We start from the raw sequence: 54,030 nt of genomic DNA, 5'->3' as shown, positions 1-54,030 counted from the left end.
GGCGCGGCGACTTCAATGCGCGGCGTACAGCCGGTCAGTAGCGCGGCAACGGCAACGGTGAGCACACCAGCCATCTTTTTCATTGTTGTTCCTCACTTTCCTTGCCAGTCGAACTGCGGATACCAGGTATTGCCGCGTGTTGCTCAAACCAGGTTTGCAGGTTGTCTCCAAAACGCAGGCTGCGCCAGAGGGTAAAGACATTCTCTTCATGGGTATAGTTCAGATTAACGTAGCTGCTTTTACCCTCTACCCGGCTGGTTCCCTTAAGGGTCGCCTGCATGGTTAATTCACCCAGATTATCTAAATTGATTCTTGTCCACGAGCGAGAAATTTCCATATAGCGCAGCCAGTTAATTGCGGCGCCCGCCACCATATTATCTTTTACGATGGCGTCCGCCGTGTCTTTATCGATACGCAGCGTCATCGGGCCGGGGTTGGTCAGCCAGCCATCTTTGATGATCCATTTTTCATTGTCCAGCCAGAACGGCAGCGCCCCGCTCACCGGGCCAGACATCGCAAACTGCTTCGGATTAACAGCGCTGATCAGCTCGCTGGAGGAGATATTGTCTACCCGCAACAGCGCCGGATCGTGTTGCGGCATCCTCAACTGCTGCATGGTGATTTTTCCGCCGAGGGTTTCCACCTTCACATTGGTGAGCAGAAGCGGGTTCGCCTCACTCCAGGGGTAGTCACCCTGCAGATCCGCCGTAATATTCCGCGCGGTCACCAGGTTTACCACCTCGCCAATCCGCAAGGTTACTGGGCCGCGCGTTCCCAGCGACCAGGTGCCCTCACTAAACCGGAACGGCAGGACAAAGTCGACGCCGTTGATCTGGTTGTCTGGCATCCATGCGCTACCGGCTTTCAGTACGCCGTGACCGCCCGCCTCAAAGCCCTGACCCGCGGCGGCCGAGAAGGCCACCTGCGCATACAGTTCGCCGTCACGCAGCGTCATTTTCCAGTCTGGCGGGATCAACGGCTGGAACACGGTGAGCGATTGTTTCGGCCACCAGGCCTGCCCGCGAAGGCGTTCCCCGTCCCAGCGTCCGTTAACCTGTACCGGTCCGATAGCATCAGCATGCAGATCGCCCTTGAACTGGAACAGTGTCGGGTCTGTTCCGTCTACGCTGAAGGTCAGCACCGACGGCGGCAATACGCTGCCGCCGCTGAAACGGGTTTGCCCGGCATTCAGCGACAGCGCTCCGCTGAACGTCGGCTTGTCAGGATCGCGGTACCAGCGCACCGGGTTATCCAGCACCAGACGGGGTTTACTGACCTCCATGGCACCGTACTTGAGCTGGTCAAAACCGGTTGAAAGCGCGGTCAGCTCAATAAGTTTGTCGCGCCATTCGCCTTTTCCGGCAACATCCCAGCGCGCATTCATTGGGGTGAAGCCCCCTTTGCCCCAGTAGCGCCACTGCCACAAGCCGTTGTCGGGTAAAAAGTCACTGGCCTGGCCATCCAGATGCAGTTCAAAATCACCCATCTCGTTCTCGTGCGCCCGCAAAATGGCCTGCAGGCGTCCATCGACCCCCTTTTGGGTCAGCTTAACGCCCGCCAGCGGCCAGCGAATTTCATCAATATCCAGTGAATCGATAATGCGACCACGTGAGCGCAGCAGCGCGCCCGGCTCAAAGGAGAGCTGCGGTTCATACAGGCTTCCGGTCAGTTTTGCCGGCAGTCTGGCATAGAGCACCAGGTCGTTATGTTTCGCCTCGCCGCTCAGATGAAGCGGCATGTCGCTTTGTTCCATACTGAGCCTGCCCGGTCCGATATTCAGCACCGCGTTGCCCTTCCCCGCATCCCCTTGAGTGAGCACATTCAGACGCCCGGTCAGGGTCGCTTTCTCAAGCCCCGCCTGCCAGTTATCGACACGAAGGCCAACCCGCCCGCTCAGCGGCATGCCGGAAAGGTTCCAGTTCCAGCGTCCGTCACTGATATTCAGCTGTTCCGCGGTTATTTGCCACGGCAGATCGAGCAGCGGATCGGGGTTATCCCGCGCCATGACCACCAGTTGCCCCTGATTGGCTTCCCAGTCGAGATCGGCATCGACCAGCGAGGTTAACTGTGGCACGTTAAAGGTCGCAACCGCATGGCCTTTAACCGGCACGCCGTCCGGCACCAGCGGCAGGGTGAATTGTCCCACCAGTTTTATCGGCTGTGGCTGGACGGGAAGATGTACATCGAACTGGGTGACAGAGAGGGTCTGACCGCGGAGCATCCCTTTAATGCTGACCTGCTCACCTTTGTAGGTAATCTCCTGACGCGCAGGCGTCAGCGACGCCTGAAGTTCTCCCTGCCACTGCTGCCAGGGCGAGAGCGTCAAACGATGGACAGTAAGCCAGGTATTCGGTAACACCGCCTGCCACTGCGCCAGCGTTTTGGGCGCGACCGTAGACGGTGCGGACTGGGGAATTTTATTGAGGCAAACGGAGTTCAGTTCGAGCGCGCCGATATCCAGTTTCCAGCGGCTGGGGTGCGACAGGGTCGCGTTATCGACTCGGGCAATTTCGCAGTCATCCACAAGATAGCGAAGATCGGGGATGATCAGGGCATGACGCGTGAGTCTGGGACTTTGTTCAAAGGCGATGCGTGTCCCGACAGGAAGCCAGATCCCGGCAATGGTTGGTACCCACTGGGCAAGGGTCATCAGCAGCGTCAGCGGCACCAGAATGAACAGCAGTAAGAGCGCGATTGCGGCTTTGTATGTACCCCTCATGGGCAGTTAATATCCTGATTTAGCGAAAGAATTAAGCCGACAGTGCCGATCATTGTCGCATGTTTAGCCAGTCAGTTGAAGAGAATGCCAAATTTAAGGATAGATGCTCTAAAATAATTGATAGAACTTATTGAATTCAATAATATTTCAGAAATTGTAAGATAATTTCAATCATGCTAACGTGAATGCAAAATCACTGGAGAAAGTCTTATGAAACTCGCGGTATATAGCACAAAGCAGTACGACAAAAAGTATCTGCAACATGTTAACGAGGCTTACGGGTTTGAGCTTGAATTTTTCGACTTTCTGCTGTCCGAAAAAACCGCCAAAACGGCGCACGGCTGTGAAGGCGTTTGCATTTTTGTGAATGATGATGGCAGCCGTCCGGTGCTGGAAGAGTTGAAAAAACAGGGCGTGAAATATATCGCCCTGCGCTGCGCTGGCTTCAACAACGTGGATCTTGATGCCGCAAAAGAGCTGGGGCTGAAGGTGGTCCGCGTCCCGGCATATTCTCCGGAAGCGGTCGCAGAACATGCCATCGGTATGATGATGTCGCTGAACCGTCGTATTCACCGTGCTTATCAGCGTACCCGTGACGCCAACTTCTCTCTGGAAGGACTGACCGGCTTTACCATGTACGGTAAAACCGCGGGCGTAATCGGTACCGGTAAGATTGGCGTCGCCGCCCTGCGCATTCTGAAAGGGTTTGGTATGCGTCTGCTGGCGTTTGATCCTTACCCAAGCGCTGCCGCGCTGGATCTGGGCGTGGAATATGTCGACCTGCCGACGCTGTTTTCACAGTCTGACGTTATCTCCCTGCACTGTCCGCTGACGCCGGAAAACTACCACCTGCTCAACCAGGCGGCGTTTGACCAGATGAAAGATGGCGTGATGATCATCAACACCAGCCGCGGCGGGTTGATTGATTCCCAGGCCGCTATTGAAGCGCTGAAGACCCAGAAGATTGGCGCGCTGGGGATGGACGTGTATGAGAATGAGCGCGATCTGTTCTTTGAAGACAAATCTAATGACGTGATCCAGGACGACGTATTCCGCCGTCTGTCTGCCTGCCATAACGTCCTGTTCACCGGACACCAGGCGTTTCTGACTGCCGAAGCGCTGATCAGCATTTCAGAAACCACGCTGGGGAACTTGCAGCAGCTGGAAAAGGGTGAAGAGTGCCCTAACGCTATCGTGTAAACCCGTGTGCCGGGTGCGGCTCTGCCCTGCCCGGCCAGCTACGCCCGGTCTGGTTTCCAGCACCGGTGAGCAAAGCGCCACCAGAGCAGGACAGCCAGCAGCGCAATGGCGCTGAGCACGCTAAAGGCCGTCGCAAAAGAGTAATGACCGGCAATCGTGCCGGTTAACGCCGGGCTCATTGCTGCCCCGACACCCTGCATCAGCATGACCACGCTCTGCCCGGCATTCACGTGCCCACTCCCGCGCAACAGCACCACGATAAACGACGGCACGACAACGCCCAGGATCCCCGCGGCCAGACCATCAAGAATTTGTACCGGGATCATCATCAACGGGGCGTCTGTGGAGGCTGCCAGCGCCGCCCGAACGGGCATGATCAGCAGGGCCAGCATGATGAAACGCCAGTAACCGTAGCGCTCAATTCGGCCTGCCACCCCAATGGCGACGGGGATCATCACCGCCTGAGAAATGATGACGGTGGCCGCCGCAAATAATCCGGGATTGATGGTTGCCGGTGCCGCAGCAACCCTCATGCTCAGCATCGGCAGCAGTGCGGCATTGGCCAGATGGAACAGCAGCAGCGTCAGCCCGGTTATCAACAGCGCCCGGTTTTTAATCAGCACCGCGACGCCGGGGACCGGTTGACGGGCTGAAGAGGTCAACCCTCGCGCCGCATCGTTGTCGATGTCTGTATGACGAATGGCAAGCAGCGCGCACAACGTCAGAAGCGTCGTACAGGTCATCAGCAGGAAAATGCCCCCGACGCCCCAGAACCAGGCAATGCCGCCCGCAATCACCGCCGTCAGGAAATTGCCGGCGTGGTTGAACGCCTCGTTCTTCCCCATCTGCGCGCTAAACCCGTTCGGGCCCGTCAGACCCAGCGTAATACCCGCAATCAGTGGCCCCACAAACGCCGCGCAGATACCGGTGATAATTTGCGAGACGGCGACGACGCCGCTCTGCTGACTAAACCAGAGCAGCAGCGTACTCAGCGTAATGGCGATACAAAGCAGTGCCAGAACCGAACGCTTATTGCGGGAGGTATCCGTAATAAATCCCGCCGGCAGCGTTGCCAGTAATCCCGCCAGCCCCCCGGCGGTCATCAGGATGCCGATATCATCCGGGGTCCAGTGACGTTCCGTCAGGAAGATGCCGAGAAAGGGCCCGAGGCCATCGCGAACATCAGCAATGAAAAAACTTGTCAGGCACAACGCCCGCAGTGAACGAAGAGACATACTTCCTGCCTTTTGCATATTGGCTGGCTCTGTTAGCGACGGCCTGTACGTTCGACGCCCTGTTAAAATCACGATGCAGTATACCGGAGCGTGTTGAAGCTAAAATGACCACTCCACTCTTCTGCCGCGGCAAACTCTTTTTATAGAACTTCACGCTTTCCAGATACGCCCATTTATGGGAGTATTTAGGAATCGATTGTTTCCTAAATGATGAGCACAATGCCTGAGAAGCTACAGAACGCACGCGAGCGCGGACGTCCGCGGCAGTTTGATCTTGATGCGGCCCTGGATCTGGCGATGCCGGTATTCAGAGAAAAGGGTTACCACAGCGCGTCGATTAGTGACCTGAGCGACGCGATGCAGCTCACTGCGGGCAGTATTTATAAAGCCTTTCACGATAAACGTGGCCTGTTCCTGCAGGTATTCGCACGTTATACCTCCCTGCGCAATCAATCGTTGCGCGAGCGTCTGGCGCGACATCCTGATGGCCGGGCCAAAATAGCCGAGCTGCTGAACTTTTATCTTGAATCGGCCAGCGCTGTCGAAGGGCGCCGCGGCTGCCTGGTGGTCGGCAGCACCCTTGAACTCAGTCAGTTTGACGGCGAAATTGCCGGGCTGGTGCAGAGCGCGCTTGCGCGAAATCAGCACGCGATCCTCCAGCTGATCGAACAGGGTATGCAGGACGGTTCAGTTAATTCGCGACACGACGCGCAGGCATTGAGCGGCGTTCTGCTGTGCCTGGTCCTGGGCATGCGTGTGGCGGGCAAAGCCGGAGAATTACCGGCACGCGAACGGCTGGTAGAGACGGTGATGGCGCTACTCGCCTAAAAAATTTACCCATAAAGGAAATGATCATTTCCTAAATAGCTGGAGGTAGTCATGTCTGAGAATTCAATCCCCCTTCCGTGGTCGCAGCCTGTCGCGGGCTTGCCCGGTTTTGCGCACTATTACTCAACGGTCGATGGGGTTCGTCTGCACTATGTCAGAGGCGGACAGACGCAAGGTGAAACAATCGTGCTGCTTGCAGGCTTCCCGCAAAGCGGGTTTGCCTGGCATAAGGTGATGGCTCTTTTAGCCGATCGTTACGATATCATCGCACTCGACCTCCCGGGCCAGGGCGACTCCGATAAGCCACAGTCTGGCTACGATACCCTCACGCTGGCCAGTTCGGTTTTTGGGCTGGTGCAGGCACTTGGGATCACAAGACATTACCTGGCCGCCCACGATGTAGGTGCATGGGTTGCCTGGCCGTATGCCCTGCGTTATGAACAGCAGGTAATCAAGCTGGCTCTGCTTGATGCCGGTATCCCGGGTATTACTTTGCCGGACGCCCTGCCCGCGACGCCAGAAAAAGCCTGGAAAACCTGGCACTTCGCGTTTCATCTTCTCCCCGACCTGCCGGAAGCCTTAATTAGCGGGCGTGAAGAGATTTACCTCGAATGGTTCCTGCGGCGAAAAACCGCCAGTCCGATGGCCTTTAGCGATGCGGATATCGCCCGGTATGTCCGCCTGATGCAGCAAAACGGGGCGCTGCGTGCCGGGCTGGCCCCTTACAGAGAAGCGGCGGTCTCCGCTGTTCAGAACCGAACGCTGGCTGAAACGCAAAAACTTCGGGTGCCGCTGCTGGCCGTCAGTGCCGATCAGGGTTCGATTGCCGATATGGCTGCCCCGCTTCGCCAGTTTGCAGAGACGGTGAGTGGCATTACGCTTGCTCATTGCGGTCATTTCATTCCGGATGAACAACCTCAGGCCCTGAGTGAGGCCCTGGCAGACTTCTTCCGTTAACAGGAAGCGCACGGTGTTGATCACTGCTGGCACCGTGCCCTGCTTCATCAACAAAGACAATTGCTGTCGCCATAAAATAAACCTCGCTCAAAATTTATTAAGGAGTTAATCTCGCAAAGAAAATAAGGGGGCATTATGAAAAACTTGATACTCAGTGTTATCGCAAAAATTTCCAAAATGGACGCTGAAGCTAAAGAGCTGGCGGCCAAAGTAGAAGCACAGTCTTTGTTGATAGGCGCGTTGTTACTGACCATTGGTAAAAATGGCGGTATGAACGAAATGCTCGAGAATGTCAGAAAAGCGATCAACGCGGCGCTTGAAGCAGCAGATACGCCGCTCAAATCCGACGCTGAAATGTTACTGAACGAATTCAATAACCTGATTTTATTAACCCAGCTACTCGAAACTAATGACTCAGAGATAAGTATCGAATCATTAAAGGAAGCCCCAGGCGAAACGGCCTCAGATTGAAACCCATTCCTAGAGGCTGGAGTTCAGTCTCCAGCTTCTCGTTAAACCCACGCCTTACGCGCAGCGCGCCATGACCGTGTGAGCGTGATTAGACTTTACCAAGCAGAATATTCAACATCCGTCGCAAGGGTTCCGCAGCGCCCCACAACAGCTGATCGCCGACCGTCAAAACCGAGTATATAGGGTCATTGTTAAGCGACATTTTCTTGTAACGGCCAATACCCACCTGCAGCGAACCGCTAATGTTAGCGGGAGTCAATTTACTGACACTGTCATCCTTATTATTGGGCACATAGTTAACCCATGGATGGGAATGCGTCACAAGCTCTGCAAATTCTTCTTCGCTGACTTCACGCTTGAGCTTCAGGGTTATTGCAGCACTATGGCAACGGATCACACCGACCCGAATACACAAGCCATTTACTGCAATCGTACCCGGAGAGAGACCAAGAATTTTGTTCGTTTCTGCCTCACCCTTCCATTCTTCTCTGCTATTACCATCCCCTAAATCGCTGTCAATCCATGGAATAATACTGCCCATTAAAGGCGCGCCGAAATTCTGGATGGGCATGTTAGCACTGGTAATTAATTCACTCACTTTATTGACTAAAGGAAGCACTGAACCTGAGGATTCCAGCTCATCAGAAGATAAATGTTTACTGATATAAGCGCTTTGAGCAATTAATTCCCGGACATATTTAGCACCCGCTCCGGATGCAGACTGATAGGTCATCACACTCATCCATTCTATCAGGTCAGCTTTAATTAACCCTGACAGTCCCATAAGACTCAGCGTAATGGAACAGTTGCCCCCAACAAAAAGTTTAATTCCCTCTTTGATGGCACGATCGATATTTGTGCGGTTGACTGGGTCGAGAATAATGCAGGCTTTTTCATCCATCCGGAGCGCTGAGGCCGCATCAATCCAGTAACCTTGCCAGCCATGGCTAATCAACGCCGGATAAATTGCTTTGGTATAATCCCCGCCCTGACAGGTTATGATGATATCCATTTCGGCCAGAGCGCTAATAGAATTAGCATCTTTGAGTGTGTGGTTGACGCCACCAATGACGGGACCAGCGGCACCTGCACTGGAAGTACTGTAAAAATGCGCGGAAATATTGTCGAAGTCGTTCTCTTCGACCATTCTTTGTAACAAAACAGAGCCCACCATTCCTCGCCAACCAACAATACCAACCTGCTTCATTTGCTTAACCTTAATGACGTTATGAGAATGTTAATTTTTCAAAACATGTTATATCTCATCCCACATTAATGGTCATTACGAATTACATCATATTCGGCAATTATTAAAATGTTTCATACGGCATCAGAAATTTTTATACCTTTTACACGGCATAAATAATTAAAGTTGTGGGTAAGACATAATCAAACAAAAACCGGGCATCACGCCCGGTTTGGTTTCTGACCTGAATAAGCGCTACGCACTCAATCCACGATTCTCCAGCATCGGTTCAATCTCGGATCGTGCCCACGCCACTGGCGGTAAAGTTCAGCTCAATCACTACTGCTCCCGCGCGACAAAATCGCCTTGCGGAATGTCTGCCCGTTCTCGCGGGTTAAGCCGCCCTGCTCAACAAACCACTGATAGCCATCGTCTGCCAGCATTTGCGTCTAAAGGTAATCCAGATTCAGTGTTTGATAATACAGGTCAACCTTTTTTATCTGCTGTAAACGTTGCTATTACTTCTTTTTCATCTGCTAGTTTACCAAGATTTTCTGGCGCTATTATTCTACCAACGGGTGTGTATCCGTAGTTTGTCTGAAAGGTCTCATAAAAAAGTACCAGGGTACGATGGCCATATAACATGAGATCGCCCTGATTAATGGTTCCAGGTTTGACCTGGCGGGTCGGTAAGGGACGGGGCAGATCAGCAAATTTCTCGTTCCCGTTAAGTTCCTCCATCGTTAGAGTCAGGGGAAGCTGTTCAATAAATGCCTTTGCGGCTGGATTATTCTTAAGTTCAACGTAAAAAGTTTGCTGATTGATAGTCATTTTAATGGTCACGGCTTCTTCCTTGTCTGGTTGCAAAGAATTACTGGCACGAACCGGGAATAAAAAGCTCGTGATGATAACAAATAACAGGAATAATATTTTTTTCATCCAGATTCTCTCCCGCAAATGTGCTGCACCTTTCAGGTGCAGCATCAATGATTATTTTAGATAAGGTTTTAAAAAGAAGTCAATTTATCAAATGGATTCAGATCCGTATGCTTATCTCCTGACTCCTCTTTTACTGGAAATTCTACACGAAAGAAGTATGCTGACTAGCTAATGAATGCTTAATGGGCTTATAAGCTATAGTTATGTTTTGTGAGTATTTCACCGATGAAACGTAATCTGAATGACCTCCTTTATTTCATTACCGTCACCCACGAAGGGAGTCTAACCCGTGCGGAGGCTAAACCAGGGGGGGCGCAACCGGCTCTCAACCAGGCAATATCGACGCGGGAATAACGGCTGCAGATCCTACTGCTCACACGAACTACCCGTAACGTATCTCCAATTAATGAGCTGTACTCATAATCAATATAAATTTATACGCATTATCGAATTAATGCTCTGCTGCTAAGATTATCCCTGTTCAGGAATGTGTCACTGAAGTCTGAAGAGATTGAACCTGATCTCAGTCTGATAGTGGTGACAACAGCCCATCTCCTATTCAGGAAGAGTAAAAATGACAGATAACATCATAGGCAAAGTAATTGTAATCACGGGCGCATCAAGCGGTATGGGTGAAGCGGCTGCACGTTATCTTGCTGAAAAAGGAGCAAAGGTTGTGATGGCTGCGCGGAGAATAGACCGCATAGAGGCCATTGCGAGTGAGCTCCAAAAGCAGAATAAAGAAGCCATCGCCGTCGCAACCGATGTGACGAAACTTGATGACGTAAACAACCTCATTGAGACTGCGGTCAACACATTCGGTCGTGTAGATGTTCTTATCAATAATGCCGGCCTGATGCCACTTTCCCGCCTTGAACAGGGAAATGTCGATGAATGGAATCAGATGATTGATGTCAATCTGCGCGGGGTTCTACACGGGATTGCTGCGGTGTTGCCTTATATGAAATCACAAAAAACAGGTCATATCATTAACACCGCATCTGTTGCTGCACACCTTGTCTTCCAGAGTTCTGCTGTCTATTCGGCGACAAAATTTGCTGTTCGTGCATTAACCGATGGTTTGCGCCAGGAAATGGCGGCACATAACATTCGCGTCACGTTAGTCTCCCCCGGTGCTGTTAAAACAGAACTTTTGGAGCATATAACGGATAAAGATGTTAAGGCTGCAAACCAGGATTACGTTGAAAATGTTGGCGTGCCAGCAGAAACCTTTGCACGCATGGTAGCCTTCGCAATTAATGAACCAGAAGATGTTGGTGTAAGTGAAATTATTTTCAGACCAACGGCTCAGGAATTGTAATTATTTTAGTGGCGGCAACTGGAGAAAAACTATCAGGATTTAGGCTTTCAGATTCGGCATACCCATATGCCTTTTCCTAAGCCTAAAAACACGATTTTTCCTGCACCTAACAGCGAGAAATGTCCGCTTCTGGCACGAAGCGGACATTAAGATCAACCGCTGATGCGATCAGCTTTATTTTTCGCGAAAGAAAAAATGCACTTTCCCTTGCTGTAATACAACGGCAGGTAAACCCTTATCTTCTTTGGGTGAGAGGTAGATAATTACCCACGCTGGAAGATGGCGACTAACTTGTTGCATGAAGGCATAATTCATACGCTGATTTTTTGCATCCGATTGTCCGGCGCTGTTTATAAATACCGGGCTGAGGTGACTTCCATTTAACCCATCGTGCCTTACGAGATAACTTTTCCCGGTCGCATTCGCACCTATGAAGTCAGGAGTGCGAACAATTTTTTCTGCGTCGTGGAAGCTGGTGTAAAAGCCGCAGGTCGGACTATTCTGGCTTGCAGGATCATAATATCCATTTTTTGGAAGCTCACATCCCGCATCTTTATCTGCAAATTTAACGACCAGATAGCGGGATTCATTGGTCTGAAACACGTATTTTCCTAACCAGTTATTATATCCCTCTCCCTTACGGACATCGCCATGTTTGCGTTTAGATTCTTTTAAGGTCGCTAGCACAGAAGATTCAATTTTATCTGAGAGCACCAGTGATGCCGCCCCGGGGGTAGTGGCCAGTTCAGTAGGGATCCACGCCAGAATTCCATCGGTTTGCCACTCTTCCACGCCCATACCCGTTGGCCGATACTGTAGTAACGAGGTTAAAGGCAATGACGCTTCATTTAATTTATCATTTTCCACTATCGGAAAAGTAAAATCGTAATCCGTGCGGCTGAACATTTCGCTTTGAGAGTGGCTGACCAGGGCATCGCTAAAAGGATCCATACCCGATGCATTGCTGATATTCCAGGCGATGCTATGTTCAGCGTGGTATGTGTACGACTTTGCAGAATTGTCGCGAACGCCTGAGCAGGCCGTCAGTAGCAAAGTTGTAAACACAATTGAAAGTGATCTCGATAACAAACTATTCATTCATACTTCCCGTTGTTTAATCATAAGAAACTAATATCGGCAACACCGGCCAATAGCTTAATTTTTATGGGTATCTAAAAAAGGGAGGTTGGCTGGAAACCTTTCAAAAAGAATAAACTGGAACGACAGCCGCTCGGGGAGCGGACGAACTCACTGAGCGGAAGTTCTGCTGAGAGCGAGAAGCGATCGTGATTGTTGCCGCTGAAAGGTGACTAAGATGCCAAAATTGGGCGTGGTGATTCAGTGAGTTGTAGGATAAATTCAGGGTTCAATTTCAGATAATTAAGGAAGCAGGTATGTCGCAGCATTTACCGGGAATTGACGTTTTGTTTGTCGCTGGGTTTGGGCCCATCTCGCAGAATGCTGAAGTCAGTTCCGGGTTTTATGTACAGGTACTCGGTCTGCCGCTTAAGCCAATGGAGGGTAACGGCGATTATCTGCTATCGGAAAACAGGCTGAAGGGTGTTAAGCATTTTGCCGTCTGGCCGTTATCACAGGCCGCCACTTCATGTTTTGGCTCTGAGGAGTGGCCAGCCGAACACCCAATCCCGCAGGGATGGATTGAATATGAGGTTCAGGATCTATTTAGGGCAAACGGCAAACGGATTCGCATGCAATTTGCCACCAAAGGTGAAGCATTTTCACATGAACGCTGTTTAATAAATAGCACATTCGACCTGCAGTCTAATACCCGACTTACACGGGGTTTGTACTTTATGAAACGCAATCTTAATTCAGGAGTAAGATAGTGGACACTTTGTCTATTAAAGGGATTTTTGAAGTTTTCGTTAACAATTGGATTCCTGGTATCTTCACCTTCTTTTTAGGTATCTGTTACTCAAATATCGTTGAAAAAAAGAAACTTAAACAGAAGCTAAAGAATGATATTCTTGAGATCTTCATACCGGTCTTCAATGCAGGGAACGAGATCTCATTCGAAATCGCGGAGAATGCTTGCAGGAAGATGAAAGGTACCTTTCAGGCATACAAGAGAATATATCCAGGTATCTTCAACAAAGAGATAGAGAGTAAGCTTGAAGACCTACTTAAAGATGGTTTCCTCATAAATGGTGAAGTTAATCCGCATTACTTTGAACCAGCCAATATTGAGAACCTGATTAAAAAATTGTAGTTTCGTTCATACCCCACTCTTGCGGGGTATTTGCATCATGTGACAATAGCGGCTATTTTATTTGCTTTCCGTTGATCCACGCAATCTACTATTAGCTGCTGCCGCTTTTGGCACGAGGCGGAGTGGGCTTAAGGTCAGCCGTGAGCGAGGAGAGGACACTCATGATTCTTACTTATATATATTTTCCTACATCGAATTTTTTAGGGGGGAATTATTTAGTTAGTCACGCTCCGCCAGTCAATTCTGCGATTAGTGGTTCATAAGGTGCGCCAGCTTGTAGTGCATTCCAAATTTCTAAAATTTTATCACGATTTCTCCCCAACCAACTAGAAACATCGCTATCATATTTCTTAGGTAAATCTCCCTCTATGCGATCTCCTGATTGTATGGCATAACTGGCAGCATGCGCTTGTTTTCCATAGTCAATATGAATATGGGGAAGTTGATGTCCTTTTTCTTGATATATTTTTATCTTCATGTTCTGTCTCTTCACCAAGAGAATTTCCATGAATCCGCCGCCACTAGAGCGCCTTTTCTCAGTCAGTAGATCCTTCTGAGCAAAGAGTCCTTGTAATTCGTAAAATTCTTCATCTAAATTCATATATCACCCATTAAATTTCAGTTGGTACTTATTAAACATAACTCTTTATTGCTAGGCTTTTCCTAGTCCACTTTTAGTACAGAGCGGACTGTCAGATTGAGTCCGGCCCTACGCCACACCTATGTCGGGTCAAATCTGAGCTAATATAAATAAAGTTACCGTCTGACGGCCGCAGAAAGAACCTCATCCTGTGCTAGTAAAGTAATAACATCTCCGGCGAGATCCGGTCTTATACCTGGGGTTTTGTAAGTCGCATACACAGCAACCGATAATGGGCTCCAATTATACTTCGCAGCAATACGTTTTACCTCCTCGATAACCTTAAACGTATCGTTTTCCAAAGCCAGTCCTAAACGAGCAGTATCCAGATAAACGCGCTGAACTCCGGAGATATACGCGAGCTTTTTAAGTTCTGTGGTAATAATGCGCTGCGCTTCAACACCGATAGAAGAGCCTCCCTCAACGACCCCTGTCAATCCAACAAGCTTACCACCATCACTGCGGGAATTGTCATCTTTGTCTCTGGGGAGCGGTACTAAGGCGTTCAACTCTACATCCTGCTGGAGTAACTCCAGCAGTTCGGGCAAAAGCTCAGTTTTGATGACACCTTTTAAAGCGGCTGCTCTTTTAGCCAGGCTTACAGGGGACTGCCCCAACCGAGCTGACATTGAAATAAGGCAACTAGCGATTATGAAAATATCGCTTTCACCGATCAGAGGAGCACACTCGGTCCGGAAGGATTGATCGTCACGAAGGAGAGGATTTGCTTTTTCAGGCTTCCTAATTTTTAATTTTGGCTGCTTCTTGCTATAACCACGCAAGGCATCCTGTGCGCTTCGGTTTAGAATGCTGATACTTTTAACCAGACCCTCATTACCCTTGAGGTTGGCAATCATTTGCTGCATATTTTCGAGCCTGCCAAGCATCTCGGGAACAGCTTTACCTGCAGCGATCTTCTCGCTGATATCATTAAGATTTCTCAGAACACCAGTAACAAGCTGTGAGGGCGCAGGAACCGAGGCATTCAGTTGGTGGCTTTTTTTGATTTCTTTTTCCATCAACTGGATCGCATGCTTCCAGTCTGTTTGTACACCAGCTTTAAGGGTTCCAAGATTAAGAATAGCGGTTCGAAGACTTTCGCATTTATCTAACGGAATAGGTTCACCATTCTGTTTACCTGTTTTCAGCCAGTGAACTAAGGATACGAAGTCAGCTTTAGCTGTCGCAACAAGTCCATTGATAACACGCTGCCTCACTTCAGGGGTAAAGTGATTTGTTCTCGGCGCTGGCAGGCGGTCATTTTTGTGCGCTATTGGTCTCTTCATAATGGATATCTCAAGTTGGCTCCATCAACGATAAATCCCGTCTGGGTTCCAGGCAGCAATCAATCCCTCTTACATATCATGTTTTAAGGTAGTGATACCCGCTGCACCATCAAAGTATTGTTATATTTTGATCGCTCAGATGGTTGTTCAACTTCCGTTCCTGGCACATAACGGCCCTGGAGATTGGGAAAATCACCGGACCCTTAGCAGATCTGAATATCTGGTCGTATATCTCGGCGACAGCATTTCATGTTTCATCTGCCAATACTGCTATATGCCCTGCCCTGCAAAGTAAAGCGTGCCTTTCCCGTCTTTCGCATTCAGGTGATCGAGCACCTCAATCAACTTTTCGCTGCCAGCATACGGCGCGTTCTCATCGAAAAGGTTGAGCGGGGTCCCCCCCTGGCTGAAGAAGTCACCCAACATTATTCCGGCGTTCTGGTAACGATGGCCATCCTTCCAGATTTTATCCAGGCACTTTATGCGGCGTTAATGATTTTGGGGAAGAAAAATCGGTCAAAAAAAACCGGGCATCGCGCCCGGTTCTGTTCCCATACTAAAAAAGCCCTTAAGCACTCAATCCACGATTCTCCAGCATCGGTTCAATCCTCGGATCGTGCCCACGCCACTGGCGGTAAAGTTCAGCTAAATCACTACTATTCCCGCGCGACAAAATGGCATCGCGGAATCTCTGTCCATTTTCGCGAGTCAAACCACCCTGCTCGACAAACCACTGATAGCCATCGTCCGCCAGCATCTGCGTCCACAGGTAGGCATAATATCCCGCCGCGTAGCCGCCGCCGAAGATATGGGCGAAGCATACTATCCAAATATCGTTTTTCTTCTTTTTAAACAATAAGTTAACTTGTTATCAAGTCATTGATTTGCACCATTTTCACTCCTAATAGAACCTTATGCTATTCAGTAGGTTGCGTATCGTTTTGGGGAAGAATCTCTCTCAAAAATGCCCCTTCACCCACTCTAAACATTCGCACTTCGCTCAATTAATGAACGATAACCGCTTCGGAACGTAAATAGCCTAACACTTTAACTTTGCGTAGCTCCTTCCAGTTTCGAAACGCCCCGCTTTACCGCCTCGCTGATTTCCATCAACATGCCTATGTTTCAAAATCATAGACTTTCGGTGCGCACCTCTTTTTCTCCCTACCCTATACTTTCAGTCTGACATCTGGCTGGAGATTTCTATGTGTGGACGTTTTGCACAAGCTCAAACCCGTGAAGAATATCTGGCATACCTGGCCGATGAAGCCGATCGCGACATCGCATACGACCCTGCACCTATTGGTCGGTACAACGTCTCGCCAGGTACCAAAGTTCTGCTGCTGAGCGAGCGCGACGAGCAGTTGCATCTTGATCCGGTCCTGTGGTCATACGCGCCCGGGTGGTGGGATAAGCAGCCACTGATAAACGCACGCGTTGAGACGGCGGCCACCAGCAGAATGTTTAAATCTTTGTGGCAGCATGGCCGAGCTATCTGTTTTGCTGATGGCTGGTTCGAATGGAAGAAAGAAGGCGACAAGAAACAGCCCTACTTTATTCACCGTGCCGATGGCCAGCCAATATTCATGGCAGCGATTGGCAGCACGCCATTCGAGCGCGGCGATGAAGCTGAGGGTTTTCTCATCGTGACGTCTGCAGCTGATAAAGGTCTGGTCGACATTCACGACCGCCGACCGCTGGTTCTGTCACCTGAAGCGGCGCGCGAGTGGATGCGCCAGGATATCGGCGGGAAAGAAGCTGAAGAGATAGCGACCGACGGTGCCGTACCGGCCGACAAGTTTATCTGGCACGCCGTGTCGCGCGCCGTGGGGAATGTTAAGAATCAAACACCAGAACTTATAAACCCAATTTTAAAATCATAAGAAAAAGATTTTACTGATAAAAATAATCAACGACCCTTTGCATCTCCAAACATCTCATAATCATGACTAGTTGAAGGAGACCATCCTTTTTTCAAACTATATGTCTCGGTACCATCTAAATTATAAATTTTAAATAACCACCCTTCGTACATACCATTTTCAACAAGCTTAACAGCATCCCAGGAATCTATAAAATAATTATAGAAAACAATCACCACATCTACCTGACCTTTCAAAGGTTCATTAAGATGCAATGTGGTTTTCCCCCTTGAATAATAATCACTATATGTTTGCCCGGTGCTAATTCCATTTGCACTACGATAGTTATTGGCGAATGCTACAACATCAGCAATCATAGTTAGCTTCTTAGTAGGCTCAATCGTTTTTACTTGAGATTTAAAATAGTTTTTTGTTTCTTCGTCAAATTTACCAGATTTATCTGCAAGTATATCACCAACAGTGTAACTATGTGTTTTTGCATATTCATCAATTTTCGAAGAATAGACTTTCAACTTCTCGATATAAGCTGCCTTGTCTTGGCTCTCATTATATTTCAAGATACTATAACCTACTCCACATAAAACCAATATTGCTATAATCAAGCTTGCAAAAATCTTCGCAACTCTTTTCCCTGGCTTAAGGAGCTTTACAATCACGATGACAAGTAATAATGCTACTAAAAATAATACTATGTTTAACATTTTGGCTATTTCCTTATTGAACTTTTATATCTTACCAGTACAACGTAGCTCATGTCATATAGCCCTTATGAAATATCGTGCGAATCACTTTACCCGCAGCAGATCCGAGATCCTTGTTGTATAACGCGGAGACAGCATTTCACGCTTCATCTGCCACTGCTGCTGAATGCCCTGCCCGGCAAAGTAGAGCGTTCCTTTTCCGTCTTTCGCGTTCAGGTGATCAAGCACCTCCATCAACCTTTCACTTCCGGCCCGCGGAGCGTTCTCGTCGAACAGGTTAAGTTGAGCCACACCCTGGCTGAAGAAGTCACCCAGCATTATTCCGGCTTTCTGGTACCGATGCCCATTCTGCCAGATTTTGTCCAGGCACTTTACCGCGGCGTTGATAATGTCGCGACTATCCTGCGTTGGCGTGAGCAACTTCATTGAGGCGCTATTACCGTAATATGGTTCGTTAAGCGCAAAGGGAGAAGTCTTCACGAACGCTGAGATAAAGCGGCAATACTGGTGCTCACCGCGTAGCTTTTCAGCTCCGCGGGCGGCATAAGAGCAAATAGCCTGGCGCATCTGCTCATAGTCGGTAACGCGTTCGCCGAATGACCGGCTACAGACGATTTCCTGTTTTGCTGGGGCAAACTCTTCCAGATCAAGACAGGGTTCGCCGCGCAGCTCCCGGACAGTGCGCTCGAGTACCACGTTAAAGTGCTTCCGGATTATCCACGTACTCTGCTCTGAAAGGTCTAAGGCCGTTTTAATACCCATCGCGTTTAGCTTTTTACTGATTCGGCGACCAACACCCCAGACGTCCTCTACAGGTACCACAGAAAGCAACCTGCGCTGGCGATCAACATTTGAGAGGTCAACTACCCCACCCGTCTGCCGCTGCCATTTCTTTGCGGCGTGGTTGGCCAGCTTTGCGAGTGTTTTTGTCTGCGCGATGCCAACCCCGACAGTCAGATGCGTACGCTTCAGAACCGTAGCGCGGATCTCTTTACCGAAATCCGTCAAATCCCGGCAGTTGCGAACACCTGTCAGGTCGCAAAATGCTTCGTCGATGCTGTAAATTTCGACACGAGGGCTCATTTCCTCAAGTGTCGTCATTACCCGGTTCGACATATCAGCATACAGCTCATAGTTGCTGCTGAAGCAAACAACGCCAGCGCGCCGGAAAAGCTCCTTTTGCTTGAAGAAAGGCTCACCCATGGTAATTCCGGCGGCTTTGGCCTCGGCGCTGCGCGCAATCACGCAGCCATCATTATTCGAGAGAACGACAACCGGGCGCCCCCTCAAATCAGGCCGAAACACCGTCTCGCATGATGCGTAGAACGAATTCACATCACAGAGCGCGAACATGTTCAGCTCGCCGATTTAACGATGAAAGTCACGACGCCAAAAACGTCCAGCGTGTCTTCACTGCCGACGATAATCGGCGAATAAGCGCTGTTCATCGGATTAAGCTGAACGGTCGGGCGGAGCTGCAGACGTTTGACTGTGAACTCCCCTTCTACTGCAGCGATGACAATGTCACCGTGCTCAGCAGTCCTGGAGCTGTCCACCACCAGCAGATCGCCGTCGTTGATCCCGGCTTCGATCATAGAATCCCCTGCGGCTTTGACGAAATACGTCGAGCTGGGATGTGCAACTAAAAGCTCATTGAGATCAATGCGCTGCTCAACATAGTCAGCTGCTGGGCTTGGGAAGCCACACTGAACTAAGTCGCTGAAAAGTGGGATAGAGATAATTTCTCTCAGTTCTGTAGGACTGAAGAATTCCATTACACGCACCTCGAATACTGTTTTTATATACAGTAGTTTCATTCGGGTTTGCGCGCAAGACACGGCAGTTCCAACGCCTGTGCAAAGCTTCACCGTTTGGTTTGTAAGTTTCTATCTCGCTTCACATTATGTTTTTTGTAAATTTTCCCAGCATGACCGCGTATGCTCACAATTAAATCGACTTTGGCTTAGATGCAGGAAATTTTTTATAAAAAGTGCAAACGGTTTCATCAGAAATAATCGTCACCTGCTTCCTATCCACTCCGTTTGCGATCAACCTGCCAGCTTGAGCCCATTGCTCTGTGGTTAACTTTGGGCGTCGCCCACCTTGATTTCAAGCTCTTCTATCCGACGCTGCTGGTACTGAATTGCCATCGTTAATTTTGCAATCAACGCAGCATATTCAAGACTGTATGCAGAACTGATATCAGATTCGATGTCTGCACCTTCAGGTAACCCCTCTCCTGCAACACACTGTGGAGAAACACTATGTAAATCATTGGCAATGAAACCAAGGTGGGTATTCTGATCGTTGATGACCCCTCGCGGTCTGAATTCAAATGAGGCTGGCTGCCAGCGCATCACTTCATTAAATGCCTCATGGATATCATTTTCATCACAATATTTGATGTTTTCTTTCAGTTCTCGATCCGAAGAAGAAAAAGAAATAGCCCCTAAATCAGACGTATCTACATAGGCCCTTAGCTGGCCTGAGACCCAGTTAAAGTTCCAGTAATTTCCTCCGTTAGCGCCTGTTAAACCGGCTCTTGCACGATATCCTCCGTTTCCCCCAAATCTGGCATTTCCATTCGATTTTATTGTCAATTCACCCGCCGCATCTTCAGAAATTCTGGTGGTATAGTCAGCAGTGGTGTTGTTGTAATGAAAATCGATAAATGGGGTGGATGAAGATAATTCTATTGAACCCGGATAAATTTCAGTTTTGTTTTCAGTTGTTGGTGATTTTAAAGCAACAGAACCAGTAACAACCCCTCCAGTCATGCCATCAAGAGTATTTAACCCAAGGTTTGTGCGAGCGCCTTCTGCCGTTGCTGCCCCAGTCCCGCCCTGGTTAACTGGTACTGCCCCGTTTACCTTGTCAGCCTTGCCATTCAGTGCCTGGGTGAAGCTGTTCCAGGCAGGGCCGGTAAAGCTGCTGCCGTCTGGCAGGGTCACCGTGACGTTTCCTGTACCGCTGAAAATGCTTTGCCAGTTCTGTTTGTCATAGTTCAGACCACGCAGGGCTTCTGCGCTTTGTGCCACCAGCGCAGCGGTGACCATGTTCATTGCCACGCGTGGTACGGCATACCATGCTGCTCCAGCCTGAGTGGGTCCGATATAGTTGCTGACCAGCGTCAGGGAGGTATTACTGTTCAGGGTTTTGATGGCGAGCGTGTATGGAATACCGCCGACGGTCACAACAATAAAATCGCCTGCGCCCAGTTCTGTGGTAAAGGTGGTACCACTGCCGGTGACTGCTGCTGAGTTATTTGTCAGAGACAAAGTACCTGCGGACATAGATGCTCCTTGAGGCAATAAAAATCCCCGCCGTAGCGAGGTTGGTTTTAAGATTGAAAGGGGGTCAAACGTACATGTCGGGGATTACGGGGAGAGAGATAGGGGTTACCCCGGCGTTCGCGAGCTGCCTGTCAGACCAGCCGACATACAGCCCCCTCCCTGCCCTCAGTGTGCCGTTCTGCATAACCAGCCCGTAATGGTAGTGATAAATCCGACCTCCTCCGAAGCTGGGCACCCTGAGACCAAAGCGGCCAACAGGAACGTAGCCGCCTCCGGGAACAGTCTGCGCTGTGGTTGAAGGTAAAAAATTAATGCCGAGATAAACGAAAGGCCTTCTCGCCGTTGAGAACGTGCACTCGCCTGCTGCGTTAAAGATATTGTGTCCCGGGTTCGCAGGCACGGGCGTGACTCCCCCTGCGAAAATGACGACATCCACGGTACCGGTCATTGGTTGATCTTCCGTGTTTGAGCCATCATTCAGAAACAGAAGTCGGTTGCCGTCATAGTCGAGTGTGTAAGGACTGTCCCACTTACAGCAGACCAGGTATTTGCTGCGATCAAACCCGGCTATAGTGGGAGTCACCCAGCCTGACGTACCGACGGTCACCCTGGCTTTATAAATGCAGTACCCGACCCTCGACGCTGTTGTAATCGCTGTAAAGTCAGTGCTGTTCTGGACAAGTAGGCCAACGTTCGAATTCTGGCTGACCGGCAGTATCTGCCATAGTGTGCCGGAAAACGCTACGCGTTGCGGATTGGGAAAGCCGGGGTTAGAGTTCCCGCTCCAGTTTTGCGTGACGTTCGCACCGGATATGCTCACGCTGTCCAGTTTGAATATCCCCTCATCGCTGATTACCGTCTGGGTTGGAATGAAAATGACATTCGAACCAGAAACGTAACCTTCGACCGTCGCGGTATTTACTTTCCCGATACCTCCTGAAATCGCACCGCCATAAGAGGGGCAGCGCAATCCGGCGGTAATCTCCATTCTTTTACCGCCATCGTTGAGATCGATTAAAAGTCCTGAGGGCATAAATCACCATGAACCAAGGACGATGCGACCACCGCCAGGAATATTGACGGTAATACCGTTGTCATTAATAACGACCGTGTTATTGGTCCCGTTGAAGGCAAAGTTACCGCTGTCGGCATAAAGCTTTCCGTGGAATTCACAATCGCCGTTTTTGTCGATGTTCCAGCCACGCACACCGGCGGCAAAATTTGTCGATCGGATGTAACTGCCGATCTTCGCGTTCGTGATACTGCCATCCTGGATCATCGCGTCACGGATAAAGACCTGACCGTTATAAACAAAGAAGGCGGCCTGATAGTTACCGGGATCGCTTCCCGAATAGATGCCGAACTGATCGGCGGCGACAACCATCGTCGATTTATAGCTGCTGCCTGATGGTTCAATGGACATACCGAGTCCAGTGTTGTACTTAACGCCGTTACGGATAATACCTAGGTTGAGCGTATAGGACGCCTTCGCAGAACCGTTGCTTGTCACCTCCGCGTTCATCTTCTGATTTACCGCTGCTGTCAGATCGCCAACCTGCGACTGCACATACGTATCAAGTGATGCGATTGCCTGCGTGTTATTGCTGATGGCCGTCTGCTGCTGAAGTATTTGAGAATTAACACCATCAAACTGAGACTTAACGCTGGTCGTCAGCTGCGCAAGCGCCTGGTCAACTGTGGCGATTGTTGTTCTGACTGTCAGGATTTCAGCGTTAACTTCACCCAGTTGCTGGAACTGGCGATCCACAGTGCCTTTGTTTGCCAGCGCGTTCTGCAGAATGCCTTCAAGGTTGGTATCAACGCCCTTCTCGACGTTTTTCATGGCATCGGAATTTCTGACAGCTTCGTCAATGACATCTATCAGATCTGATGTATCTGTCTGGCACAGCGCGGCCACTTCGACAAACGCAGACGTACCGAAAGCGTTTATTGTGCGAACATACCAGTAATAGGTGTGACCGTTCTTCAGACCGTGGCTGCTCCAGGTGGTACCGACACCGGCGCGCGTGGCCCCACCTTCAACCGTTGGCGTACTGGTACTCGGCAGCCTGATCTCTCCTGACGTCCAGAAGTCAAACTGGGTTGATACGTTCGTCACTGCAGCGAGGCGCGGGTAGAGCGTAATGGCAAAATAGCTCTGTTCAATATCAACTCTGGACGGCGGAGGCGGTGCCTGAATGCTGAATTCAAGATATGCCTCCGGCGACTCCGCGCCCATCTGATTTACCGCGGTGACATGAGCCGTGTAGGTAGCCTGGGCAAGTCCTGTCAGGCGGGTGAATGAACCCGGTACCTGAGCAGATAACACCATCTGGCCAGCCTTACGGATCACCACCTTGTTATAAACAAACTGACCAATGTTCTGCCAGGACAGCACGCCCTGCACCACCTGCCCAATTTCCTCGACGGTGTATTTCAGGTTCTGCGGCTGCGCCACACCTCCCGGTGGCAGTTGCGTAAACGGTGGGCGCTCAATAGGTTTTCCAATCGCATCCCCCCAGACATCAGCAGTCTCCTGCTTCAGAGTGATCTGCACGCCGTTCTGTACGCCGAATTTCCAGTCAGTAACGCGCATTTCGACATTAATGATACCGAGCGACGGAAAGTTTACCTTCACGTACATACCTGGACGGTAGCGGTAGCCACTCAGGTTCAGCGTGAGATTCATCGTGCGCGAAATTCGGGTGCGCTTCAGCTTAATATCCGCCAGGCGCTGGGCCTGAAACTCACTGGTCACAAACCGAAGTTTCATATCCTGCGATATTTCAACGCCATCTTCTGCAACCCACTCACTGACAGAAACAGCCGGAAAATCAGCCTCAGCATAGGTCTGTTTCGGGTCGATAAACGTTCCGTTAATGGTGTTAACGCGCTCAGACTGGGACACTTCCGGCATGATTTCGATGTCACCAGCCAGCTGGCTTTCAGTGATCACTTCCGTCGCCGGACCGTAATACGCGCCAACCAGAATTCCGTGCTTACCAGCGATGTATGTTGGCTCAGCGGCACCCGCCGCCAGCATCGCTTCAAGAATGCTGGCCTTGTTTTCACTGAGATCAAATTCCCCGTTGAGGGTGTAACGTTTTTCAGACGTACCGTCGCCGTTCGTTACCGTTTCGTCGCAGATATTGGCGGCTTCCTGAAACTGATCCCAGTTCAGATCAGCGTCAGGAACTTTCAAATAATTGCGGTAGTAATCCAGTACGCAAAGTGCCAGGTTATTGCTGTATTCCGTGCGGCCGGTGCGCGGGTCATAGACCTTGCGCCCTGTCTTCTCCACTTTGATATTCGGAATGCCGGACGGAAATTTTTCAGCGTTGAACTTCAGGGACACACGAAGCCACGAAATTCCCTTGCCAATCATGTCAGTTTTCCATGATGGGCAGTTTTTCAGCATAAAGGGATCGGCGGTCTGACGGTCGTTATGCACTTCCCAGGTCGCGTTATCAGGGTATGAGCCAATATCATCATCACCGAGGTAAATGGTCCCTACGCCGGAAAGCGGATGTCCAGCCAGAGTGATGGCAAGGTGAAGCCATTCCCCATCGGTCTGGTTACCTGGCTGTTCTTCCGAAAAAAACAGCGTACCGGCTGATACCGTTCTTCCGTAAATCACCGTTTTGGGGCTGGCAGCGGCGCGCAGCACCTGCTTCCTCTCTGATGTATCACGATAGGCACCGAGTGAAGGCTTTTTTGTCAGCATTTGTGTTGCAACCTGCGCTGCGATGGTGATTGCCATCGCGATGGCATAAGCACCATTAGCTGCAACTGCGCCAGCGGCAACGGTAGCGATAATCGGAATTGCAGCAGGCATCAGCGAAACCTCCATGTACTCAGTGGTTTAATCCTGAGGCAGACTAAGCCTGCTTCCCCCGGCACCCACACAGCGCCGCCATAAATCACCCCGGCACAGCGGGTACCGCTGTTTTCAACAACAGCAATATCCCCGCGCTGGGCCATCTTCACAGGTACCTCGTCGAGGTACTTCGCCAGCACGTTCTCAAGAGAGCCGCCACCACGCAGCAGCGCCTTTTTCGCGCCCGTTTCGCTGTCATACGTACCGCGCCAGCCGTTGGCAAAATTATCGCCGGTCATCGCTTCGGCACAGTCAGCTGCAAACAGGCAGCAGTCATGTTCGCCCCATAAAAAAGGCCGCTTTTCAGCGGCCCTTATTACGGCGATTAATCTGTTATGCCAGTCTGGATGCTTCATGCTTCCTCACGAATAGGTAAACCCTGGCGCATCTTTTTTGCTGCCCCAGTAAATTGAACGCTCTGCCATTTGAGCGACGTAGCGAAATATACGGTCACCCGGCTGGGCTGCCTGGTGGGATTCGTCGGTATAGCGGTCCGGGAACGGTCGCTGCCAGTCTTCAAAAATATTACTGACGGTGTACTGCAGGGCGTTGGTTTCGCCCGATGTCGCCCCGGTACCGGAAATACGCCCCTTAAAAATCAGGTCTGCAACCTGCACAACCCCGTTATCATCCATCGCCACCAGATAGAGTTCTGCAGGTTTGCCCACACAGCGTTCGTTGAGCGTTTTAGCGAAAAGGGACATATCCAGCCCGGAAAGTGTCATCCTGAGCTGTGTCGGGCTGGTCGTGTTAGTTTCATTCACATCATCGATGGCCCCCAGCGTTCCCATGCCGTAATAGACATATCCACCGAGCACCAGCGTGCCGGTGCCGGAATGGACGTAAGCGGTCCCGGACTCAAACTGGACATTGGCCGCCAGCACCGCAGTAACCCTGTCGCGCGAGAGCCAGGTGATCATCGAATCTGAAAAAGGGGAATACTGCATTAAAATGCCTCCTCAAACTCCAGTGTGTAGCTGGTAAACACGCCAGGAACGCGGTTACCCGCGCCCTGCTGGTTATCTTTCAGCTTAAAAATACCGTAGGGGTTAGCCACCTCAATTTTTCCGTTAACCGGCGGTGAGGAACGTAGCATTGGCGCAATAGGGATGATTGCGGTACCAGTTGATGTACTGGTCACGTCAGCTGTTACCATCTTCAGCTCATCGTTCACAGTAAGGTAATCCCCGGTGCGCAGCACGAGCTTGCCTGGCGTCCAGCCTTTACTGCTGAGCTGCGTTCCAGTCTGGTTTGCGTCCTGCACCACCGGATTTCCGGTAGGCGTTCTACCCACCCGGCCCCAGTCGTGAATTTTCACCCTGCCATACTCACCATCTAGCGAGGCCACCAGCGCATCGATGCGTCTGGATTTATCGTCTGTAAGGTTGCTAAATGTCAGGGAACAGATCCAGCGGGTGCCGGGGAAACGAACTGTCTGTAATGCACCATTAAACGGGGAGCGAAAGGTTTTGGTATTACTTTCCGGACGCCACGTCAGCGACGCCGGACATACATCTGCAGGCCATTCAAGCACAGCCATAGTCACTCCTTAGTTAAACGCCAAGCATCCTCCTGGCCTGTCCGTTGGTCTGAAAATCACTCAGCATGTCCTGGCGCGCCTTTTTCGCACCATCCGCGGCCCCTTTTGCAGCAGCCTCCTGCATAGCCTGTTTAAGCGCGGCGTCACCGTTACCAGAAACATTGATATGCTGGGTGATATGGATTTCACCACCAGCAGTTGTAGTGCCGACCATCCTTACGCCAAGAGTGCCATTTGGTGTCCTGGTTAGAGGCATAACAGCCTCTGGGCCAGCTTCCCCCATTAATCCATCGCCTTTGGCAAATTTGAACATCGTCGGGCTGGATATGATCGAATTGCTGAAATGGCTAAGATTTGGGGATTCAAAGACGCCGCCTTTGGCAAATTTCAGTCCGCTGGCCGCGCCGGAATATGCGCCTGATGGTGTACTTCCTGCGGAGGTTGCATCCCCCCCACCAAAAAGGCCACCGAGAGAACCAAACAGACCACCACCACCTGCAGACTTCAACGAATTGACCAACATTGCGTTAAGGATAATTTTTTGCATAGAAGCCAGTACCGATCTGGACCAATCCTCCCAGTCAACTTTATTGCCCGATAAAGCATCAGAAATATTACCGATAAGACCTGTCATTGAATTGTTAACTAGGTCTGCTGTCTGCGAGGAATAATCAGTAGCGGTGTCAAACCAGTTTTTAAATCCTTTCTCAGCGCCAGCAGTCCAGTCAGCTTCAGAAGCAGCGATTGCTTTATATTTTTTGTCCAGCGCATCGAGAGCCGCCGCACGCTGTGTTATGGCTTCGGTACCACCGTCAGTTTTCGCAAAAACACGGTCAATCTGCTGCGTTTCATCGAACCGGCTGCGCTGGCGATCACTCATTCCTCTGGTTTCGGTTGTCAGCGTCGCCTCATCCCTGAACTTCCTGGCCGCTTCAGTTAAATCCTTCAGAGCATCAGCCTGTTCTCGCTGCTTGCGCACGTTCTCATCTGCTTTTTGGGTCCACTTTGCCAGTTCTGTAGACGATGCCTGAATAGCCCTGCGCTGCTCATCCGTCCATTTAGTGCCAGCCTGATGGGAAGCAGCATAAAGATCGGAGGCTTTTTCTCCCTCCGTTGCCCGCACGCGCTGAACATCAATAGCCACGCTCAGGTCGGCCATTTTCCGGGAATACTGTTCGGCGGTACTGGCCGCCTCGCGCTCTGCTTTACTTTGCGCATTAGAGGCGGCGGTTGAGGTCTTTTTGGCCTCAGCTGCAGCTTGATCCTTTTTGGCGGCCAGATCCTTGTTGTAGATGTACTGGGTGTAAAGAGCCCCTGTTAGCTTTAGATCTTCAGCTTCATAGACGTGCTGCTGATGGAGTTTCTCCAAACCACTTAAGCTGGCCAGCTCATTATCGCGGCGTGAGCGCTCCAGTGCGGTTTGCTGCTGAGGCGTTGCGTTCGCCATTGAAACGACGGGCCCGGCATACTGTGGCGGCTTAGCTCCAGCGGTCGCTGACATTGAGCGGTTAAGAAGGTCATATGCACCCTTCAGGATTGAGACAGCTCCAGCCTGTACGATAGCCTTTTGTGTGGCCAGGTCACTGGCATTGTTTACTAGCTTCTGCGTTTGCTCGACTTTTGAGGCTGCCTGTTCGCGCTGGTACTCCAGCTGGTTCAGCTTATCGGTCAGCTCGATGTTTTTGGCCGTGATGTCGGCCTGGTCCATGAAAGTGTTAATCAGGGTCAGCGTCGGATGGCGGTTGTAGTCCTGCTGGATTTGGTCAACCGCCTTTAGGCTGTCTTTCACCTTCGCGATCTGTGAGTCGAGGTCGGCCAGGTCCTGTTTTTGCGCCTGTAAAGATGTACGGGCATCAGCCGCGGTCGAACGCAGGCCAAGCACCGACATCTGCTGGAGCTTGGTGTTGATCTCGTCAAGGTTGTTGGCAAAACCTACCGCCTCACGGTGCACCTGCTGGGTATGCTGATAAAGGCCATACATCGCAGCGCCGGCACCAATAATCACTCCCGGCCAGCCACCGAGAATACCCAGCACCCCACTACCCAGCCGTGACATTACCGAGGCTGTACTGGTGAGGTTGTTAACCGCAGATGCCCTGCCAGCAAGCGCCGTATTCAGTGATGCCTGAGCTGCAGCAAGATTACGCTCAGCAACAATCTGAGCCTCGATACTCGTCGCCGCTGCGTGCGCCTGTTGAGCGCGGTAAACAGCCTGACGACCAGCAGCAACGCTAACCTGAGCGCCGCGAACCTGAGCCTGCGCCAGCGCGACCTCAGCGGCCGTATTAGCGAGCACAGCCCTGGTTGACTGAGCAACGCTGCCGACCATGTTGCCAAAATAACGAGCGAGGCCAACACCAACCAAAATACCGGCTGTATTTGCCACATCATCAATGTTATTCGCCAGACCATCCAGCACGCCGGAAAGCGTTGATGATGCGCCGACGGCATCGTTCGCCCCACCCACCCATGCGAGAAAGGCGTTTTGCACTTTCTGTGCAGATCCGCTGATGGATGCAGGAAGGATGTCGAACTCTTTACGGAGGATCTCGACGTTGGTCAGTAATGGGACAATTTTGTCAGTCGTCAGCTCGCCATTGTTGGCCATGTTGCGCAGGCCACCGACAGTGGTACCCAGCCCATCAGCCAGCAGTTTAGCCAGGCGGCCGCCGTTCTCCATGATGGAGTTAAATTCTTCACCTCGCAAAACGCCTGAGCCAAGCGCCTGGCTAAGCTGTGTGATAACAGAGCTTGCCTCTTCAGTGCTGGCACCAGACAGCTTCAGTGAGGTTGCAACGGTTTCCGTAACTTTTGCGACGTCAGCGGAAGCGTAACCAGCATCACGCAGTGACTGGGCAATACGACTGTAAAGGTTGCTATTTGCTTCGAGTGATGTTCCGGTGCGCTGGCTGATATCCATCAGCACGCGCTGGGATTGCACGTAATCCTCACTGGACGAGGACGCCAGCCGAAGACGTCCATTCAACTGGTTCCATGTATCGGCAAACTGAATCAGCTGATGCGTTGCAAATGCACCAGCCCACGCACCGGCAAGCCCGGCAGCAGAAGATCGCACGGTTGCAAGCTGAGAATTCAGGTCAGCCAAAGACCGCTGAGTTTCACGCGTGGCCGCTGCAGCTTTTTTTCCGCCCTGCTCCATAGTGCGATAGTAATCGGTTCCCATACGGGACGCTCTGGCGATCTCAGACTGGAAAGAAGAAGAGTTCGCCGAAATTTTGATGATTAGCTCGCGCAGCGTTGCCATATTTCACCCATAAAAAAGCCCGCAGCCGCGGGCGTCAAAGACCGGATATCCATTTTTCGAGTTCTGAGACTTCTGCGCCCCCTTCCTGCTCACCCCATTTCAGCATCACATCAGGGATAGTGAACTTCCCGCCCTGAGAGTTCAGCATTGCAACTGAGATCTGCGCCGCCTGTGCATCGGCGCGCCAGTCTCCAACAGGGCTAATGCGGTCGAACTCGATCCACATTTTTAGCTCACTGGCGGTAATAGTCTGGCGCAGTTCGTGGAGAGTGCGCCCCATTCGGAGCGCGAGCGACATCAGGAAGAAGGTCAGCGGCTGCTTTACGGCTTTCCCGCTTCTTCCTGACTCATGCCGAGGTTGAGGGCCTGAGCCAGCAGGCGGGAGTGTACGGGACCATAAATTTTAGATACCAGATCTTGATCCTCGTCGCTGAATACGCGCTCGCCGTTTTCATCCAGCAGAACGTCAATAAACAGAACCACATCTGCCTTTTTGTTACGCAGAAACTTTTCCGCCTCCGTCAGCGTCGGTGCTTCTTCGCCCTCGGCGAGCTGGGGATTAACGATCTCCCGGAATTTCACCCAGGCATCGCCAGAGGGTTCACGCAGCGTTACCCTTGCGCCATCCCATTCAGGGACCGTGATACCTTCTTTGGTGCGATAGGCTTTCGATGCTGTAAGCGCCACGTTGCGTAATGAATTCTGTGATGTTTTTTGCGCCATTTCATTTTTCTCTTGTTACATGGTCGGAGGGATAAAAAAAGCGGCCGAAGCCGCTCAGGAACCAGACGCGTAGATGCGTTTAGGTTTGCCGCGTACACGCAGAGAATAGGTTGCGCCAACAACGGAAGAGGTTGCTGCAGACCACGAGCTCTGACGTACCTCCACCAGCACGTAAAAACCGTTGCCAGACGGGAATACCACGCGCAGCGCACGGAGTTCGTCATTTTCGTAAGCGGTCTGCAGTGCCTCCTGTGCTGCTTCATCGCCAACCCAGTTACGGGTAATGCTCATTTCAGCAGGCGCGGCGAGGCCGTTGGTTTGCTCCTGTTCCGTCGAGCAAAGCGTGGTTACGTCGATATCCCCTTTTTGACCGCCCGTGAAGGTGATTTCCTTTGTTGCACAGGCCGCTTCCAGCCAGGTAATGCCAGCACCCGGGAAGGTTGAGGAGTTAAAATCCTCAGCGGTTACTGGCGCGTCGGAGACGGCAAAGGTCATCCCCTTTGTGACTTCATACTTACTGGTCATGATTTCTCCAGTTAAAAAAAGACCGCCTGAGCGGTCTATTGTGGTGGGTAAGGTTAAACGGTTACCTGAAATTCGAGCGTCGCCCGGTGATATCGCAGATCAGGCTCATAGCCTGGCGTTTTAACAATGTTTTCCGGCTTCAGCACCTGCAGGGCATCAAGCGCCATATTTCTGATCGTGCGCGCCTCAGTGATGGTGCTGGAATACACATCAACCTGCACGGAAACGGCTGATTCAGCCTGACCGCAGAGAACGTCAGCGGCCACGTCGGTAATAATCGAGAAAATTACCCAGGGCGGCGAGACTGAAGGCTTCCCGTCACTACCGAGCGGCGCAACGTAGGGATAAACCTGCCCACCGGCCAGCGGCGCGAGCAGTGGATAGAGATCATCTTCCGTCATTTGCTTAATGCCTCATCAATCGCCTGGTTCATGCGTCTGATCGCGACCTCCGTCGCCTGCTCCTGGCGAACATCGAACGCAGGACGCACAAACGGATGAGGCGGCATATTCACCGTCCCCATTTCAACAAACCGCCAGTAAAAGGCGTTTCTCGGGTCGCTGGCTTTCATGTTGTTGTCGCTATTACCGGTTCGCATGTTGCGGCCACGAATATGGACACCGGAAGAAATTTCCCCGCGGCGGCGTGAGCGCTGAGTCAAAACGACCACATTTTTCTTCAGCTTTCCAGTTCTCTCAGGAGCGCGTGCAATCACTTCTTCCTTTAGCACTTCTGCTCCGGCGCGCGTGGCATCACGCAGAACCTTGTTGTTTTCAGCGCGGCTAAGCGCCTCTAGGTCCTTTGCGATGTCATTCAAACCGGAAAAATCGAGGCTCGTCTCAATCATTTTTCGGTACCCTGTTTGCAAAGAATTTCGAGCTGAATACCACGAGAATCAGGGATTGGCGGACCAACGATATTCAAAACGGCCCCCTTGAACGGGCCAGTCATAACCCTGAGTCTGGACGCAGCAGTTATATCGCTACGAAATCGAGTCCATACTCTGATAGTGGCGACTGCGGTTTCAGCACCAGCGGCTACCAGTTCGCGCCCGCTGATGCCCTTTACTTCTGCCCAGGTTTCTGCGCCGTCATGCCATAGTTCAACAGGCTGGCCAGAAGGATCTCTGGATGTTGTGATGTTCTGAACTACCACCCTGTCTCTCAGTCTTCCGGCCTGCATAAAGTCCTCCTATACCCCGTAAATTCGGTATGGCTGCAGCAAGGCTTCAACAGCAAACGGAACCTCTGCAACGGTCTGACCGACGGCCACTGATTCTCTGTTGGCATACCAGTGACCTATCAGCAGTAACATGGCCGCTTTCACATCATCATTCAGTAGAATCGGGGCCGGGTCGTCTGCGTAGCCAGGGGAGCTTTGATTTTCATAGAGCGTTCGCCTTGTCCATGTCTGGACGTAACGCGCCGCCGCACCGGTGTATAACGTCAGCAGGGCATCATCTCCGGAAAAATCGGTATCAATGCGGCAGTGCTGTTTCACCACATCAAGATCGACCATTATTTTTTCGCCTTCTTTTCCGCTTTTACTTCCGGCTGTTCCTGCTGCTGTTCCTGCTGCTGTTCCTGCTGCTGTTCCTGCTGCTGTTCCTGCTGCTGTTCCTGCTGCTGTTCCTGCTGCTGTTCCTGCTGCTGTTCCTGCTCTGCAGGATTTTCTGATTCATCGAACATCGCATAGCCTTTTTTGATGAGCTCGCGCCCATGCTGTTCCAGAGTTTCCAGCGGAAGCCCTTCAGTAACGACGGTACCGCCGAAATAAATCGGTTTGAGTGCAATCAGTTTCATTTTCCCACCTGTAAAAGCGGCCCGAAGGCCGCTGTTTCATCAGCTACCAGCGCCAGTGCGGAATGCACCGTACACGAACGCTTCGGGGCGTTTAACAGCCAGCGCCAGACGTTCTTCACAACGGATGGTGAGCATGTTTTTCTCGAAGTCGTCGGCGTTCTCTGTGGAGATCACCACGTTCGCATCTTCGCGGTCGAAGATTTGCGCGCCTGCGTTGAAAGCACCGGTCAGGAATTTACCCTGGAAGGCAGCAGCTTCGGTGGCAACAACCGGCAGACCCCACAGAGTAGGTCCAGTCAGCGCGGCAGGGTTAGCCAGGATGTAGCGGCCCAGGCTATCTTTTGTTAGCTCGATCCGCGCCCAGTCAATGAAATGAAGGACATGACCGGACGCCGGGAAGCGCGCCAGCTGCACCTGCAGCATTGCCAGACGCAGATCGTCAATGCCGCTCTGCTGTTCAACAGTGAAAGCAGGATCAAACGCTGACGCCTGAGGAACGATGCCATGCAGATGTACACCGGTACCGTCGCCGAAGAGAATTTCCTGCTCTTCCGCGTACTTCAGCCCGTAGCGCATTTCGGCATCAACGGTTGACTGCAGCTGTGCGAAGTCATCCAGGATCTGCTTGGAGGCTTTGAACAGGTGGGCGATGGTGCTTACGCCAGTGATTTTCGGCGTAAACTCAATGTCGCTGTATGGTTTCTGCGTATTTTCAGGAACCACTTTCGCGTTGTTGGTAAAGCCTGTCTGCTGCACCCAGAAAATAGCCGGGGAGGAAGTGCGGCCAGGCGCTATCAGATCGCGAATGAACAGGCGCTGTTTTGGTGCCGTATCGATGCCCGGAATTCGCTGGGGTTCGACGACGCCATCAGGCACATCTGTAGAAGTCAGTGCGGCCTTCACAGGGATACTGATACGTTTGCCGCCTTCAACGCCGGCAGCAAAGGTTTTCAGCGCTTCAGCAGAGATCACCTGCTGGCCGATTGATTCCACAATATGCTTCGCTTTAGCCAGCGGCATTTGGGCAACATGTTGCTCCAGATCCCCCATCGCCGCCTTAAGCGTTTTTTCTGCTTCGCGCAGGGCATTGAACTCAGAAGCCATTTTATCAACGGCTGCCTTTGTTTCTTCTGACAGCTTGCCGGATTTCTGCGCCTCCTTGAGTGCGTCTTCTGCTTTCGCGTTGAACTTGCCGGTTGCCTCTTCAATGCTGGCAGTGACTTTTTTCAGAATATCGTTTACTTCAGACATAAAGGGTCCTTATTTGACTAGCGCCGCCAGGGCGTTTTCAAGTGAATTTATGGTTTCAGGTTTGATGTCTTCGGCAGCGCCCGGCGTACCGTCGTTGGTGGTGACAGCGCCATGCATGCCACCGGATAAGGCTTTAATGAGTTTTCTGCGCTCAGAGCGCGGGGTATTGGTCTTGGCCAGCAGGGCATCGAGTTTTCGCAGCGCGGCAGCGGGAGATTCGTCACCATCGCTGACCGCATCAGCAGAAAGCAGGCTGTCTGCCAGTCCCTTCGCCACAGCATCACTGCCACCGATATAGCTTTCCGCATCCATCAACTTCTGTACGGCGGCCATATCCAGACCGGAACGCGCAGCGTAGATGTCAGCCATCGCGGTATCGAAGGGTTCCAGTGACTGTGCCAGTTCAGCAAAGTCATTACGGTTTCCCATCGCATATACCCAGCAGTTGTGAATCATCAGGAAGGCACCACGGCCAATCTGAATATCATCCCCGGCCATCGCAATTATTGAGGCGGCACTGGCGGCAATGCCAAGTACCTTCACCGTCACACGGCCTTCGTATTCGCGGAGAAGGTTGTAAATTGCTAGGCCTTCAAACATGTCGCCGCCCGGGGAGTTGATATTCACCGTAACGTCGGCACCGTTCATCGCCCGAAGCGCACCGGCAATACGTTTAGCTGTTACCCCTTCGCCCCAGTAGTCCTGCCCGATAACATCAAAAACAGAAATGCTGTTATCGTCGGTGGTCGCCGCCTTGATCCCGCCGTCCCAGCGGTCCAGTGCGGACGGTAATGTTTCACAGGTAACGCGCGCGCAGGGGCGACCCGCCGGTGCTACCGGAAGTTGTTTTTTGCTCATCAGGAAAGTGCTCCTAAGCGGCCTGTTTCAGCGGAGATTGTTCAAAGGAAATGTCAGGGAATACGTGGTTATGCAGCTCTCGCAGGGCAAGGGCCTGAACAGCAGGGTTGCTGCTTTCGAGATTTTTCAGTTGCGTCAGGTTGAGCTGAACGGTGTAAATGTCGCCCCCTTCAATCGGCGGCATGTTCTCAAGACGACGAACGTCATTACGGGACATCCAGCCATTTTGAAGCGCGCTGGTATAGTAAGCGGCACGGCCCGCGCTGTCGGCGCGCAGCAATCCTTCAACGGAGAATTCCGCAAACACTTCGTCATCGCTGTCGAGTAAGCACCGGCCAATTTCCTGCTCAATATTCACCAGCAGCGGTCGAAGTGTATGAGTCAGAAACTGCAGGTTCATACCTTCCAGGCTTGATGCCCAGCTGCTTTGTTTTGTGGTGTGACCAACCATGAAAGGCGGCACGCGAAACCAGCGGCAGATTTCCTCAATGCTAAATGCGCGGCTTTCGAGCATCTGAGCATCTTCCGGGTTCATGGTCACGCCCTGGTACGTTAAGCCACCCTCAAGCACCATGATCTTCCCGGCATTTTTCGAACCGGTAAACGCCGCCATGTAACCGCGAAGTTTTTCACGTTGGGTGTCATCCAGAGCTTTCTCAGAAGAGAGGAATCCTGAACTCTGCAGGCCCTGTTCGAATATCTTCGCCGCGGACTCTTCAACCGCCATTGCTGAACCGATCACATCCCGGCCAGTCTTCATTGGCATCATGCCGCAAACGCCGTCCAGACCGAACCCGCGAATGTGCATGATGTTTTTGATCGGAATAACGCGCTCGTTGCCATTTTCAGTGTATTTGTATTCCAGCGCCCCGGTAGTAAGACGTTTAACCACCATGTTCTGCGGCAGCAAAGGCACCAGGGAAATCAGGCGATTCGCGATGAATTTCTTCTCAATGAAGGCGTTCCCGCGCAGGCAGATACTGGCGACCACCATCAGCATAAAGCGGGATGGTGTCATTTCTGAATTGGGTCGGCGGCACAGTATCGAATAGGCCGGATGGTCGGCTGCCGCTTTACGCGAACCGTCAGGCTGTCGAACGTATATTTTCAGCGGAAGGGTTGAAATAGACTCGCTCAACAGTCTTACGCATGCCCACACAGCCGATAGCTGGATGGCTTTATCGGCTGTTACCACCTTCCCGCTGCTGCTGGTGCCAAACCATTCCTCCCAGAACGTGCCGGTAGTCAGGCTGATAGGCACACCGAGCCAGTTAAGCAGAGCGCTTTTCACCCTGCCTGGCTGTTTGTTTTTTTTCATCAGAAACCTACCATGATGGGATTATTGAAGAATCCGGAGAGATCCTGCTGGTCGTTGCCACCGTTAACCAGAACGCGGCTCATTGCTGTGAACAATGCCGCCGGGCCATCAATCTTGGCCTCTGGTGTGGACTTGTTCGGGAAAATGTTCTCGTTCCGGTCAGGTTTGACGGTTACGTTGGACATCATCCAGTTCATTACCGGGTGATCGCTGTGATGGAAGCGGCCACCGTATACCAGTGCTTCGACCTCTTTCATCGCCTCAGAGAAATTGCGAACCGTCTGCGGCACTTCCACCAGCGGCAACCCTTCTTCTGCCAGCGCGAGGCTGAACTGCGTGGCACTCCACGGGTCGAAGCCAATTTCTTTCAGGCTCTCACCAGCAACCCACTGTTGTAGCTCTTCCTTAATCTGAGCATGGTCGATTACATCCCCGTCGGTAAGGATCAGCTTGTCCAGCTCAGCCCACTTACGATAGAGCTCTGCCATCTGGCGCGAACATTTCTTAAGGCGTCCCTCCGGCAGCCAGAATTTGAAATCCGCATGAACGTGTCCACCTGGCGCACGCCATACTTTGGCAGCCGCACAGATATCAATTTTGTTTGAAAGGTCTACGCCCACCCAGGAGGGATAGGTTTTAAGTTCGTGCTGCGGAGCGATAAACTCGCATTTCTCCCATTTCATCATGTCCATCCAGGCAGACTCAGCCGTAACCCAGATATTCATGTGCTTGGTGAAAAAGTTAATCCTGGCCGAAACCTGCTCTTTCGCCTTTTTAGCCAGGCGGCGGAGATCATCCCAGCGCTTACAGATACCCAGCCCCGGATTCGCCTTCTGCCAGACTTTTTCATCAAAGGGATCATCACCTTCATCTAAGGTGTAGATGATGGCAAAAAACGTATCGTCTTTTACCAGCCCACGCAGAACCTTGATGGCGTAATCACGCAGTTCGTAGCAGATACCCTCTTTGTTAAAGCCGGCGGTGGTGATACCGAAAAGCAACGACTGCAGGCGCGCGCCGGTTGCCGTCTCCAGAACGTCCCATACATCACGGGTTTTATGTGCATGCAGCTCGTCGACAATGGCGCAGTGGATGTTCAGGCCGTCGAGGTTGTTCGCATCTGATGATAATGGCTCGAATTTGGAGGCCGTTTGCTCCTGGTAGATAGCGAGCTTGTTGAATTCGAAGAGCCGCCCAAGAGTGGCTTTCGCCTTCTTGACCATATTCTTCGCATCTTCAAAAACAATTCTCGCCTGGTCACGGGTGGTAGCGGCGGAATAAACCTCCGCACCGCCCTCGCCGTCGGCCCCAGCCATATACAGCCCAACGCCTGAGCAAAGTGTTGATTTGGCATTTTTACGGGCCACCTCAACATCTGCAGTACGGAAGCGCCGAACCATCACCGGCCGACCGCTGCCGTCGTTACGCAGGACGGTTTCTCCCGTTTCTTCGTTAACCAGCGGGATAACAAAACCAAAAATATTAATCAGGATGAAAACATGCCAGTCCATCAGCTCAATAGGCTGGCCTGCCAGCGCGCCCTTTACGTGAGGAACAAACTTATAGAAATTCAGAATGTGCTGCGCGCGCGGCTCACTAAAGTAAATTCCGCGCTCTTCGCCGTGTGCCAGATCGTCAAGAAAACGCTGACAGGCAAGGCGCACAAACTCACAGGCAATTATTTCCCCGGCCACGACCCTCTCGGCGTAGCGGATGCCTTCTGCAACCTTAGCCATTAATCCCTCGCTTTCATAAACTCGGCCAGCGGATCAACCGCATCAGGACCTTTTGCATTCACTTTCGAGCGGCTGGCTGGCGTCATCCCGAACTCTCCGAGCATGGCGCGAAGACGTTTCCAGGCATCAGCTTTCATGATGGCCGCCGGGTGAGCTTTGATCATCACATCCCCGCTCTGCGTTTCGGTCCGGTAGGTGTACCCCTCAATTTCAAGCGTGTCGCAGTGGTGCCGGTATTCGGTATATGCCTCAACCAGCAACTCAAGGGCTCTGGCGTCCAGTTGGGACATCACACCGATAGCATCGAGCTCGTCGGCCATCCGCTTAAACCAGTATTTCCCCTGCTTGTCGAAATGCTTCGGCGTTGGGGGTACCCCTGCAGCGGGTTTTGGTTCGTTCTCATTGATCGGGCGTTTTGATGGGTTACCCCTCACCAAACGTAGATGGGTCGGGGTTTTCGGTGGTCCAGACATAATCGAAAACTCCTATTAATCATCGAATGGGGGACCCCTAAAAAAAGTTTTCTAACCTGCGGCGATGTGAAAAGAGGTTAGGCGGCGGTCCTTTGGCGCGTCGTTCCTGAACTTTCAACCCGCCCTCCCCCTCGGTCGATTCAAATGAGAATTGATGTCATTTGAGTCTTTCGACTGCTGTTTTCGCCCCGTGGCAGGGCTTGCAGAGGCTTTCGAGGTTGGACAGGTCATCGGTCCCCCCATTTGCTTTGGCGGTGATGTGGTCCACCGTCTCAGCGGGTGTATACCTTCCATTTCGCAGGCATTCCTGACAGAGGTGTTTATCCCTGTCGAGAACGATTGGGCGCAGCCTGTCCCACTTACTGCCATAACCGCGCTGGTGCCTGCTTTGTCCTCTCTGATGCTGCTGCCAGCCTTCGTTAATGTGCTTGGGGCAATAGCCTGAGCGGTCTGTAGTAGTACCTGGGCAGCCACGCTTGCGGCATGCCCTTGGTATTTGTGATGGCATTAACACTCCTAAAAAATTGAATCATCGCCACGTTGAAACTGGTGAATCTTCCTGCAAAGTGTATTTGCCACACTTTTGTGGCTTATATCGTGGAGGTATTTATGGGTTTGAAACCTGGCCAGTCTAGTGGACGTGATGGCGGTGTATATCGTGAACGCGGTCCGCGAGGCGGCCAAACCGATAACTACACAACCATTCCTGATAACCATACTGCACCACCGACTTCTAAACCTGGTGCAACATGGGTACCAGTTAAACGGACTCCAGACAGCAAAAGATAGAACTAATTAAACCGGCCAATTGGCCGGTTTTTCAGGCTAACCTCCACGCCCGGCGGCGTTCTGTTCGTGGTGCTGAGTCTGGGTGACGCTCAACCGGTTCGCCGTCAGCATGGTCCACCAGCGAGTAACACGGATAAACCATAGCGCCGCCATAGGCATCACCCACTGCATAATCGGCAGGCTTACTGCTATCCCATCGAGATAGCACATCGCTGACACGTTGAGGCGGTACGCTATAGCACACCCCGTGTATCAGTCGCGGCAGCGTGATGTAGCCAACCTGAGTCTTATCAGCAATAATCAGCCGTTCGGCTATTTGCATTTGATATTGAGGTGGGCGGCCGGTACCGAGATAAAAGCTCAGCATGTCGTCAGGAAAGCGCGCTAGCCAGTCAGTAACCTTTTCCCTGAATCCAAGTACCGGCAACGCGTCGTCTTCCAGCACTACTACCCGGCATGGTTGGCAGGCAGCCCACTCCAGCGCGCGGCGATGATTCCAGTTCGCGCCGTGGTCACCGTCATCAATAAGCAGATGAGCATCCAGCATCGCAGCGAGACGTTGTGCATGCCCTAGGCGTGAGTGATGGCCAACCACCACAAACTTTATGTCTTCAGCCACCAGAGAATCTCCAATAAAAAAGCCGCGCGATGGCGGCCACTGTCTGAATATCAGGGTGTTACTTCGCTTTAGCCCTGGTTAAGGTAAGCATTCAGCCCGTCAGTGGTGGGACACTGGCGCACTTATGTACGGAGGGATGGCTGATTACCTTCGGATAAGGACTGAATATGATTAAGAAGAATTTCAGATTACAGATGGAATGTAATGCTAAAACAATTGATGACCTTAATAGGGAGGTCGGACAGCTTAAATGTGTCGTAGGCTTTCTCATGGCTCAACTACCGCCAGAACGCAGAGAAGCGGTTATCAATAACCTAAAAGAATACGAGTTGAATGATTCAGCTAAGGAATTCAGTCAGTTCCTTTAAACAGGGCCCGTCCTACTAAATTGATATGCCAGCCCACTGGTCTAATGGGCTGGCACTTTGGGCTATATATGTTCTTTTTAAATTTGTGTTTCTTCATATCTACTTCCTCTTATTTATGTTTCCACCATGCGCATTCTTTGCCAATACCATCAGTCTTAAACACTGTGTGGATGCGCGGGCCTGTGACAATGCGATCGCCAAATGACTTTGCGACAATGCCAAAAGCGATCATATCCCCCACCGCGGAGCCAGCCTGTTCTTTCTTCCAGAAACGATAACTCTCTATCCGGTAGTAAAGACGGATGATGCCGTGAGCGAACGCCATCACATCAGCGCGGGTGCCACCCAGCAGACCAGCGTTAAGCATCACATCGTTGCGGTGCGCTTCAATGAATTCCTGATAGATACGCTCTGGATGGTTCTGCTTTGCCCAGGTGTCGGCGTATGTCTTTGGTTCAGAACCGACGTAAACATTCCCGGGCTGCATTTCTTCCCACGGTGCGCGGAGCATTTCGACATCGGTACCATCTGTACACCAGACGAAACGATATTTAGGGTGATCGCGCAGGTGCTGCCAGATGTGCAGCCAGCGCCGGAAATAGACATTCATCTTTACGTCAGGAACGAGATACAGCTCAACATCTGCCGGAGCCGTCAGTAATTCATCCACCAGCGCAATACGCCCACAATTCCGAAGCGAGGCCGCCCATTTGGTCAGCATGTCAGGCGAGGCCGTCAGTTTGGTACCGCGCTGCGGGTCAGGCTGACTGGTGAGCAGCGTTGTGATTACCACGTCGCGCGGCTGCCGATATTCAACGTAACCGGTATACCCGGTGTCACGCCGTTCGTTGTGGATCTTCACATTACGTTCTACCAGCGCCTGGCGGTCGGGCCTCGGCACTGAACGTTCCACAGCTTCATGTTCATCGAGAGAATGGATCAGCTTTTCTGAACCGACGACATCAGCGTAAGCCCAGGTAGTCAGTCCTGTATTATGGATGCGAAGGGCGAAGTCACTGTGTTCGTACATGCCGCGACCATAAACGGGATCGAATCCGCCCACCTTCTCGATGGCTCTGCGGTGGTAATAAAGCATCACGCCGCGTTGTCCGGTATACGCCACATGCTGATCGTCACGGTAAAGCACCAAAAGGTCATTGAGCTTATTCTGGCCAGCAAGATCGAGGAACTGGTAAGCCAGGTGTGGCTCGGGTGATTCGATGTAAGGAAGATGCCAGTTATCGGCGATGGGCCAGGCGTCATCATCCCAAAGAAAAATATGCTCACACCCGGCATCCATCAGAGCAGTTAAGCTGGCGTTCTTTGAGGCAACAATGCCGAGTGATGTTTCATGGCGCAGCAGTTGTACGCCGTATGGCACTACCGCTGCAGGTTTTGAACCATCATCGACAACCACCACCAGCGCACCGGCTGGCAGATGTTTCATATGCTGCTCAATGGCGCGCTTTAAAATGTCTGGCCTGTTGTGGGTAGTTATGGCAATGCCAATCCGTGACGCTGAAGCACAGGCAGGACCGAACGGGACACCATCAATAGTGACCTGCATAAAAACTCCAATAAAAAAAAGCTACCGTCGGCTGAGGGCAGCTTAAATTAATATATCAAAATGCTCACAGAATGCTTCTAAGGTACTAATTAAAACATTCCTTTTTTTGACGCGCTGGTTAAGAAAGCTAACTTTTCCTTTTCACCTTTTAACAACCCCGATTTTACATGTTTTATCTTAACCATTGTTGAGGCCGCAGAAATAGCCAACCCCCCGATATCGCCTACAACACCCATATTTAAAGATTGTGAACCTGTAATAGATAAACTTGCCTTCGTTAAAAACTCAATTACTTGACCAGCATCAAATTCGCAATTTACAGAAACATCGAATTTAGGGAAATGCTTCCACTTTTCAAGGCATAATTTATTTATACTTTTAATTTGTTTATCTAATCTATCGTAGGCTTCCATTTTTGAAAGTTCAACATCAGGAGATTTTAAGACATCATAATAAAGCTCTGCGATGTATGAATGTAAAGCATTTAAATCATCTTTATATATGTGTTTAAACTCAAGAATCTCCTCAATATGAAGATCTTTATTTGGAACTGGTAAAGCCTTGAGCAATTCTAACCGAAGAATATCTTTATCACTTGAATAAACTCCAAAATTAAACTCATCCCCAACCTGATGAAGTAACCAGTCAGTTGATTTTTCTTTCGCTCTAAGATCCTTTAACACTTCTATTTGGAAATTGGCATATAAGTGCGAGAATTGACTAATATCCAGCATGCCCTTCGTAACCATTTTTGGACGCTTAAGTATACCGGCTGCTAACAATTCATCTTGCTTAGGGATTGACAGCGAAATATTTGAAGAATCAAGTACAACTAATTCATCCCAGTAAAGTGCATAATAGTGAACTTCATCAGTAGAAAAACCTTGAAGATCTACAGCCGCTCTATCCGTGTTGAAGCGAAAACTACCCGGTGGAGTTACGATTCCTCTTTTCATCATTTCACTCTTCATATTTTTTTAGAAGAGAATGTTACAATGAAAAACTATAGTCAAGATAGCCTCGTGATGGCTAACAATGAGCATAAGAGCGGAAATGTGAACACAGTAGCAGGCTTCACTCCCGCTTCTGGCAGTTCGCCTGCCACGCTTTGTTATGCGCCAGGATGTCTTTCTTCGTCTGGCTGTCCAGAACATCCCAGTCGTGATCCGTTCCGTAGATGGGTTTAACCCAGTCGCAAGCCGTGTCCACTACCTCAACCTTTACGGGTCCAGTTTGTGCGCAGCTCACGATCAACATCATCGCCAGGCATATGGTTAACAGTCTGCTGTACATTGCTGGCCTCTTTCGTTGTCTCTACCCGGCGTTCGGCTACTGCTTCAGTGGCTGCGGCCTTTTCTTCGGTGCGCTGCTTGTCTGATTTGGCTTCCGCTTTGCTGGTGCCGCGTGAATGTCCAATGCCGAAGACTGCAGCAATCGCTCCAAGAACAGCAACGGCTATCGTGATAATTAACTGTACCGTGATCATGCTTCCACCTTCGGTTCAAAAGAGCGCACGTTTAAAGCTTCGCTGAATGGTAAAGACCAGTTGAGCCAGGTGAATGTCTGAAGTTCACACATTCCGTCAAACATCTCTCCAGGTTCGATGTCTTCATAACTGCAGACGATGTGTAGAACACCATCCTTTTCCTGCAGCACAACAGTGTCGGTCTCCCACCTTGGGATTAAGATTCGTAGCCACTTTTTCATACAAGCACCGTCTTGGCCTGCCCGAAGCGAGCGCGGCGATCTTCCAGTCCGTTCGTTCCGCCGTTGATAATCTTCGTCACGCGCATCAGGTCGCCAGAATGATTAAGGCAGCCCTTAGTGACAAAGAACCATGCCGCGCTTCTTGCGGCGTATACGTCTTCAGCGAGCAACTGAGGTTGCTTAACCAGATCTACCTTCAGGCCGTTTCCACAATCACGGTAGTTATTCAGCCCCGTAATCTGGATAAGCCCACGCCCACGATATAACCAGCCATCACCGGGAGCGTTGTTCCCATTGCGTTTGCTGTATACCAGGTTGGCAAGAGCGCGCTGGCGCTCAATCGGCAATGTTCGTTCTTCGGGGCGACGGCCAAGCGCGTTTGCCTGCTCAGCGGTTAGACGACCAGCACGAATGAAGTTAACCAGTCCAGCAATGCGGTAATTGAAGCTCTCCACCAGCAATGTAAACCCTGCTGATTCATGCCCTGCCTGAGCAATGAACATCGCCTGGTCTTCCGGTTTAGTGATGCCGAACTCTTTCATCGCTTCGGTGACTGGCTGAAACCAGCGCGCAGCTAACTCGGCGCTTAACCCAGCCGCCTTTTGAAATTGTGATTGGTTCATTAGTGCCTCAGTGCATCAACCAGGCGCGCTATGTTTCCCCGAGTCCAGAGAACGGCGGCGCATATCAGGACGTTCACCAGCACCACGAACCAGTGCGATTCATGGTACAAGCCGAACAGGTAACGGAAAGGAACGCTGGCGTACATCAGCACCGTGAAATAAGCCATCAGCGATATCAGTGGGCGATGTCTCGCCCCGCCGCGCTGGTAGAACATCAGTGCAATAACGATAACAGCAGAGATAATTGCGTTTGCCATCGCACTGGGATCACTTGTTACCATTGCTGGCCCCTCCACCACGTAAACGCGAGAGAATTCCAAACAGGCTTCCTAAATCTTGGCTGTTGACGAACGTCAGCAGCTTGATAGCAATAGCGGCTACGATTACCGCGCCCAGCGCATCAAGTGGCCTGTCGCTATACCCCGTCCATTTGGAGAAGTAAGAGCCAAGCAGCGGTGCGCCGATAACGCCGAAGATGAATGAGGTGATGAAGTAGCCCACCAGCTTAAGGCGACTGATATTAACCGCCGTAGCAACGTAAAACACCGCACCAGCGAATGCGCCAAACACCACACCGTAATCTATGCCGGTTGCCAAACCGAACATGCTGGCTCCCATCAGACCACCAGCCGCTACCGTAGTGCCAGAAACAGGATCGGACATTTAGCCCCCTCTTATTGCCGTGAGTCCTCTCAGAACGAGGGGAAACAAAAAAGGCCGCCCGTGGGCAGCCTTGAGATTATTTTTTTTCAGTCACCACAGAGATGGATGCTGATTTTTGTGACGCGATTCGATAAAGACCGCGAACCTTTGAGGTGATTGACTGACTTCAATGATTGGTATTTTCCAGCCAGTCGTCAAATTAAGATACGTAGTATCTTTACTGACTCTGACGGTTCCCGAGTAGCCGTCTTTGGAGTAGGCATTTACATTGATATGTGCAGATTCTTTACCGCTCATAATTACACCGTCCTTATGTGATTTAGCCACTTCATGTGACACACATCACATTATCACAGTATAAATTTTAGGCAATAAAAAACCCGCTTACATTGCGGGTTTCAAACTTATTGCTCAGTACGCTTTACTGTCCCGAGCCTAACACAATTTAAGCACTTTCTTGCTCACTCTGCAACTTAAATCTGTCGCTATTTGTGCCAAACGCGTCACAAAGTGGAGCGTACAGGATCGATTCTGCCAAACTTACCCAAGTGTCTATGCGGCGGCGGCATGTGATCAAGGTCCAGTCAGGGTGTTTTGCATTGAGCTCGTTAGCCATCTGCAGTTTGCTCTTACGCAGCCGGTGACGGTCGACAATAACGCTATAGAGTCCCCGGTAGTCATCATTCATCAGGACCGAAGCAACAACACCATCAACCTTCAGCCCTTCTTCATCAGAGCAGAACGCCAGGCCGCTTTTGTTTTTGCTGTCGAGGATTTCGCGCAGGTAAGCTTCCAGCTCAGGTTTAGTGATACCGGATTTCTTCATGCGGCGCAGCGCATCATTAATGGCGGTTTTGGTGATTTTTCCGGACGCCAGTAGCTGGTTAAACATGTTTCCGCCAGAGGCACCACCGATGTATGACCAGCGACCCCACATGCGGAGCTTGCCCTATACCCAGATGCTTTCGAGAGTGCGAAGGCGAACCATCTCGTCGGATTTGCCAACTTCAGAAGGATTGATCATGTTGCGTCTCCACTTACGCCAGTGCACCGATTGCCAGCGCACGATCTAAAAACCGAAACAACAGCGTTAACTGGTCGCCGTGCTTCGCTTCAAATGCCACAGGATCAGCGTGCAACTCATCGTGATGCGCTCTGCACAGCGGTATCACAAACAGGTCGTGCGCTTTGGTACCCATTCCACCCTGCCCGTGGCCTATCAGGTGGTGGGGGTCGTCTGCCGGGTTATTGCAGCAACTGCACTGCTGCGACTTCACCCAGCGGGTGTACTTCTCGTTCTCCCAGCGGCGGCGCTTTGGCCTCAGCATGAAAGATTCCGGTGATTCAGGATCGACCTTCACCGAGACAATCTTCTTAACTTTCTCCTGAAGAATTTCAGTAGCCGGTAATGACGGCACAATGTCGCTTTCCCGCATCACTGAACTGTGCGATTCGGGCTTAATCCTGAGAGCCTGATGCGCCAGTGATTCAGAAATTAGGTCAGCAAGATCGTTACGTACCATCCACCAGCAAAACTCCGGCAGCGTCAGTGTGTGGTCAGCGCTGAAACCCAGCATTATACTCACCCTTTCGAGCAGCCATTTTACCAGGTTCTGCATGGCAATTCCTGCCAGTCTTTCAGTGGTTTGTTCACGTAGCTGGTTATCGCAACCCCAGCAGAGGCGAATGCTTCCGGGTGCGTGACGCATTACCGTAAAGTCCTTTGAATGCCAGTCATTGTGAGGCCACTGACATTCGAATTTACGTTCCAGCCAGGCATCAAGACTGCTTAGCCCCCCAGCACGCTGAATAACCCTCTCGTTCAGGAAAAGCTCCTGCATACTGACATCATCTGTCAGCGGCTGGTGTGCTTCAGGAATCAGACCAGATGGAAGATGCTGGATAGCTTCCGAAGGAGTTTCAATCACCACCCGGCCAAGACGAAACAGCCACAGCAGTTCGTTGCCTGGGCGGAACAACACAACCCCGGACATTGGCGCAACTTCAGGTGTCAGTATGGCTCTCACCTAATTACCCCCATTGCTGGTTGATGCTTGGTTATAGATATTTCTACCCTTCCGCCATTCACTTGACGCGGCGTTAATTCCATCATGAGCTCGCTCCTCGGAACCCGTCAGGGATTTTGCTGTAGTCGGTGTTATTGAAGCTGGATTTAAAGATTCCGTCCTCACGCACCCACTTCCCGTTAACTCGTGCTGGTCTACCGGCATTCGCCCAGCTGTTGGCTGACTTCAGGTAGCCAGGAAACTTTGTTGGCTGGAAAAGAGTCTGTGGGCGAAGGTAAGCCGACATAGTGAGGTCTTCGCTCCACTTCGCGTTGCAGTAATCCACCACCAGCGATAACTCTTCAACGGTGTAACCTTCCCCGATACGGGCACGAATGTTTTGCAACGAGGTGGTCGAAACCTGATAGCGCGAGTTAGTCACCTGGTTCAGATAGGTTAAAACCAGTTTTGCCTGATCAGTGATTAAAACATCACGGTCTGGTTGCGACGCAACCGGACAAATAGGTTTTTTAATATCTGTAGTATTCTCTGTTGTATTCTCTGTAAGAACATCAGTGCAATTTGACCTGATGACAGCGGTTCGTTTTGACCCGATGGAGCGTTTCACTTTGACCTCTTCCATCGGTTCATTTTGACCTAATGGAAGGGTGCAATTTGAACTCTTCGATTTGGTCACTTTGACCTCATCTAAAAGCTCGCTTTCGTAGTTGATCGTGTAGTAGTTCGTCATGTCGCGCTGAGACTTGTTCAGTTGCTCAACTTTGAGCACGCCGAGGTTCTTCAGGCGGGTGAACGTGCGCTTCAGAGTAGACTCTGACCAGAAAGGGAACTGCTCCAGCCACTGCTCATTGGTGTTGTAAATCCAGCGCACGCCGTCACGCTCCAGTCCGGAGGTGGTCTCTTTCAGCCAGTAGTTTACCTGCTGCAACACAATAGCCTCGTTGAGGCCAATGCTGTACGCAAGGTCAGGGTTTATCACTATCGGCCGGGATGGCATTAACAGGCTCATGGTCGTCCTTTAACTCTGTAAATTTACGCTGGAATTGGTCAAGAGGGCTGAAGCACTCATAATCGTACCCTTCGCGAAGGTATATAACGCGTCGAGTCTGTGGCTCCCATCGGATGACATGGACCGGGACGCCGTAGTGGTCTTTGAATCGCCGGTTAAGTTCACGCATAACGATTCCCCTTTACGACGCCACAAACCCACAATTCCCATGGCCCTGCTGTGGTTACACTCAACCCAGCGGCCTGATACCATGCGCTCATATCGAAACGACGAGGTTCCAACAACGGGAATACCACGGAGTTGCGGGAGACGTTTGTTTACCGTTAAACTGTTCATGCGTTAGTTTCTCCACTGATACGACACGCCAAGGGGCCCGGAGCTGCACACTCGCGGGCCTCACCCATTTCTGGAAGGCAATAAACACGGGAAATAAGATTCAGGAACGTCATGAGAGTGACCCTGAACTGATATGCAATATCGTTAAGACTTTGCCACTCGCTACTGTCAACTACGCCGTCTTCGATATAATGACGGTATGCGTTGACCAGTTCACCAAGTCGTCCCACCAGCTCGGCCAGTTTCAGTCCGATCTCTTCGTTTTCATCATCTGGCACCGCGCCAGGGACATGAATTCCGTTATCAGTTTCACGAGAGAAAGCATCAGCGATGTAGCTCACACCGGCAGCGCTCTGAAGCACCATTGCCCACCCCATTGGGAAGATCTGATCGCCACCAGCACGAAGGCGGTTAAAGAGTGAATTCTGGGTTTCGTCCAGAATCTCCGCCGCCTCAGCGTATCCACCAGGCAACGCTGCAATCGTCTTTCTGATAGCTGCTACCAGCCAGGCGGGCTGCTTCTCAATTTTCCATTCAGGTTCTATACCCACGGTTAACCCCTCATCTCTGTGGTTATTAACAAGCTGATGAATCTGTAGACTTTTGGTAAAGACTGGCATCGTACTTAAGCTTGCCTTTCGTAATTCTCTCGATAACGAAAGCTTGCTTTTGAGGGATGACTTCACCCCATCGGCAAACTGCCGGGTGGGAAATTCCAAGAACACTTGCGGTTTTTAATACGCCGCCGAAGTGCTCAATGACTTCTGATTTACGCATGGTTCCTCCTAGTTAACCCATACCTCAAAGGTAACAAAAGGTACATCAAATAGCAAACAACAGTTACTAGGAATGGATGTAACATTGGTTACATGAAAACAGAGATGAAAGACCGAATAAGATCCCGTCGAGTCCAGCTCGACATAACACAGCAGACCCTGGCTAAACGCTTGGGTGTCAGCCGTGTTTCCGTGACTAAATGGGAGAGCGGAACAACTAAGCCTGATGGGGAGAACCTCCATCAGCTGGCAATGGCGCTGCAGACAACTCCAGAATGGATTCTTTACGGTCAAGGTGAGGAAACCCAGGACGATACAAAAGTTGTTCCGTTCCTTAAGCCACCAACGGCTGTTCCTATTATCTCCGCTGTTCAGGCCGGGATGTGGACTGATACTTATGCATGCTCAAGGCTTTCTGATGTGATTTCATGGACGCAAACCACTGCAAACGTCTCTGATGAAGTATTCGGTCTGGTAGTTCGCGGGGAGTCTATGACCAACCCTCATGGTCTGCCATCCATTCCTGAAGGGTCGATTGTTATTGTTGAGCCTCATTATGGTCAACTGGATGACCTTTACGGAAAAATTGTAGTGGCAATACTTGACGGTTCAGCTGAGGCGACCGTTAAAAAGCTGGTTTGGGATAGTCCATTCTCATACTTGATGCCACTTAATCCTGCATTCAAACCTATCCAGATAGACGGTAACTGTCGAATTGTTGGGAAAGTGGTTCAGATAACCCAGAACATCTAAATTATTAATTTCCAATGCCAGATATCCTTCTGGCATTTTTTTTGCACCTTCATGTAACAAAAAGTACATTGGCCGCTTGACCATTCTAGTAACTAAAGGTACATTTAAGTCACACCACGGGTACTGACAGTTACCTGCGCCGGTGTGGTAGTTAACAGTACGGTATATGGTACATGTGCCGAAGCGGTCCGGGGATTCCTTTCAGTATCCAGATCCAGCGGGTAGCCGGAATGTGCAAGCCAGGCATGCACGACAGCCAGAGACGTGTCACCAGCGTGGCGATCAGGTGTGACACCTCGGAAGAGACGAGGAGAATGCCGATAAAATAAAAGCGCCCCAAAGGACGCTTAGCTCTTTAACAAAAATTATTCAGATGCTTTTAGAGGGGCAACCTTATTTACTGCGTAATTACTGAAAGCAAATAGGAACACGAACATACATCCTGCTGTTATGAGGAATGCTTTGAATGTTTTCCAAAAATCATCAACAGTAGTAGATGGATTATCTAACATAGTCAAAGCATCATAGAAAAGAGCGCAAAAAGTGCCAATAACGATGTAAAGAAGGATCAAGAAAAAACCAGCCACTCTTGGCCTAGGTGTAGGATCTGTAAAAGCAATTAATACTCGATTAGTTCTTTTGAAAGATACTATCCATATTACAAAACATACAAATGCCCAACTAAGTAATGCGAGCATTGTATCAAGGCTAAAATTGCCCCATGTCAATTTGCCCAATAAGGCAGCATATAGGATAACGCCAAGCACTGAACAAATAGAACTGATCATAAGGCCACGAATGCCTTCATAGTATTGATCATTTCCTTCAAAAGGAACTTCTAGTTTTATCTTAGACATTTCATTGACCATTAATTGTTAACTTAAATGAATTGGAGAGAGCAAAAATATAATCGGTAATAAAGACAAAATCTTTAATTATATTTTTGATTTTTCGCGCTGTGCAGAGCGCATTCATAACGGAGAAACTAACCATGAAAAATACTGAAAGCGTAACTGAGCTAAAACCATGCATGACGCGGGAGCAGCTCATCGACACAGCTCGTAAAGCTAGCCCTCTCCTCCCTCCAGCTTATCGCGGCATTATGACCGAACTGGCTAACCGCCTGGACTACACCAGCGTAGCGCTTTGTGAAGCGATGAAGCAGCGGAAGGAACTGGCTGAGCAGAACGCTACCCTGCGTGAGGATGTCGCCAACTGGGCCAAAGAGTGTGACCGTCTCGAAGAACGCCGCACAAAGACACCCACGAATGTTCACTCACTGGAAGCGCAGCGCGAATTACGTGAACTGCCGCCTGTCGTATTTTCCCAGGCTAACGAGGTAGCGCTCTAATGGCTAACTCATTCAAGCAAATGACTAAGGCCGGTGTAATTAAGCGCACTGATACAGGGATGTTTATCGCTCTTGCCGATATCCACGTTCGTGAAGGTTTCAACAAGCGTGAAGACGATGAGCGCACACGCCAGGCTGATGATGACCTTTTCCAGTACCTGATGAATGGTGGCGCGGTTCCTCCGCTGGAAGTAATCGCCCGTGATGAAGGTGGTGTGTGGGTTGTTGAAGGTCACCGTCGTCGCCGCTGCTATGCGCGCTGCGCTGAAGCTGGCAAGCCAGTTGACCGCATCCACATCATGCCATTCAACGGTAACGATGTTCAGCGTCTGGCTCGCATTATGACAAGCAACAACCAACTCCCGCTCTCCGATATGGAACAAGCAGCAGTTATTCAGGAGCTGCATAACGCTTTCAACCAGACCACCAGCGAGATCGCAAAACTGGTAAACAAGTCTGTTCCTACTGTCGAAAAGCTCCTGCTTCTTAGCACAGCAAACCACGACGTTCAGAAAGAAGTTAAATCCGGGACCGTGTCCGTAGATGTGGCCGTTGACCGCGTAAAAGAGTTCGGCGAAAAGGCCGGTGAGGTTCTTCAGAAGGATAAAGCCTCTGCTGCAGCCAAAGGTAAAAAGAAAGTGACTCGTAGCGTCATAGCGCCAGAAATTAGCGTTAAGAAAGCACGCCGCCTTGTTGAGCTGGTTAGCCTGGCCGGGATAAGTGACGCAGGCGTTATATCTCTCGAAGGTTTGGCCCATGCAGAAGTCCTTCAAATTATCGACGAGCACAAAGCTATCGTGGCTCAACGTGCTGGAGAGCAGAAATGAAATTCACATTGAAAGAAATGAACGGCCTTCTTAATGGGAAATGCCTCCCATCTGATCTGATCGTTGGTGAAACACTTGCAGAGTATCTGGTTCGTAAATTCTCCGCACTTGAGCAGCGCCTCATCGAGTCAGATCGATACGGCCGCCAGACTGATATCACAATCGATAATCTGGAGATGAAGCTGGCGCAGATGGCTGCGGAGAATGCGGGTCTGAAGGAACTTATCGAGCAGCACGCTATTTGTGTGGCTGTATGCCCGGATTGCTCTCATGAAGAGCCGAGCGAAACAGACGATATCTTTGCGCTTTATCGGTCTATGGAAACCCCAGCCATCGACGCTTTTCTGGCTGAAGTGCGGGCGCAGGGTGTGGATATGTTCTCAGAAAAATTCGGTGGCGGAACTCTACTTTCCAACATGGTTAAAGAGACCGCAAAGGATTTCGCCGCCCAGCTTCGCAAAGGAGTGCAGTCATGAGCAAATCACTTAATTCACGTTGCATTCATCGCTGGGAAGTTGAGTTTAAGGGTGTCTGCGATTCGAAGTTAAATCCATGGTGGCGTTAGCATGACCTGCGCGGTTACATCCACGAAGCGGCTCTGACAACCGCTGATTACATGGTGCAGAGCATGGCAGAGCGGAACGCCCGGGTTGATTTTTGCGGTACCGATATTGGCTGGTCGCCAGAGTTCTCCGCCTGGTACAACGAACGTCGTGAGCAGTACCTCAAGGAGGCGCGCGACTACCTGAACGAATACGCCACCAACGACGAGATTGACGAAGAAATTCAGAACGAGCTGGAGGCCTGGAATGACTGAGCGCGGAATGATTTTTAACGGTGAGATGGTGCGCGCCATCCTCGATGGCCAGAAGACGCAGACGCGGCGTGTTATGAAGCCTCAACCCGATCCTTGCCCGACACCACGCGGCGGCCACTGGTGGCCCAGCAACGTTTTCAAAACAATGCTTCATGTTGAAGAAGAAATGCAGAACGGAAAAGGCGGCTGGGGCGGGCTGGTCGGCGACGCGTGCCCGTTCGGCGACGTCGGCGACCGCATCTGGGTGCGGGAGACGTGGGCAGAGGCTGGAGCTAGCGCGCCGGATCTGAAACTTTATCGCGCGAATTACCCTGCGCATGTTCCAACTCATTACGAGAACGTGCCGCCGGTTGAGAATGTCCGCTGGACACCCAGCATCCACATGCCGCGCTGGGCCAGTCGGATTTTACTGGAGATCACCGATGTACGGGTCGAGCAGCTGAACGATATCAGTGAGGAAGACGCACGTTCGGAGGGAATTTCTGGCTCCACGGCCCGTGACGTAAAAGAGGCTTACGCAGCGTTATGGCGGTCTATCTACGGTTCTGACAACTGGCGCGCTAACCCATGGGTCTGGGTGATCGAGTTTAAGCGTATCGAAGGAGATGGCCATGCGACTGATTAATCGAGGTAACCAGCAATCACCGTTAGCGCGTCTGGCATGCGACATCGCACTGGCAGCCCACCAGCAAAGATACGGCGACTATGGGCGCAGCAAGGTAAAAGAGACGTACACGGTGAAGGTTGAAGGCGTGAAGGTCTGGGTTGAGGTAGTGAACCGCAAGGCGAGCTATGTGGCAACGGCAATGACGGGCATGCGACGACTGCGATCCTTACCTGGGCAGGTGGCCTGATATTGAAATATCACACTACATAACTTTGAGAGCTCATATTTATCAAACTGGAGGTTTTCATGGGACAGCTCGTTAGCTTGGAGGATTGGGCTTCCGGTCCAAACGGCTTCAAGCAACCCCCATCCAGATCGGCACTGCACAAGATTGCTAAAACAGGACAAACGATCCCAAGGGCGCTTAAACAAGGTCGACGGTGGGTTATCGATGAAGAGGCCAAATTCATTGGTATGCTCGCATCGCCGGCTCTACCACCACGCATGCCGAAAGCGGTTAAGACGCTTATGGAGAGAGTAATTAATGGCAGCCAGACCACGTAACCACAGGGTTGATATCCCAAATCTCTACTGTAAGCTTGATAAGCGTAACAGCAAAACCTACTGGCAATATCGGCACCCTTTAACCGGTCAGTTTATCGGTTTTGGTACCGATCAAGAGGCGGCCAGACTGGCCGCCTCTGAATTGAATCGTCTGCTTGCGCAGCAGGAAGTTGCCCAGTCGTTTGCCCTGATAGATATGGTCAGCCATAAGAAAGTTAATTCCAAGAAATCGATGCGGATGCGCCTATGGATTGAACGGTATCTGAAAATTCAGGAGGAGCGGCTCAGCAATAAAGAGATAAAAATTAATACGCTTAAATCAAGAAGGACATGCACAAACGTACTGGTTGAAAGGATGCCTGATGTTGGC

67 protein-coding genes and 5 pseudogenes (2 of these 72 cut by a window edge) are annotated in these 54,030 nt (G+C 50.9%); 20 read left to right on the top strand and 52 right to left on the bottom strand.

Translation table 11 applies throughout. From position 1 onward, the window contains the following. Positions 1-83: the start of a YnbE family lipoprotein gene (locus BJP35_RS15410; protein ID WP_014169918.1), read on the bottom strand. The gene continues 109 nt to the left of window position 1, outside the view; the window shows 83 of its 192 coding nt (coding positions 1-83); the start codon lies at positions 81-83; the stop codon falls past the left edge of the window. Then, positions 80-2,719 carry a YdbH family protein gene (locus BJP35_RS15405; protein WP_047744585.1) on the bottom strand — a complete coding sequence of 880 codons (2,640 nt, stop codon included), beginning with the start codon at positions 2,717-2,719 and terminating at the stop codon, positions 80-82. The genes BJP35_RS15410 and BJP35_RS15405 overlap by 4 nt, the downstream gene beginning before the upstream one ends. Before the next feature lie 210 nt (positions 2,720-2,929). Here BJP35_RS15405 and BJP35_RS15400 point away from each other — a divergent pair, with 210 nt between their 5' ends. Next, complete coding sequence (locus BJP35_RS15400) at positions 2,930-3,919, top strand: 2-hydroxyacid dehydrogenase (protein WP_014169916.1); 990 nt, start codon at positions 2,930-2,932, stop codon at positions 3,917-3,919. A gap of 38 nt (positions 3,920-3,957) precedes the next feature. Here BJP35_RS15400 and BJP35_RS15395 read toward each other — a convergent pair whose 3' ends face one another. Continuing rightward, positions 3,958-5,154: an MFS transporter gene (locus BJP35_RS15395; protein ID WP_047744584.1), complete on the bottom strand. Its 1,197-nt coding sequence runs from the start codon at positions 5,152-5,154 to the stop codon at positions 3,958-3,960. 219 nt (positions 5,155-5,373) lie between these two features. On the opposite strand from BJP35_RS15395, the gene BJP35_RS15390 reads away from it, so the two are divergent. The 3 genes from BJP35_RS15390 to iraP all read left to right on the top strand — a co-directional run bounded on the left by BJP35_RS15390 (position 5,374) and on the right by iraP (position 7,410). Next, positions 5,374-5,982, top strand: coding sequence for a TetR/AcrR family transcriptional regulator (locus tag BJP35_RS15390; RefSeq protein ID WP_073971016.1), 609 nt, complete (start codon positions 5,374-5,376; stop codon positions 5,980-5,982). A 51-nt stretch (positions 5,983-6,033) separates the two neighbouring features. Continuing rightward, the gene (locus BJP35_RS15385) at positions 6,034-6,939 is read left to right on the top strand and encodes an alpha/beta fold hydrolase (protein WP_014169913.1); all 906 of its coding nucleotides are present in this window, start codon (positions 6,034-6,036) and stop codon (positions 6,937-6,939) included. A 135-nt stretch (positions 6,940-7,074) separates the two neighbouring features. Further along, on the top strand, positions 7,075-7,410 hold the full coding sequence (gene iraP, locus BJP35_RS15380) for an anti-adapter protein IraP (RefSeq protein WP_014169912.1): 336 nt from the start codon (positions 7,075-7,077) through the stop codon (positions 7,408-7,410). Between the two features lie 88 nt (positions 7,411-7,498). Here the strand turns inward: iraP and asd are convergent, their stop codons facing one another. The 3 genes and pseudogenes from asd to BJP35_RS15365 all read right to left on the bottom strand — a co-directional run bounded on the left by asd (position 7,499) and on the right by BJP35_RS15365 (position 9,535). Then, positions 7,499-8,617 carry an aspartate-semialdehyde dehydrogenase gene (gene asd / locus BJP35_RS15375; protein ID WP_047744582.1) on the bottom strand — a complete coding sequence of 373 codons (1,119 nt, stop codon included), beginning with the start codon at positions 8,615-8,617 and terminating at the stop codon, positions 7,499-7,501. Between the two features lie 234 nt (positions 8,618-8,851). Next, positions 8,852-9,045: pseudogene (locus BJP35_RS15370) on the bottom strand (M3 family metallopeptidase); the annotation flags it as partial. Between the two features lie 37 nt (positions 9,046-9,082). Then, positions 9,083-9,535, bottom strand: a complete 453-nt coding sequence (locus tag BJP35_RS15365; RefSeq protein WP_020884254.1) for a cyclophilin-like fold protein — start codon at positions 9,533-9,535, stop codon at positions 9,083-9,085. A 225-nt stretch (positions 9,536-9,760) separates the two neighbouring features. Between BJP35_RS15365 and BJP35_RS24660 the strand changes: the two are divergent. Continuing rightward, a pseudogene (locus BJP35_RS24660) lies at positions 9,761-9,886 on the top strand (LysR family transcriptional regulator); the annotation flags it as partial. A 223-nt stretch (positions 9,887-10,109) separates the two neighbouring features. Continuing rightward, positions 10,110-10,856: an SDR family oxidoreductase gene (locus tag BJP35_RS15360; RefSeq protein ID WP_047744581.1), complete on the top strand. Its 747-nt coding sequence runs from the start codon at positions 10,110-10,112 to the stop codon at positions 10,854-10,856. A 174-nt stretch (positions 10,857-11,030) separates the two neighbouring features. Here the strand turns inward: BJP35_RS15360 and BJP35_RS15355 are convergent, their stop codons facing one another. After that, positions 11,031-11,954, bottom strand: coding sequence for a hypothetical protein (locus tag BJP35_RS15355; protein ID WP_131797440.1), 924 nt, complete (start codon positions 11,952-11,954; stop codon positions 11,031-11,033). 296 nt (positions 11,955-12,250) lie between these two features. Here BJP35_RS15355 and BJP35_RS24655 point away from each other — a divergent pair, with 296 nt between their 5' ends. Then, positions 12,251-12,703, top strand: a complete 453-nt coding sequence (locus tag BJP35_RS24655) for a glyoxalase (RefSeq protein ID WP_240485688.1) — start codon at positions 12,251-12,253, stop codon at positions 12,701-12,703. Then, positions 12,703-13,086, top strand: a complete 384-nt coding sequence (locus BJP35_RS15345; protein WP_047744579.1) for a hypothetical protein — start codon at positions 12,703-12,705, stop codon at positions 13,084-13,086. Before BJP35_RS24655 ends, BJP35_RS15345 begins: the two co-directional genes overlap by 1 nt. Before the next feature lie 223 nt (positions 13,087-13,309). Here BJP35_RS15345 and BJP35_RS15340 read toward each other — a convergent pair whose 3' ends face one another. The 4 genes and pseudogenes from BJP35_RS15340 to BJP35_RS15325 form a co-directional block, all read right to left on the bottom strand. Beyond that, entirely contained in the window at positions 13,310-13,687 is a 378-nt protein-coding gene (locus BJP35_RS15340) for a DUF4160 domain-containing protein (protein WP_047744578.1), read from the bottom strand. 155 nt (positions 13,688-13,842) lie between these two features. Next, positions 13,843-15,012, bottom strand: a complete 1,170-nt coding sequence (locus tag BJP35_RS15335; RefSeq protein ID WP_020884257.1) for a hypothetical protein — start codon at positions 15,010-15,012, stop codon at positions 13,843-13,845. A 192-nt stretch (positions 15,013-15,204) separates the two neighbouring features. After that, positions 15,205-15,495, bottom strand: a pseudogene (locus BJP35_RS24460) (DUF4113 domain-containing protein); the annotation flags it as partial. An 85-nt stretch (positions 15,496-15,580) separates the two neighbouring features. Further along, entirely contained in the window at positions 15,581-15,868 is a 288-nt protein-coding gene (locus tag BJP35_RS15325) for a M3 family metallopeptidase (protein ID WP_256971788.1), read from the bottom strand. Positions 15,869-16,217: 349 nt separating this feature from the next. On the opposite strand from BJP35_RS15325, the gene BJP35_RS15320 reads away from it, so the two are divergent. Then, positions 16,218-16,895, top strand: a complete 678-nt coding sequence (locus BJP35_RS15320; RefSeq protein ID WP_086463398.1) for an SOS response-associated peptidase — start codon at positions 16,218-16,220, stop codon at positions 16,893-16,895. 26 nt (positions 16,896-16,921) lie between these two features. Here BJP35_RS15320 and BJP35_RS15315 read toward each other — a convergent pair whose 3' ends face one another. The 25 genes and pseudogenes from BJP35_RS15315 to BJP35_RS15200 form a co-directional block, all read right to left on the bottom strand. Continuing rightward, positions 16,922-17,596 (bottom strand): hypothetical protein, encoded by a 675-nt coding sequence (locus BJP35_RS15315; RefSeq protein ID WP_086463397.1) that lies wholly within the window; start codon positions 17,594-17,596, stop codon positions 16,922-16,924. Positions 17,597-17,680: 84 nt separating this feature from the next. Next, entirely contained in the window at positions 17,681-18,949 is a 1,269-nt protein-coding gene (locus tag BJP35_RS15310; protein WP_086463396.1) for a Y-family DNA polymerase, read from the bottom strand. Positions 18,950-18,951: 2 nt separating this feature from the next. Beyond that, complete coding sequence (locus BJP35_RS15305; protein ID WP_086463395.1) at positions 18,952-19,371, bottom strand: translesion error-prone DNA polymerase V autoproteolytic subunit; 420 nt, start codon at positions 19,369-19,371, stop codon at positions 18,952-18,954. A 172-nt stretch (positions 19,372-19,543) separates the two neighbouring features. Next, positions 19,544-19,699 (bottom strand): annotated as a pseudogene (locus tag BJP35_RS15300) (helix-turn-helix domain-containing protein); the annotation flags it as partial. After that, positions 19,678-20,889 (bottom strand): tail fiber domain-containing protein, encoded by a 1,212-nt coding sequence (locus BJP35_RS15295; RefSeq protein ID WP_086463394.1) that lies wholly within the window; start codon positions 20,887-20,889, stop codon positions 19,678-19,680. The pseudogene BJP35_RS15300 and the gene BJP35_RS15295, both read right to left, overlap by 22 nt. A 64-nt stretch (positions 20,890-20,953) precedes the next feature. Beyond that, positions 20,954-21,922, bottom strand: coding sequence for a DUF6453 family protein (locus BJP35_RS15290; RefSeq protein WP_086463393.1), 969 nt, complete (start codon positions 21,920-21,922; stop codon positions 20,954-20,956). 3 nt (positions 21,923-21,925) lie between these two features. Further along, on the bottom strand, positions 21,926-24,724 hold the full coding sequence (locus BJP35_RS15285) for a DUF1983 domain-containing protein (RefSeq protein ID WP_086463429.1): 2,799 nt from the start codon (positions 24,722-24,724) through the stop codon (positions 21,926-21,928). Next, the gene (locus BJP35_RS15280; RefSeq protein WP_086463392.1) at positions 24,724-25,122 is read right to left on the bottom strand and encodes a hypothetical protein; all 399 of its coding nucleotides are present in this window, start codon (positions 25,120-25,122) and stop codon (positions 24,724-24,726) included. The genes BJP35_RS15285 and BJP35_RS15280 overlap by 1 nt, the downstream gene beginning before the upstream one ends. A 6-nt stretch (positions 25,123-25,128) precedes the next feature. Further along, positions 25,129-25,713 carry a hypothetical protein gene (locus BJP35_RS15275; RefSeq protein WP_086463391.1) on the bottom strand — a complete coding sequence of 195 codons (585 nt, stop codon included), beginning with the start codon at positions 25,711-25,713 and terminating at the stop codon, positions 25,129-25,131. Further along, on the bottom strand, positions 25,713-26,306 hold the full coding sequence (locus BJP35_RS15270) for a hypothetical protein (RefSeq protein WP_086463390.1): 594 nt from the start codon (positions 26,304-26,306) through the stop codon (positions 25,713-25,715). The genes BJP35_RS15275 and BJP35_RS15270 overlap by 1 nt, the downstream gene beginning before the upstream one ends. Positions 26,307-26,319: 13 nt before the next feature. Next, positions 26,320-29,571: a phage tail tape measure protein gene (locus BJP35_RS15265; RefSeq protein WP_086463389.1), complete on the bottom strand. Its 3,252-nt coding sequence runs from the start codon at positions 29,569-29,571 to the stop codon at positions 26,320-26,322. A 34-nt stretch (positions 29,572-29,605) separates the two neighbouring features. Next, the gene (locus tag BJP35_RS15260; RefSeq protein WP_063214802.1) at positions 29,606-29,869 is read right to left on the bottom strand and encodes a DUF4035 domain-containing protein; all 264 of its coding nucleotides are present in this window, start codon (positions 29,867-29,869) and stop codon (positions 29,606-29,608) included. A gap of 23 nt (positions 29,870-29,892) precedes the next feature. After that, complete coding sequence (locus BJP35_RS15255; RefSeq protein WP_086463388.1) at positions 29,893-30,294, bottom strand: phage tail assembly chaperone; 402 nt, start codon at positions 30,292-30,294, stop codon at positions 29,893-29,895. Positions 30,295-30,348: 54 nt separating this feature from the next. After that, a complete protein-coding gene (locus BJP35_RS15250) occupies positions 30,349-30,819 on the bottom strand; it encodes a phage tail tube protein (RefSeq protein WP_061382656.1) in 471 nt (156 codons plus the stop codon). A 53-nt stretch (positions 30,820-30,872) separates the two neighbouring features. Next, entirely contained in the window at positions 30,873-31,220 is a 348-nt protein-coding gene (locus BJP35_RS15245) for a DUF3168 domain-containing protein (RefSeq protein ID WP_000133672.1), read from the bottom strand. Further along, complete coding sequence (locus BJP35_RS15240; RefSeq protein ID WP_086463387.1) at positions 31,217-31,666, bottom strand: HK97-gp10 family putative phage morphogenesis protein; 450 nt, start codon at positions 31,664-31,666, stop codon at positions 31,217-31,219. Before BJP35_RS15240 ends, BJP35_RS15245 begins: the two co-directional genes overlap by 4 nt. Next, entirely contained in the window at positions 31,663-32,001 is a 339-nt protein-coding gene (locus tag BJP35_RS15235; RefSeq protein ID WP_086463386.1) for a phage head closure protein, read from the bottom strand. Before BJP35_RS15235 ends, BJP35_RS15240 begins: the two co-directional genes overlap by 4 nt. A 9-nt stretch (positions 32,002-32,010) precedes the next feature. Beyond that, on the bottom strand, positions 32,011-32,337 hold the full coding sequence (locus BJP35_RS15230; protein ID WP_086463385.1) for a head-tail connector protein: 327 nt from the start codon (positions 32,335-32,337) through the stop codon (positions 32,011-32,013). Beyond that, positions 32,337-32,621, bottom strand: coding sequence for a hypothetical protein (locus BJP35_RS24455; protein ID WP_179193675.1), 285 nt, complete (start codon positions 32,619-32,621; stop codon positions 32,337-32,339). Before BJP35_RS24455 ends, BJP35_RS15230 begins: the two co-directional genes overlap by 1 nt. Before the next feature lie 39 nt (positions 32,622-32,660). Continuing rightward, complete coding sequence (locus BJP35_RS15225; RefSeq protein ID WP_086463384.1) at positions 32,661-33,872, bottom strand: phage major capsid protein; 1,212 nt, start codon at positions 33,870-33,872, stop codon at positions 32,661-32,663. A gap of 9 nt (positions 33,873-33,881) precedes the next feature. After that, complete coding sequence (locus tag BJP35_RS15220) at positions 33,882-34,730, bottom strand: head maturation protease, ClpP-related (RefSeq protein WP_086463383.1); 849 nt, start codon at positions 34,728-34,730, stop codon at positions 33,882-33,884. 13 nt (positions 34,731-34,743) lie between these two features. After that, on the bottom strand, positions 34,744-36,048 hold the full coding sequence (locus BJP35_RS15215) for a phage portal protein (RefSeq protein ID WP_086463382.1): 1,305 nt from the start codon (positions 36,046-36,048) through the stop codon (positions 34,744-34,746). Then, entirely contained in the window at positions 36,048-37,784 is a 1,737-nt protein-coding gene (locus BJP35_RS15210; protein WP_086463381.1) for a terminase large subunit, read from the bottom strand. Before BJP35_RS15210 ends, BJP35_RS15215 begins: the two co-directional genes overlap by 1 nt. Continuing rightward, positions 37,784-38,257: a phage terminase small subunit P27 family gene (locus BJP35_RS15205; RefSeq protein WP_032636952.1), complete on the bottom strand. Its 474-nt coding sequence runs from the start codon at positions 38,255-38,257 to the stop codon at positions 37,784-37,786. Before BJP35_RS15205 ends, BJP35_RS15210 begins: the two co-directional genes overlap by 1 nt. Before the next feature lie 157 nt (positions 38,258-38,414). Then, positions 38,415-38,765: an HNH endonuclease gene (locus BJP35_RS15200; protein ID WP_086463380.1), complete on the bottom strand. Its 351-nt coding sequence runs from the start codon at positions 38,763-38,765 to the stop codon at positions 38,415-38,417. A 101-nt stretch (positions 38,766-38,866) separates the two neighbouring features. On the opposite strand from BJP35_RS15200, the gene BJP35_RS24650 reads away from it, so the two are divergent. Beyond that, complete coding sequence (locus BJP35_RS24650; protein WP_072031907.1) at positions 38,867-39,046, top strand: hypothetical protein; 180 nt, start codon at positions 38,867-38,869, stop codon at positions 39,044-39,046. A gap of 31 nt (positions 39,047-39,077) precedes the next feature. Here the strand turns inward: BJP35_RS24650 and BJP35_RS15190 are convergent, their stop codons facing one another. Continuing rightward, positions 39,078-39,665 carry a hypothetical protein gene (locus BJP35_RS15190; RefSeq protein WP_373419696.1) on the bottom strand — a complete coding sequence of 196 codons (588 nt, stop codon included), beginning with the start codon at positions 39,663-39,665 and terminating at the stop codon, positions 39,078-39,080. Positions 39,666-39,832: 167 nt separating this feature from the next. On the opposite strand from BJP35_RS15190, the gene BJP35_RS15185 reads away from it, so the two are divergent. Then, positions 39,833-40,033 carry a hypothetical protein gene (locus tag BJP35_RS15185; protein WP_179193674.1) on the top strand — a complete coding sequence of 67 codons (201 nt, stop codon included), beginning with the start codon at positions 39,833-39,835 and terminating at the stop codon, positions 40,031-40,033. A gap of 109 nt (positions 40,034-40,142) precedes the next feature. Here the strand turns inward: BJP35_RS15185 and BJP35_RS15180 are convergent, their stop codons facing one another. From BJP35_RS15180 to BJP35_RS15115, 14 genes and pseudogenes are all read right to left on the bottom strand, one after another. Beyond that, the gene (locus BJP35_RS15180) at positions 40,143-41,600 is read right to left on the bottom strand and encodes a glycosyltransferase family 2 protein (RefSeq protein WP_086463378.1); all 1,458 of its coding nucleotides are present in this window, start codon (positions 41,598-41,600) and stop codon (positions 40,143-40,145) included. 89 nt (positions 41,601-41,689) lie between these two features. Beyond that, complete coding sequence (locus BJP35_RS15175; RefSeq protein WP_179193673.1) at positions 41,690-42,556, bottom strand: DUF6236 family protein; 867 nt, start codon at positions 42,554-42,556, stop codon at positions 41,690-41,692. A gap of 118 nt (positions 42,557-42,674) precedes the next feature. Continuing rightward, positions 42,675-42,809, bottom strand: coding sequence for a hypothetical protein (locus tag BJP35_RS15170; protein WP_256971785.1), 135 nt, complete (start codon positions 42,807-42,809; stop codon positions 42,675-42,677). A gap of 4 nt (positions 42,810-42,813) precedes the next feature. After that, positions 42,814-43,086 (bottom strand): hypothetical protein, encoded by a 273-nt coding sequence (locus BJP35_RS15165; RefSeq protein WP_373419695.1) that lies wholly within the window; start codon positions 43,084-43,086, stop codon positions 42,814-42,816. After that, entirely contained in the window at positions 43,083-43,307 is a 225-nt protein-coding gene (locus BJP35_RS15160; RefSeq protein ID WP_086463375.1) for a hypothetical protein, read from the bottom strand. The genes BJP35_RS15165 and BJP35_RS15160 overlap by 4 nt, the downstream gene beginning before the upstream one ends. Then, positions 43,304-43,930, bottom strand: coding sequence for a glycoside hydrolase family 19 protein (locus tag BJP35_RS15155; RefSeq protein ID WP_086463374.1), 627 nt, complete (start codon positions 43,928-43,930; stop codon positions 43,304-43,306). The genes BJP35_RS15160 and BJP35_RS15155 overlap by 4 nt, the downstream gene beginning before the upstream one ends. Beyond that, the gene (locus tag BJP35_RS15150) at positions 43,930-44,211 is read right to left on the bottom strand and encodes a phage holin family protein (RefSeq protein WP_086463373.1); all 282 of its coding nucleotides are present in this window, start codon (positions 44,209-44,211) and stop codon (positions 43,930-43,932) included. Before BJP35_RS15150 ends, BJP35_RS15155 begins: the two co-directional genes overlap by 1 nt. Continuing rightward, positions 44,198-44,593, bottom strand: a complete 396-nt coding sequence (locus BJP35_RS15145) for a phage holin family protein (RefSeq protein WP_022648767.1) — start codon at positions 44,591-44,593, stop codon at positions 44,198-44,200. Before BJP35_RS15145 ends, BJP35_RS15150 begins: the two co-directional genes overlap by 14 nt. 445 nt (positions 44,594-45,038) lie before the next feature. Then, a pseudogene (locus tag BJP35_RS15140) lies at positions 45,039-45,617 on the bottom strand (DUF1133 family protein). Positions 45,618-45,630: 13 nt separating this feature from the next. Next, positions 45,631-46,620, bottom strand: a complete 990-nt coding sequence (locus BJP35_RS15135; RefSeq protein WP_086463371.1) for a DUF968 domain-containing protein — start codon at positions 46,618-46,620, stop codon at positions 45,631-45,633. Positions 46,621-46,702: 82 nt separating this feature from the next. Continuing rightward, the gene (locus BJP35_RS15130) at positions 46,703-47,629 is read right to left on the bottom strand and encodes a conserved phage C-terminal domain-containing protein (protein WP_086463370.1); all 927 of its coding nucleotides are present in this window, start codon (positions 47,627-47,629) and stop codon (positions 46,703-46,705) included. Beyond that, positions 47,586-47,798 carry a DUF4222 domain-containing protein gene (locus tag BJP35_RS15125; protein ID WP_086463369.1) on the bottom strand — a complete coding sequence of 71 codons (213 nt, stop codon included), beginning with the start codon at positions 47,796-47,798 and terminating at the stop codon, positions 47,586-47,588. Before BJP35_RS15125 ends, BJP35_RS15130 begins: the two co-directional genes overlap by 44 nt. A 163-nt stretch (positions 47,799-47,961) precedes the next feature. Further along, positions 47,962-48,516 carry a YmfL family putative regulatory protein gene (locus BJP35_RS15120; protein ID WP_086463368.1) on the bottom strand — a complete coding sequence of 185 codons (555 nt, stop codon included), beginning with the start codon at positions 48,514-48,516 and terminating at the stop codon, positions 47,962-47,964. 25 nt (positions 48,517-48,541) lie between these two features. Continuing rightward, positions 48,542-48,742 (bottom strand): Cro/CI family transcriptional regulator, encoded by a 201-nt coding sequence (locus BJP35_RS15115; RefSeq protein ID WP_086463367.1) that lies wholly within the window; start codon positions 48,740-48,742, stop codon positions 48,542-48,544. Between the two features lie 92 nt (positions 48,743-48,834). On the opposite strand from BJP35_RS15115, the gene BJP35_RS15110 reads away from it, so the two are divergent. Continuing rightward, positions 48,835-49,494, top strand: a complete 660-nt coding sequence (locus tag BJP35_RS15110) for a LexA family transcriptional regulator (protein WP_179193672.1) — start codon at positions 48,835-48,837, stop codon at positions 49,492-49,494. 365 nt (positions 49,495-49,859) lie between these two features. Here the strand turns inward: BJP35_RS15110 and BJP35_RS15105 are convergent, their stop codons facing one another. Then, the gene (locus BJP35_RS15105) at positions 49,860-50,351 is read right to left on the bottom strand and encodes a hypothetical protein (RefSeq protein WP_086463365.1); all 492 of its coding nucleotides are present in this window, start codon (positions 50,349-50,351) and stop codon (positions 49,860-49,862) included. 245 nt (positions 50,352-50,596) lie between these two features. Between BJP35_RS15105 and BJP35_RS24645 the strand changes: the two genes are divergently transcribed. From BJP35_RS24645 to BJP35_RS15065, 8 genes are all read left to right on the top strand, one after another. Beyond that, the gene (locus BJP35_RS24645) at positions 50,597-50,845 is read left to right on the top strand and encodes a hypothetical protein (protein ID WP_256971782.1); all 249 of its coding nucleotides are present in this window, start codon (positions 50,597-50,599) and stop codon (positions 50,843-50,845) included. Then, positions 50,845-51,672, top strand: coding sequence for a chromosome partitioning protein ParB (locus tag BJP35_RS15095; RefSeq protein WP_086463363.1), 828 nt, complete (start codon positions 50,845-50,847; stop codon positions 51,670-51,672). The genes BJP35_RS24645 and BJP35_RS15095 overlap by 1 nt, the downstream gene beginning before the upstream one ends. Next, a complete protein-coding gene (locus BJP35_RS15090) occupies positions 51,669-52,148 on the top strand; it encodes a hypothetical protein (protein WP_086463362.1) in 480 nt (159 codons plus the stop codon). Before BJP35_RS15095 ends, BJP35_RS15090 begins: the two co-directional genes overlap by 4 nt. Positions 52,149-52,243: 95 nt before the next feature. Then, positions 52,244-52,489 (top strand): hypothetical protein, encoded by a 246-nt coding sequence (locus BJP35_RS15085; protein WP_256971795.1) that lies wholly within the window; start codon positions 52,244-52,246, stop codon positions 52,487-52,489. After that, entirely contained in the window at positions 52,482-53,114 is a 633-nt protein-coding gene (locus BJP35_RS15080; protein WP_086463361.1) for a hypothetical protein, read from the top strand. The genes BJP35_RS15085 and BJP35_RS15080 overlap by 8 nt, the downstream gene beginning before the upstream one ends. Then, a complete protein-coding gene (locus tag BJP35_RS15075) occupies positions 53,101-53,343 on the top strand; it encodes a DUF4060 family protein (RefSeq protein ID WP_086463360.1) in 243 nt (80 codons plus the stop codon). Before BJP35_RS15080 ends, BJP35_RS15075 begins: the two co-directional genes overlap by 14 nt. 59 nt (positions 53,344-53,402) lie before the next feature. Beyond that, positions 53,403-53,660, top strand: coding sequence for an excisionase (locus tag BJP35_RS15070; protein ID WP_086463359.1), 258 nt, complete (start codon positions 53,403-53,405; stop codon positions 53,658-53,660). After that, on the top strand, positions 53,641-54,030 hold the beginning of the coding sequence (locus BJP35_RS15065; protein WP_086463358.1) for a phage integrase Arm DNA-binding domain-containing protein. The gene runs 750 nt beyond the window's last position; only the first 390 of its 1,140 coding nucleotides appear in the window; its start codon is at positions 53,641-53,643; its stop codon lies beyond the right edge, outside the window. The genes BJP35_RS15070 and BJP35_RS15065 overlap by 20 nt, the downstream gene beginning before the upstream one ends.

Origin of the sequence: Enterobacter sp. J49 (assembly GCF_002148625.1) — a bacterium.
Classification (GTDB): domain Bacteria; phylum Pseudomonadota; class Gammaproteobacteria; order Enterobacterales; family Enterobacteriaceae; genus Enterobacter; species Enterobacter ludwigii.
The sequence above is the reverse complement of the archived record's forward strand: the minus strand, read 5'-3'. Positions and strand labels throughout refer to the sequence as shown.

Excerpts from the sequence above, each read along its gene's own strand:
- BJP35_RS15405 (WP_047744585.1), bottom strand. The coding sequence starts at position 2,719 with ATGAGGGGTACATACAAAGCCGCAATCGCGCTCTTACTGCTGTTCATT.
- BJP35_RS15145 (WP_022648767.1), bottom strand. The coding sequence starts at position 44,593 with ATGTCCGATCCTGTTTCTGGCACTACGGTAGCGGCTGGTGGTCTGATG.
- BJP35_RS15315 (WP_086463397.1), bottom strand. The coding sequence starts at position 17,596 with ATGTTAAACATAGTATTATTTTTAGTAGCATTATTACTTGTCATCGTG.
- BJP35_RS15150 (WP_086463373.1), bottom strand. The coding sequence starts at position 44,211 with ATGGTAACAAGTGATCCCAGTGCGATGGCAAACGCAATTATCTCTGCT.
- BJP35_RS15395 (WP_047744584.1), bottom strand. The coding sequence starts at position 5,154 with ATGTCTCTTCGTTCACTGCGGGCGTTGTGCCTGACAAGTTTTTTCATT.
- BJP35_RS15240 (WP_086463387.1), bottom strand. The coding sequence starts at position 31,666 with ATGATTGAGACGAGCCTCGATTTTTCCGGTTTGAATGACATCGCAAAG.
- BJP35_RS15180 (WP_086463378.1), bottom strand. The coding sequence starts at position 41,600 with ATGCAGGTCACTATTGATGGTGTCCCGTTCGGTCCTGCCTGTGCTTCA.
- BJP35_RS15080 (WP_086463361.1), top strand. The coding sequence starts at position 52,482 with ATGACTGAGCGCGGAATGATTTTTAACGGTGAGATGGTGCGCGCCATC.
- BJP35_RS15335 (WP_020884257.1), bottom strand. The coding sequence starts at position 15,012 with ATGAAGAGACCAATAGCGCACAAAAATGACCGCCTGCCAGCGCCGAGA.
- BJP35_RS15355 (WP_131797440.1), bottom strand. The coding sequence starts at position 11,954 with ATGAATAGTTTGTTATCGAGATCACTTTCAATTGTGTTTACAACTTTG.
- BJP35_RS15090 (WP_086463362.1), top strand. The coding sequence starts at position 51,669 with ATGAAATTCACATTGAAAGAAATGAACGGCCTTCTTAATGGGAAATGC.
- BJP35_RS15285 (WP_086463429.1), bottom strand. The coding sequence starts at position 24,724 with ATGCCTGCTGCAATTCCGATTATCGCTACCGTTGCCGCTGGCGCAGTT.
- asd (WP_047744582.1), bottom strand. The coding sequence starts at position 8,617 with ATGAAGCAGGTTGGTATTGTTGGTTGGCGAGGAATGGTGGGCTCTGTT.
- BJP35_RS15200 (WP_086463380.1), bottom strand. The coding sequence starts at position 38,765 with ATGCCATCACAAATACCAAGGGCATGCCGCAAGCGTGGCTGCCCAGGT.
- BJP35_RS15225 (WP_086463384.1), bottom strand. The coding sequence starts at position 33,872 with ATGTCTGAAGTAAACGATATTCTGAAAAAAGTCACTGCCAGCATTGAA.
- BJP35_RS15175 (WP_179193673.1), bottom strand. The coding sequence starts at position 42,556 with ATGAAAAGAGGAATCGTAACTCCACCGGGTAGTTTTCGCTTCAACACG.
- BJP35_RS24455 (WP_179193675.1), bottom strand. The coding sequence starts at position 32,621 with ATGAAACTGATTGCACTCAAACCGATTTATTTCGGCGGTACCGTCGTT.
- BJP35_RS15205 (WP_032636952.1), bottom strand. The coding sequence starts at position 38,257 with ATGTCTGGACCACCGAAAACCCCGACCCATCTACGTTTGGTGAGGGGT.
- BJP35_RS15265 (WP_086463389.1), bottom strand. The coding sequence starts at position 29,571 with ATGGCAACGCTGCGCGAGCTAATCATCAAAATTTCGGCGAACTCTTCT.
- BJP35_RS15365 (WP_020884254.1), bottom strand. The coding sequence starts at position 9,535 with ATGAAAAAAATATTATTCCTGTTATTTGTTATCATCACGAGCTTTTTA.
- BJP35_RS15385 (WP_014169913.1), top strand. The coding sequence starts at position 6,034 with ATGTCTGAGAATTCAATCCCCCTTCCGTGGTCGCAGCCTGTCGCGGGC.
- BJP35_RS24650 (WP_072031907.1), top strand. The coding sequence starts at position 38,867 with ATGGGTTTGAAACCTGGCCAGTCTAGTGGACGTGATGGCGGTGTATAT.
- BJP35_RS15070 (WP_086463359.1), top strand. The coding sequence starts at position 53,403 with ATGGGACAGCTCGTTAGCTTGGAGGATTGGGCTTCCGGTCCAAACGGC.
- iraP (WP_014169912.1), top strand. The coding sequence starts at position 7,075 with ATGAAAAACTTGATACTCAGTGTTATCGCAAAAATTTCCAAAATGGAC.
- BJP35_RS15220 (WP_086463383.1), bottom strand. The coding sequence starts at position 34,730 with ATGAGCAAAAAACAACTTCCGGTAGCACCGGCGGGTCGCCCCTGCGCG.
- BJP35_RS15310 (WP_086463396.1), bottom strand. The coding sequence starts at position 18,949 with ATGTTCGCGCTCTGTGATGTGAATTCGTTCTACGCATCATGCGAGACG.
- BJP35_RS15340 (WP_047744578.1), bottom strand. The coding sequence starts at position 13,687 with ATGAATTTAGATGAAGAATTTTACGAATTACAAGGACTCTTTGCTCAG.
- BJP35_RS15290 (WP_086463393.1), bottom strand. The coding sequence starts at position 21,922 with ATGCCCTCAGGACTTTTAATCGATCTCAACGATGGCGGTAAAAGAATG.
- BJP35_RS15275 (WP_086463391.1), bottom strand. The coding sequence starts at position 25,713 with ATGCAGTATTCCCCTTTTTCAGATTCGATGATCACCTGGCTCTCGCGC.
- BJP35_RS15390 (WP_073971016.1), top strand. The coding sequence starts at position 5,374 with ATGCCTGAGAAGCTACAGAACGCACGCGAGCGCGGACGTCCGCGGCAG.
- BJP35_RS15185 (WP_179193674.1), top strand. The coding sequence starts at position 39,833 with ATGATTAAGAAGAATTTCAGATTACAGATGGAATGTAATGCTAAAACA.
- BJP35_RS15160 (WP_086463375.1), bottom strand. The coding sequence starts at position 43,307 with ATGAAAAAGTGGCTACGAATCTTAATCCCAAGGTGGGAGACCGACACT.
- BJP35_RS24655 (WP_240485688.1), top strand. The coding sequence starts at position 12,251 with ATGTCGCAGCATTTACCGGGAATTGACGTTTTGTTTGTCGCTGGGTTT.
- BJP35_RS15320 (WP_086463398.1), top strand. The coding sequence starts at position 16,218 with ATGTGTGGACGTTTTGCACAAGCTCAAACCCGTGAAGAATATCTGGCA.
- BJP35_RS15235 (WP_086463386.1), bottom strand. The coding sequence starts at position 32,001 with ATGCAGGCCGGAAGACTGAGAGACAGGGTGGTAGTTCAGAACATCACA.
- BJP35_RS15115 (WP_086463367.1), bottom strand. The coding sequence starts at position 48,742 with ATGCGTAAATCAGAAGTCATTGAGCACTTCGGCGGCGTATTAAAAACC.
- BJP35_RS24645 (WP_256971782.1), top strand. The coding sequence starts at position 50,597 with ATGACCGAACTGGCTAACCGCCTGGACTACACCAGCGTAGCGCTTTGT.
- BJP35_RS15255 (WP_086463388.1), bottom strand. The coding sequence starts at position 30,294 with ATGGCGCAAAAAACATCACAGAATTCATTACGCAACGTGGCGCTTACA.
- BJP35_RS15165 (WP_373419695.1), bottom strand. The coding sequence starts at position 43,086 with ATGATCACGGTACAGTTAATTATCACGATAGCCGTTGCTGTTCTTGGA.
- BJP35_RS15250 (WP_061382656.1), bottom strand. The coding sequence starts at position 30,819 with ATGACCAGTAAGTATGAAGTCACAAAGGGGATGACCTTTGCCGTCTCC.
- BJP35_RS15360 (WP_047744581.1), top strand. The coding sequence starts at position 10,110 with ATGACAGATAACATCATAGGCAAAGTAATTGTAATCACGGGCGCATCA.
- BJP35_RS15400 (WP_014169916.1), top strand. The coding sequence starts at position 2,930 with ATGAAACTCGCGGTATATAGCACAAAGCAGTACGACAAAAAGTATCTG.
- BJP35_RS15305 (WP_086463395.1), bottom strand. The coding sequence starts at position 19,371 with ATGGAATTCTTCAGTCCTACAGAACTGAGAGAAATTATCTCTATCCCA.
- BJP35_RS15230 (WP_086463385.1), bottom strand. The coding sequence starts at position 32,337 with ATGGTCGATCTTGATGTGGTGAAACAGCACTGCCGCATTGATACCGAT.
- BJP35_RS15280 (WP_086463392.1), bottom strand. The coding sequence starts at position 25,122 with ATGAAGCATCCAGACTGGCATAACAGATTAATCGCCGTAATAAGGGCC.
- BJP35_RS15125 (WP_086463369.1), bottom strand. The coding sequence starts at position 47,798 with ATGCGTGAACTTAACCGGCGATTCAAAGACCACTACGGCGTCCCGGTC.
- BJP35_RS15095 (WP_086463363.1), top strand. The coding sequence starts at position 50,845 with ATGGCTAACTCATTCAAGCAAATGACTAAGGCCGGTGTAATTAAGCGC.
- BJP35_RS15260 (WP_063214802.1), bottom strand. The coding sequence starts at position 29,869 with ATGTCGCTCGCGCTCCGAATGGGGCGCACTCTCCACGAACTGCGCCAG.
- BJP35_RS15075 (WP_086463360.1), top strand. The coding sequence starts at position 53,101 with ATGCGACTGATTAATCGAGGTAACCAGCAATCACCGTTAGCGCGTCTG.
- BJP35_RS15295 (WP_086463394.1), bottom strand. The coding sequence starts at position 20,889 with ATGTCCGCAGGTACTTTGTCTCTGACAAATAACTCAGCAGCAGTCACC.
- BJP35_RS15245 (WP_000133672.1), bottom strand. The coding sequence starts at position 31,220 with ATGACGGAAGATGATCTCTATCCACTGCTCGCGCCGCTGGCCGGTGGG.
- BJP35_RS15270 (WP_086463390.1), bottom strand. The coding sequence starts at position 26,306 with ATGGCTGTGCTTGAATGGCCTGCAGATGTATGTCCGGCGTCGCTGACG.
- BJP35_RS15105 (WP_086463365.1), bottom strand. The coding sequence starts at position 50,351 with ATGTCTAAGATAAAACTAGAAGTTCCTTTTGAAGGAAATGATCAATAC.
- BJP35_RS15155 (WP_086463374.1), bottom strand. The coding sequence starts at position 43,930 with ATGAACCAATCACAATTTCAAAAGGCGGCTGGGTTAAGCGCCGAGTTA.
- BJP35_RS15215 (WP_086463382.1), bottom strand. The coding sequence starts at position 36,048 with ATGAAAAAAAACAAACAGCCAGGCAGGGTGAAAAGCGCTCTGCTTAAC.
- BJP35_RS15210 (WP_086463381.1), bottom strand. The coding sequence starts at position 37,784 with ATGGCTAAGGTTGCAGAAGGCATCCGCTACGCCGAGAGGGTCGTGGCC.
- BJP35_RS15130 (WP_086463370.1), bottom strand. The coding sequence starts at position 47,629 with ATGAGCCTGTTAATGCCATCCCGGCCGATAGTGATAAACCCTGACCTT.
- BJP35_RS15110 (WP_179193672.1), top strand. The coding sequence starts at position 48,835 with ATGAAAACAGAGATGAAAGACCGAATAAGATCCCGTCGAGTCCAGCTC.